This is a genomic window from Actinomadura fulvescens, assembly GCF_039533225.1.
GTDB classification, from domain to species: domain Bacteria; phylum Actinomycetota; class Actinomycetes; order Streptosporangiales; family Streptosporangiaceae; genus Spirillospora; species Spirillospora fulvescens.
In genome coordinates, this window is record NZ_BAAATD010000003.1 from 114,213 (window position 1) to 171,193 (window position 56,981).

Annotated in this window: 54 protein-coding genes (2 of these 54 cut by a window edge); 34 read left to right on the plus strand and 20 right to left on the minus strand. The window is 71.2% G+C overall.

From position 1 onward, the window contains the following. The 3 genes in view from ABD333_RS12475 to tkt are tightly spaced (at most 29 nt apart) and all read right to left on the minus strand, a layout consistent with a single transcriptional unit that may run on beyond the window. Positions 1-715, minus strand: the start of a protein-coding gene (locus ABD333_RS12475) for a glucose-6-phosphate isomerase (protein WP_344540629.1). Its footprint begins 953 nt before the window's first position; only the first 715 of its 1,668 coding nucleotides appear in the window; its start codon is at positions 713-715; the stop codon falls past the left edge of the window. Next, positions 712-1,827, minus strand: coding sequence for a transaldolase (tal, locus tag ABD333_RS12480; protein WP_344540631.1), 1,116 nt, complete (start codon positions 1,825-1,827; stop codon positions 712-714). Before tal ends, ABD333_RS12475 begins: the two co-directional genes overlap by 4 nt. Positions 1,828-1,856: 29 nt before the next feature. Then, a complete protein-coding gene (gene tkt, locus ABD333_RS12485; RefSeq protein WP_344540633.1) occupies positions 1,857-3,983 on the minus strand; it encodes a transketolase in 2,127 nt (708 codons plus the stop codon). A gap of 662 nt (positions 3,984-4,645) precedes the next feature. Between tkt and ABD333_RS12490 the strand changes: the two genes are divergently transcribed. From ABD333_RS12490 to ABD333_RS12500, 3 genes are all read left to right on the plus strand, one after another. Then, positions 4,646-5,581, plus strand: coding sequence for a heme o synthase (locus tag ABD333_RS12490; RefSeq protein ID WP_344541556.1), 936 nt, complete (start codon positions 4,646-4,648; stop codon positions 5,579-5,581). A 50-nt stretch (positions 5,582-5,631) separates the two neighbouring features. After that, positions 5,632-6,876, plus strand: coding sequence for a PrsW family intramembrane metalloprotease (locus ABD333_RS12495; protein WP_344540635.1), 1,245 nt, complete (start codon positions 5,632-5,634; stop codon positions 6,874-6,876). A 73-nt stretch (positions 6,877-6,949) separates the two neighbouring features. Then, a complete protein-coding gene (locus ABD333_RS12500) occupies positions 6,950-7,948 on the plus strand; it encodes a COX15/CtaA family protein (RefSeq protein ID WP_344540637.1) in 999 nt (332 codons plus the stop codon). A 15-nt stretch (positions 7,949-7,963) separates the two neighbouring features. Here ABD333_RS12500 and polX read toward each other — a convergent pair whose 3' ends face one another. From polX to ABD333_RS12525, 5 genes are read right to left on the minus strand one after another with little or no spacing between them, the layout of a single operon-like run. Then, positions 7,964-9,682 carry a DNA polymerase/3'-5' exonuclease PolX gene (gene polX / locus ABD333_RS12505; protein WP_344540638.1) on the minus strand — a complete coding sequence of 573 codons (1,719 nt, stop codon included), beginning with the start codon at positions 9,680-9,682 and terminating at the stop codon, positions 7,964-7,966. A gap of 37 nt (positions 9,683-9,719) precedes the next feature. Then, entirely contained in the window at positions 9,720-10,553 is an 834-nt protein-coding gene (gene prcB / locus ABD333_RS12510) for a proteasome subunit beta (protein WP_344540639.1), read from the minus strand. Positions 10,554-10,607: 54 nt separating this feature from the next. Continuing rightward, complete coding sequence (locus ABD333_RS12515; protein WP_344540641.1) at positions 10,608-11,543, minus strand: EamA family transporter; 936 nt, start codon at positions 11,541-11,543, stop codon at positions 10,608-10,610. Positions 11,544-11,546: 3 nt separating this feature from the next. Next, a complete protein-coding gene (locus tag ABD333_RS12520; RefSeq protein ID WP_410556165.1) occupies positions 11,547-12,332 on the minus strand; it encodes an ABC transporter permease in 786 nt (261 codons plus the stop codon). Continuing rightward, positions 12,329-13,255, minus strand: a complete 927-nt coding sequence (locus tag ABD333_RS12525) for an ABC transporter ATP-binding protein (protein WP_344540643.1) — start codon at positions 13,253-13,255, stop codon at positions 12,329-12,331. The genes ABD333_RS12520 and ABD333_RS12525 overlap by 4 nt, the downstream gene beginning before the upstream one ends. A gap of 176 nt (positions 13,256-13,431) precedes the next feature. On the opposite strand from ABD333_RS12525, the gene ABD333_RS12530 reads away from it, so the two are divergent. The 17 genes from ABD333_RS12530 (at position 13,432) to ABD333_RS12610 (ending at position 29,813) form a co-directional block, all read left to right on the plus strand. Then, the gene (locus ABD333_RS12530; RefSeq protein ID WP_344540645.1) at positions 13,432-13,707 is read left to right on the plus strand and encodes a DUF3040 domain-containing protein; all 276 of its coding nucleotides are present in this window, start codon (positions 13,432-13,434) and stop codon (positions 13,705-13,707) included. Positions 13,708-13,994: 287 nt separating this feature from the next. After that, on the plus strand, positions 13,995-15,332 hold the full coding sequence (locus tag ABD333_RS12535) for an amino acid permease (protein ID WP_344540647.1): 1,338 nt from the start codon (positions 13,995-13,997) through the stop codon (positions 15,330-15,332). Next, positions 15,329-16,570: an arginine deiminase gene (locus ABD333_RS12540; RefSeq protein WP_344540649.1), complete on the plus strand. Its 1,242-nt coding sequence runs from the start codon at positions 15,329-15,331 to the stop codon at positions 16,568-16,570. Before ABD333_RS12535 ends, ABD333_RS12540 begins: the two co-directional genes overlap by 4 nt. A gap of 52 nt (positions 16,571-16,622) precedes the next feature. Continuing rightward, entirely contained in the window at positions 16,623-17,624 is a 1,002-nt protein-coding gene (argF, locus tag ABD333_RS12545) for an ornithine carbamoyltransferase (RefSeq protein ID WP_344540651.1), read from the plus strand. Between the two features lie 12 nt (positions 17,625-17,636). Further along, positions 17,637-18,572: a carbamate kinase gene (arcC, locus tag ABD333_RS12550; RefSeq protein WP_344540653.1), complete on the plus strand. Its 936-nt coding sequence runs from the start codon at positions 17,637-17,639 to the stop codon at positions 18,570-18,572. Positions 18,573-18,637: 65 nt separating this feature from the next. Beyond that, on the plus strand, positions 18,638-20,116 hold the full coding sequence (locus ABD333_RS12555; RefSeq protein ID WP_344540654.1) for an amino acid permease: 1,479 nt from the start codon (positions 18,638-18,640) through the stop codon (positions 20,114-20,116). Further along, positions 20,113-21,012: a universal stress protein gene (locus ABD333_RS12560; protein WP_344540656.1), complete on the plus strand. Its 900-nt coding sequence runs from the start codon at positions 20,113-20,115 to the stop codon at positions 21,010-21,012. Before ABD333_RS12555 ends, ABD333_RS12560 begins: the two co-directional genes overlap by 4 nt. 268 nt (positions 21,013-21,280) lie before the next feature. After that, the gene (locus tag ABD333_RS12565; RefSeq protein ID WP_344541560.1) at positions 21,281-22,024 is read left to right on the plus strand and encodes a helix-turn-helix transcriptional regulator; all 744 of its coding nucleotides are present in this window, start codon (positions 21,281-21,283) and stop codon (positions 22,022-22,024) included. Further along, on the plus strand, positions 22,021-23,433 hold the full coding sequence (gene sufB, locus ABD333_RS12570) for a Fe-S cluster assembly protein SufB (protein ID WP_344540658.1): 1,413 nt from the start codon (positions 22,021-22,023) through the stop codon (positions 23,431-23,433). The genes ABD333_RS12565 and sufB overlap by 4 nt, the downstream gene beginning before the upstream one ends. Further along, positions 23,433-24,572: a Fe-S cluster assembly protein SufD gene (gene sufD / locus ABD333_RS12575; protein WP_344540659.1), complete on the plus strand. Its 1,140-nt coding sequence runs from the start codon at positions 23,433-23,435 to the stop codon at positions 24,570-24,572. Before sufB ends, sufD begins: the two co-directional genes overlap by 1 nt. Next, a complete protein-coding gene (locus ABD333_RS12580) occupies positions 24,569-24,886 on the plus strand; it encodes a non-heme iron oxygenase ferredoxin subunit (protein ID WP_344540661.1) in 318 nt (105 codons plus the stop codon). Before sufD ends, ABD333_RS12580 begins: the two co-directional genes overlap by 4 nt. 23 nt (positions 24,887-24,909) lie before the next feature. Then, complete coding sequence (gene sufC / locus ABD333_RS12585) at positions 24,910-25,677, plus strand: Fe-S cluster assembly ATPase SufC (RefSeq protein WP_344540663.1); 768 nt, start codon at positions 24,910-24,912, stop codon at positions 25,675-25,677. Next, entirely contained in the window at positions 25,674-26,936 is a 1,263-nt protein-coding gene (locus tag ABD333_RS12590; protein WP_344540665.1) for a cysteine desulfurase, read from the plus strand. The genes sufC and ABD333_RS12590 overlap by 4 nt, the downstream gene beginning before the upstream one ends. Positions 26,937-26,987: 51 nt before the next feature. Then, the gene (gene sufU / locus ABD333_RS12595; protein WP_344540667.1) at positions 26,988-27,443 is read left to right on the plus strand and encodes a Fe-S cluster assembly sulfur transfer protein SufU; all 456 of its coding nucleotides are present in this window, start codon (positions 26,988-26,990) and stop codon (positions 27,441-27,443) included. Then, positions 27,440-27,832 carry a metal-sulfur cluster assembly factor gene (locus ABD333_RS12600; protein WP_344540669.1) on the plus strand — a complete coding sequence of 131 codons (393 nt, stop codon included), beginning with the start codon at positions 27,440-27,442 and terminating at the stop codon, positions 27,830-27,832. Before sufU ends, ABD333_RS12600 begins: the two co-directional genes overlap by 4 nt. 143 nt (positions 27,833-27,975) lie before the next feature. Next, a complete protein-coding gene (locus ABD333_RS12605) occupies positions 27,976-29,136 on the plus strand; it encodes a sensor histidine kinase (protein ID WP_344540671.1) in 1,161 nt (386 codons plus the stop codon). Then, positions 29,133-29,813, plus strand: coding sequence for a response regulator (locus ABD333_RS12610; RefSeq protein WP_344540673.1), 681 nt, complete (start codon positions 29,133-29,135; stop codon positions 29,811-29,813). The genes ABD333_RS12605 and ABD333_RS12610 overlap by 4 nt, the downstream gene beginning before the upstream one ends. Before the next feature lie 44 nt (positions 29,814-29,857). Here ABD333_RS12610 and ABD333_RS12615 read toward each other — a convergent pair whose 3' ends face one another. Further along, positions 29,858-30,991, minus strand: a complete 1,134-nt coding sequence (locus ABD333_RS12615) for an EAL domain-containing protein (protein ID WP_344540675.1) — start codon at positions 30,989-30,991, stop codon at positions 29,858-29,860. 70 nt (positions 30,992-31,061) lie between these two features. After that, complete coding sequence (locus ABD333_RS12620; protein WP_344540677.1) at positions 31,062-31,457, minus strand: ABC transporter permease; 396 nt, start codon at positions 31,455-31,457, stop codon at positions 31,062-31,064. 70 nt (positions 31,458-31,527) lie between these two features. Here ABD333_RS12620 and ABD333_RS12625 point away from each other — a divergent pair, with 70 nt between their 5' ends. The 3 genes from ABD333_RS12625 to ABD333_RS12635 are packed head-to-tail and all read left to right on the plus strand — an operon-like array spanning position 31,528 to position 33,574. Then, complete coding sequence (locus ABD333_RS12625; protein WP_344540678.1) at positions 31,528-32,169, plus strand: AIM24 family protein; 642 nt, start codon at positions 31,528-31,530, stop codon at positions 32,167-32,169. Then, positions 32,169-32,819: an AIM24 family protein gene (locus ABD333_RS12630; protein ID WP_344540680.1), complete on the plus strand. Its 651-nt coding sequence runs from the start codon at positions 32,169-32,171 to the stop codon at positions 32,817-32,819. Before ABD333_RS12625 ends, ABD333_RS12630 begins: the two co-directional genes overlap by 1 nt. A gap of 2 nt (positions 32,820-32,821) precedes the next feature. Further along, the gene (locus ABD333_RS12635; RefSeq protein ID WP_344540682.1) at positions 32,822-33,574 is read left to right on the plus strand and encodes an AIM24 family protein; all 753 of its coding nucleotides are present in this window, start codon (positions 32,822-32,824) and stop codon (positions 33,572-33,574) included. Positions 33,575-33,634: 60 nt separating this feature from the next. Here ABD333_RS12635 and ABD333_RS12640 read toward each other — a convergent pair whose 3' ends face one another. Further along, a complete protein-coding gene (locus ABD333_RS12640; RefSeq protein ID WP_344540684.1) occupies positions 33,635-34,408 on the minus strand; it encodes a VOC family protein in 774 nt (257 codons plus the stop codon). Between the two features lie 319 nt (positions 34,409-34,727). Between ABD333_RS12640 and ABD333_RS12645 the strand changes: the two genes are divergently transcribed. The 3 genes from ABD333_RS12645 to ABD333_RS12655 all read left to right on the plus strand — a co-directional run bounded on the left by ABD333_RS12645 (position 34,728) and on the right by ABD333_RS12655 (position 37,680). Continuing rightward, complete coding sequence (locus ABD333_RS12645) at positions 34,728-36,326, plus strand: ABC-F family ATP-binding cassette domain-containing protein (RefSeq protein ID WP_344540685.1); 1,599 nt, start codon at positions 34,728-34,730, stop codon at positions 36,324-36,326. Positions 36,327-36,442: 116 nt separating this feature from the next. After that, positions 36,443-36,655, plus strand: coding sequence for a helix-turn-helix domain-containing protein (locus ABD333_RS12650; RefSeq protein WP_012852589.1), 213 nt, complete (start codon positions 36,443-36,445; stop codon positions 36,653-36,655). Between the two features lie 203 nt (positions 36,656-36,858). Then, positions 36,859-37,680 carry an enoyl-CoA hydratase/isomerase family protein gene (locus ABD333_RS12655; RefSeq protein WP_344540687.1) on the plus strand — a complete coding sequence of 274 codons (822 nt, stop codon included), beginning with the start codon at positions 36,859-36,861 and terminating at the stop codon, positions 37,678-37,680. A gap of 52 nt (positions 37,681-37,732) precedes the next feature. Here the strand turns inward: ABD333_RS12655 and ABD333_RS12660 are convergent, their stop codons facing one another. Next, positions 37,733-39,649 carry a Xaa-Pro dipeptidyl-peptidase gene (locus tag ABD333_RS12660; protein WP_344540689.1) on the minus strand — a complete coding sequence of 639 codons (1,917 nt, stop codon included), beginning with the start codon at positions 39,647-39,649 and terminating at the stop codon, positions 37,733-37,735. A 270-nt stretch (positions 39,650-39,919) separates the two neighbouring features. Between ABD333_RS12660 and ABD333_RS12665 the strand changes: the two genes are divergently transcribed. From ABD333_RS12665 to ABD333_RS12675, 3 genes are all read left to right on the plus strand, one after another. Continuing rightward, the gene (locus ABD333_RS12665) at positions 39,920-41,833 is read left to right on the plus strand and encodes an ABC transporter ATP-binding protein (protein ID WP_344541562.1); all 1,914 of its coding nucleotides are present in this window, start codon (positions 39,920-39,922) and stop codon (positions 41,831-41,833) included. A gap of 103 nt (positions 41,834-41,936) precedes the next feature. Beyond that, on the plus strand, positions 41,937-42,419 hold the full coding sequence (locus ABD333_RS12670; RefSeq protein WP_344540690.1) for a hypothetical protein: 483 nt from the start codon (positions 41,937-41,939) through the stop codon (positions 42,417-42,419). Between the two features lie 191 nt (positions 42,420-42,610). Next, on the plus strand, positions 42,611-42,778 hold the full coding sequence (locus tag ABD333_RS12675; RefSeq protein ID WP_344540691.1) for a hypothetical protein: 168 nt from the start codon (positions 42,611-42,613) through the stop codon (positions 42,776-42,778). On the opposite strand, the gene ABD333_RS12680 is transcribed toward ABD333_RS12675, so the two are convergent. Continuing rightward, positions 42,762-43,709: a sulfotransferase family protein gene (locus ABD333_RS12680; RefSeq protein WP_344540692.1), complete on the minus strand. Its 948-nt coding sequence runs from the start codon at positions 43,707-43,709 to the stop codon at positions 42,762-42,764. The two genes, ABD333_RS12675 and ABD333_RS12680, sit on opposite strands and share 17 nt — an antisense overlap. A gap of 157 nt (positions 43,710-43,866) precedes the next feature. On the opposite strand from ABD333_RS12680, the gene ABD333_RS12685 reads away from it, so the two are divergent. From ABD333_RS12685 to ABD333_RS12695, 3 genes are all read left to right on the plus strand, one after another. After that, the gene (locus tag ABD333_RS12685; protein ID WP_344540693.1) at positions 43,867-44,634 is read left to right on the plus strand and encodes an SIR2 family NAD-dependent protein deacylase; all 768 of its coding nucleotides are present in this window, start codon (positions 43,867-43,869) and stop codon (positions 44,632-44,634) included. Positions 44,635-44,784: 150 nt separating this feature from the next. After that, positions 44,785-45,768, plus strand: a complete 984-nt coding sequence (locus ABD333_RS12690; RefSeq protein WP_344540694.1) for a S66 peptidase family protein — start codon at positions 44,785-44,787, stop codon at positions 45,766-45,768. Next, positions 45,765-46,658, plus strand: a complete 894-nt coding sequence (locus tag ABD333_RS12695) for a hypothetical protein (protein WP_344540695.1) — start codon at positions 45,765-45,767, stop codon at positions 46,656-46,658. The genes ABD333_RS12690 and ABD333_RS12695 overlap by 4 nt, the downstream gene beginning before the upstream one ends. Before the next feature lie 37 nt (positions 46,659-46,695). On the opposite strand, the gene yczE is transcribed toward ABD333_RS12695, so the two are convergent. Beyond that, positions 46,696-47,382, minus strand: coding sequence for a membrane protein YczE (gene yczE, locus ABD333_RS12700; RefSeq protein ID WP_344540696.1), 687 nt, complete (start codon positions 47,380-47,382; stop codon positions 46,696-46,698). Between the two features lie 118 nt (positions 47,383-47,500). Between yczE and yczR the strand changes: the two genes are divergently transcribed. Next, positions 47,501-48,985, plus strand: coding sequence for a MocR-like transcription factor YczR (gene yczR / locus ABD333_RS12705; RefSeq protein WP_344540697.1), 1,485 nt, complete (start codon positions 47,501-47,503; stop codon positions 48,983-48,985). An 11-nt stretch (positions 48,986-48,996) separates the two neighbouring features. Here yczR and ABD333_RS12710 read toward each other — a convergent pair whose 3' ends face one another. Continuing rightward, positions 48,997-49,431, minus strand: coding sequence for a CBS domain-containing protein (locus ABD333_RS12710; RefSeq protein ID WP_344540699.1), 435 nt, complete (start codon positions 49,429-49,431; stop codon positions 48,997-48,999). 227 nt (positions 49,432-49,658) lie between these two features. Here ABD333_RS12710 and ABD333_RS12715 point away from each other — a divergent pair, with 227 nt between their 5' ends. Beyond that, entirely contained in the window at positions 49,659-51,437 is a 1,779-nt protein-coding gene (locus ABD333_RS12715; RefSeq protein WP_344540700.1) for a glycoside hydrolase family 15 protein, read from the plus strand. Between the two features lie 4 nt (positions 51,438-51,441). Here ABD333_RS12715 and ABD333_RS12720 read toward each other — a convergent pair whose 3' ends face one another. The 5 genes from ABD333_RS12720 to ABD333_RS12740 form a co-directional block, all read right to left on the minus strand. Continuing rightward, complete coding sequence (locus ABD333_RS12720; protein WP_344540702.1) at positions 51,442-53,202, minus strand: SDR family oxidoreductase; 1,761 nt, start codon at positions 53,200-53,202, stop codon at positions 51,442-51,444. Then, entirely contained in the window at positions 53,199-54,047 is an 849-nt protein-coding gene (locus ABD333_RS12725; RefSeq protein ID WP_344540704.1) for a M24 family metallopeptidase, read from the minus strand. The genes ABD333_RS12720 and ABD333_RS12725 overlap by 4 nt, the downstream gene beginning before the upstream one ends. 423 nt (positions 54,048-54,470) lie before the next feature. Then, entirely contained in the window at positions 54,471-55,403 is a 933-nt protein-coding gene (locus ABD333_RS12730) for a metal-dependent hydrolase (RefSeq protein ID WP_344540706.1), read from the minus strand. Between the two features lie 240 nt (positions 55,404-55,643). Next, positions 55,644-56,456 (minus strand): formate dehydrogenase accessory sulfurtransferase FdhD, encoded by an 813-nt coding sequence (gene fdhD, locus ABD333_RS12735; RefSeq protein WP_344540708.1) that lies wholly within the window; start codon positions 56,454-56,456, stop codon positions 55,644-55,646. Positions 56,457-56,504: 48 nt separating this feature from the next. Continuing rightward, on the minus strand, positions 56,505-56,981 hold the 3' portion of the coding sequence (locus ABD333_RS12740; protein WP_344540710.1) for a trimeric intracellular cation channel family protein. Its footprint extends 147 nt past the window's final position; the window shows 477 of its 624 coding nt (coding positions 148-624); its start codon lies beyond the right edge, outside the window; it ends in the stop codon at positions 56,505-56,507.

Sequence of the window (56,981 nt, forward strand, 5' to 3'; positions counted from 1 at the left end):
GCCGGAGGGCGGGAACCAGTGCCGCCGCCTCGTCCAGGAGCCGAGCCACGTCCACACCGGCCAGGGCACAGGGCACCAGGCCGGACGCGGACAGCGCGCCGTAGCGGCCGCCAACGTCGGGATCGGCGTGCACCAGCCGGTAACCGGCCGCCTCCGCGACGGCCTCCAGCGGCGAGCCGGGGTCGGTGACCACCACGAAGCGCCGCCGCAGCGCGGCACCGGTGATCCCGGCCTCGGCGAACGCGTGCTCGAAGACACGCCGGTGCGCGTCGGTCTCCACCGAGGCGCCGCTCTTGCTGGACACCACCAGCAGGGTCCGGTCGAGGCGGCCGGCGAGCACGTCGCCCACCTGGTGCGGGTCGGTGGTGTCGAGAACGGTCAGCTCCACGCCGCCGGCGCAGGCGATGACCTCGGCCGCGCGGGAGGCGCCGCCCATGCCCGCGAGCACGATGCGGTCGAGCCCCGCGCCGCGCGCCTCGCCGACGAGCTCGGCAAGGCGCCCGGGCAGCCGTCGCGAACGCTCCGGCAAGCCGAGCCAGCCCAGCCTCCGGGCGGCCGTGGGCGCCGCGTCCGGTCCCCAGAGCCCGGTGCCGCCGGACGTCAGGGAACCCGGGACGCCGTCGGAGACGAGCCGGTCCAGGACCGTCTCGGTCTCGTCCACGACGACGCCCCGGATGGTGACCGACACCCCGCCGGCGGTCACCACCGATGTCACGCGCCGGCCTCCTGCTTGCCGAGCTCTCCGGAGATGGTGCCGAGGAGCTCGTTCCAGGAGACCTCGAACTTGTCGACGCCCTCGTCCTCCAGGACCTTGACGACGTCGTCGTAGTCGACGCCCACCTTCTTCAGGGCCGCCATGTGGGCGCGGGCGTCGTCGTAGGCTCCCGTGACGGTGTCACCGGTGATGTTCGCGTGGTCGGCGGTGGCCTCCAGCGTGGCCTCCGGCATCGTGTTGACCGTGCCGGGCGCGACGAGCCGGTCGACGTAGAGCGTGTCGGGCAGGTCGGGGTCCTTCACGCCGGTCGACGCCCACAGCGGCCGCTGGGGCCGCGCCCCGGCGTCCTTGAGCGCCTTCCACCGGTCGGTGCCGAACTTCTCCTCGTACAGCGCGTAGGCCAGGCGGGCGTTGGCGACGCCGGCCTTGGACCGCAGCGCCTTGGCCTCGTCGCCGCCGATCTTGTCGAGCCGCTTGTCGATCTCGGTGTCGACCCGGCTGACGAAGAACGACGCGACCGACGCGATCCTGGTGAGGTCGTGGCCGTTCGCGCGGGCCTGCTCCAGCCCCTCGAAGAACGCGTCGATGACCTTGCCGTACCGCTCCAGCGAGAAGATCAGCGTCACGTTCACGCTGATGCCCTCGGCCAGCGCCGCGGTGATCGCCGGAAGGCCGGGCTCGGTCGCCGGGATCTTGATGAACAGGTTGGGCCGGTCCACCATCCACCACAGCGCCCGCGCCTCGGCGACCGTCTCGGCCGTCTTGCGGGCCAGCCGCGGGTCGACCTCGATCGAGACCCGGCCGTCCAGGCCCTCGGTGCGGTCGTAGACCGGCCGCAGCACGTCGCAGCCCCAGCGGATGTCGTACGTGGTGATCGCGCGGGAGGCCTCGTCCACGCTCACGCCGCGCCGGACGAGATCCCTCACCTGCTCGTCGTACGCCGAGCCCTTGCTCAGCGCCTTGGCGAAGATCGTGGGGTTGGACGTCACGCCCACGACGTGCTTCTCCTTGACCAGGTTCTCAAGGTCGCCCGTGCGCAGCCGCTCCCGGCTGATGTCGTCGAGCCAGATCGACACACCCTGGTCGGAGAGCTTCTTCAGGTTGTCACTCATCGCTTTCCTCCTGTTCGAGCCGTCGGCGGTCAGTTGCCGGTGGTGTGGCCGCGGCCCGCGTTGTCGGTGCCCGCCTTGATCAGGCTGGAGTGGGCGGCCGCCACGACGCGCTCGGCCGTGATGCCGAACTGCTCGTACAGCGTCTTGTAGTCGGCCGAGGCGCCGAAGTGCTCCAGGCTCACCGACTCCCCGGTGTCGCCGACGTAGCCGCGCCAGCCGAGGGCGATCCCGGCCTCGACCGACACGCGGGCCTTGACCGACGGCGGCAGGACCTGCTGCTTGTAGGCCTGGTCCTGCTCCTCGAACCATTCGACGCACGGCATCGAGACCACCCGGGTCGGGGTGCCCTCGGCCTCCAGCGTCTCGCGGGCCCGCACGGCGAGCTGCACCTCGCTGCCGGTCGCGATGATGATGACCTCGGGGGAGCCGTTGGAGGCGTCCACCAGGACGTAGCCGCCCTTGGCCACGCCGTCGGCGGGGGCGAAGCCGTTGCCGCGCTCGAAGGTCGGGATCTTCTGCCGGGTGAGCGCCAGGCCGGCCGGGCGGTCGGTGTGCTCCAGGATGGTGCGCCAGGCCACCGCGGTCTCGTTGGGGTCGCCGGGCCGGACCACGTCCAGCCCGGGGATGGCGCGCAGCGCCCACAGGTGCTCGATCGGCTGGTGGGTCGGGCCGTCCTCGCCCAGTCCGATGGAGTCGTGCGTCCACACGTAGGTCACGGGCAGCTTCATCAGCGCGGCGAGCCGTACCGCCGGGCGCATGTAGTCGCTGAAGACCAGGAACGTGCCGCCGTAGGGCCGGGTGCCGCCGTGCAGCGCGATGCCGTTGAGGATCGCGCCCATGGCGTGCTCGCGGATGCCGAAGTGCAGCGTGCGGCCGTACGGGCCGCCGGGGAAGTCCTTGGTCTGGAACTCCTCTGGGATGAAGGACGGCTCGCCCTTCATCGTGGTGTTGTTGCTCTCGGCGAGGTCGGCGGAGCCGCCCCACAGCTCGGGCAGCACCCCGGCCAGCGCGGTCAGCACCTCGCCGGAGGCGGCGCGGGTCGCCAGGTCCTTGCCGGGCTCGAACTCGGGCAGCTTGGCCGCCCAGCCCTCGGGCAGGCGGCGCGCCGCGATGCGGTCGTACTCGGCGGCGCGCTCGGCGTTGTTCTCGCGCCAGGCCGTGAACGACTTGTCCCACGCGGCGCGCAGCTCACGGCCGCGCTCGATGACGCGGTGGCTGTGCTCCAGCACCTCCTGGGGCACGTCGAAGGTCGCGGCCGGGTCGAGGCCCAGCACCTTCTTGGTCGCCGCGACCTCGTCGGCGCCGAGCGCCGAGCCGTGGATCTTGCCGGTGTTCTGCTTGTTGGGCGCGGGCCAGCCGATGATCGTGCGCAGCGCGATCAGCGACGGGCGCGAGGTCTCGGCCCGTGCGGCGGCGTAGGCCTTGGCCAGCTCCTGGACGTTCTCGGAGTACTCGTCGCCGGCCGTCCAGTCGACGGTCTGGACGTGCCACCCGTAGGCCTCGTAGCGGGCCCGCACGTCCTCCGAGAGCGCGATCTTGGTGTCGTCCTCGATGGAGATGTGGTTGTCGTCGTACAGCAGCACCAGGTTGCCCAGCCGCTGATGGGCGGCGAGCGCGCTGGCCTCGTGGCTGATGCCCTCCTCGATGTCACCGTCGGAGGCGAACGCCCAGATGGTGTGGTCGAACGGGGACTCGCCCTGACCGCTGTCGGGGTCGAACAGGCCGCGCTCGCGGCGCGCCGCCATCGCCATGCCGACCGCGTTGGCCAGACCCTGGCCCAGCGGGCCGGTCGTCGTCTCCACGCCCGCGGTGTGCCCGTGCTCGGGGTGGCCCGGCGTGAGGCTGTCCCACTTGCGCAGCGACTTGAGGTCGTTGAGGGTCAGCGGGTAACCCGACAGGTAGAGCTGGATGTAGAGGGTCAGGCTGGAGTGCCCGCAGGAGAGGACGAACCGGTCCCGGCCCGGCCAGGCGGGGTCGGTCGGGTCGTGTCTCAGGAACCGCTGAAAGAGCAGGTAGGCCGCCGGGGCCAGGCTCATCGCCGTGCCCGGGTGCCCGGAGCCCGCCTCCTCCACCGCGTCCATGGCGAGGGCGCGGACCGTGTCCACCGCCCGTCGGTCCAGGTCGGACCATTCAAACGTGCTGCTGTCCCTGCTCACGGAACGCCAGGCTCCTCTCGAACCGCTGTGCCGGCTTCACACCACAGCTTCAACGTCACTGCTTCGGATCTCTATGCCGTACGGCTCAGGCCGTACGTCCTCAACACGGCGCGTCGTCCTCGCCGTCGCTCACCGAAACGTGGCCCGTCCCGCTTTCCCCGTTGGACCGCCTGGTGCGGTCGTCTCGACGATCTTGGAGAACGAGGCCGTCACGCCCCGTCCCGGCGAAGATCACGCCCTGCCCTCCGAGCCTATCGAACCGGCGGACCGTACCTCTTGACGTCGCGGTGAACGGCGGGGCACGGGCGGCCCGCGCCGCACAATCCGACCCTTGCCCGATGATCCCGCTGACTAACCCCCCATGGGAGTGAACTCACGGGGGAGCCGAAGCCCCCACGAACTGTGATCCAGCGAACTCCGCGGCCCGCCCTCCGGCGCGTTCGGTGCCCCGGTGCTCGACCCTGGGAGGGGGCGCACTACAGTGATTGCGCGGTTGACAACAGCGGCCGCGGCAGTTTCACCAAGCCGATTCATCAAGCCGTAGGTGCGGCCCATCACGGGGGGCACCGCCGAGGTCTTGACCGGCCTCTCATGCCTACATGGACGTGGACCCGATTGTGACGGTGCTCAGTAACAAGCTCGACATCGAGCTGACCGAGGAGATGCCGGCGGAGCTCCCGGCGCCGCCGGCGGCGCCGGTGGCGGGCCGCAGGCCGGTGGGCGCGCTGGTGCGCGCCTACGTCGCGCTGACCAAGCCGCGCGTCATCGAGCTGCTGTTGATCACGACGCTGCCGGTGATGTTCCTGGCGGCGCGGGGAGTGCCGCCGCTCGGCGCCGCGCTGGCGACGCTGGTGTTCGGCACGATGTCGGCCGGGGCGGCCAACGCCATCAACTGCTACATCGACCGCGACATCGACGCCAAGATGCGCAGGACGCGGCGCCGCCCGCTGGCCCGGGCGCAGGTCTCGCCGGCCGAGGCGCTGATCTTCGGTGTGGTCCTGGCCGTGGGTTCCACGGCCGGGTTCGCGCTGACGGTCAACGTCCTCGCCGCGGCCCTCTCGGTCTTCGCGATCCTGTTCTACGTCTTCGTCTACTCGCTGCTGCTCAAGCGCCGCACCTCCCAGAACGTCGTCTGGGGCGGCATCGCGGGCTGCATGCCGGTGCTCATCGGCTGGGCCGCGATCACCGAGAGCCTGAGCTGGACCCCGTTCGTGATGTTCGGCGTGGTCTTCCTGTGGACCCCGCCGCACACCTGGACGCTCGCGATGCGCTACCGCGAGGACTACAAGCTGGCCAACGTCCCGATGCTGCCCGTGGTCGCCACCGAGCGCCGCGTCGTCGTCGAGAGCCTGCTCTACACCTGGGCGACGGTGGCCTGCTCGCTGGCGCTGTGGCCGGTGGCCGGGATGGGCCCGGTGTACGGGGCGGTCGCGGTCGTGCTGGGCGCGGTGTTCCTGCTCGAAGGGCACCGGCTGCTGCGGGCCGTGCGGGCGGGCGTGACCGGCGTCCACCTGCGGCCGATGCGCTTCTTCCACCTCTCGAACGTCTATCTGGCGCTGCTGTTCACCGCCGTCGCGATCGATCCGATGTTCTTCTGAGCGAGCCGCCCGCCTTAACGCGGCGCTGACGGGACGGTTACGCTCGCGACATGGCGCGTGTGGATCCCAAGGCGGTGCTCGAAGGGCGTGTTCCGGGACGGCCCTCGGTCGGCCTGATCATCGGCCTGGTCGTGTCCTCGTTGTGCGCCGTGGTCGCCCTGGGCGTCGACGCGCTCTGGGGCGGCGCGGGCTTCTGGGTCGGCGTGTTCCTCGCGATCCTGCCGATCCCGCTGCTCATCGCGCTGGCCCTGACGCTGGACCGGCTGGAGCCGGAGCCGCCGCGCGCCCTGGCGTTCGCGTTCATGTGGGGCGCCGGGGTGGCGGTGCTCGGCGCGCTCATCCTCAACACGCTCGGCCTGCTGTACGTGACCGTGCCGATCTTCGGTGAGACCGAGGGGCACTTCGTCAGCGCGACCTTCGGCGCACCGCTGGTCGAGGAGACACTGAAGGGCGCGGTGCTCTTCGTCCTGCTGTGGATACGCCGCAACGAGATCGACGGCTTCGCCGACGGCATCATCTACGCGACGATGGTGGGCCTCGGGTTCGCCATGATGGAGAACATCACCTACTACATGCGGGCGTACGAGGAGGGCGGCACACAGCAGCTGCAGGCCGTGTTCATCCTGCGCGGCCTCGTGGCCCCGCTGAGCCACCCGATCTTCACCTCGATGACCGGCCTCGGCGTCGCCTACGCCGCCACCCACCGCGGCAAGCAGGCCCTGGCACCGCTACTCGGACTGTTCGGCGCGATGGTCCTGCACGGCCTGTGGAACGGCGCCACCGCGTTCGGGCTGGGCGGCCTGGGCATCGTCTACCTGCTGGACTTCTGCGTCCTGATCATCCTGGTGGTCATCGTCGTGGTCGAGCGCCGCCACATCGTCCGCCGGATCGAGGCCTACCTGCCCACGTACGAGGGCACCGGCCTGGTCACCCCGCAGGACGTCCGGATGTTGCGCACGATCCCGTCGCGCCGTGCCGCCCGCCGCTGGGCCCGTTCGGTGGGCGGCCCGCCCGCCGGGCGCGCCATGCTCGACTACCAGCTGGCCGCGACGGAGCTGACCCTGCTCCACAAGCGGGCCGAGCGCGGCGTCGCCGAGCCCCTCTGGTTCGCCACCCGCCGCGACGCGTTGCTGGGCCTGATGGCGGCCGCCCGGCAGACCTTCCTCCGGACTCCGCCGCGGATGGCGGCACCCGCCGCACCACCGTGGGCTCCGCAGGGGCCGTCCGGCTTCATGCCGCCCCAGCCTCCGCCCGGGCCTCCGCCTGGGCCGCCTGGGCGCGGGCCTTATGGCTGACCCGGCGACCTTGGCCGGCATCTGACCCGGGGTCGGGTCAAGGTCGCCGGAGGGCGGCCATACGATGAATGCCGTGGCTGAGCGATCCGATGTCGTCCCCTCCCGCAATCCGCTGACCCGGGCGTGGTCCGCCGTGTGGCACCCCACCCCGGCGTCGCTGCGCCTGCTGGCGTTGCTCGGCGTGATCGGCAACGCGGGCATCATCGCGACCGGCGGCGCGGTCCGGGTCACCGAGTCGGGTCTCGGCTGCCCCGACTGGCCCAAGTGCACCGGCGACAGCCTCGTGCCGACCGCGCATCCCGAGCACGCCACCGTCAACATGGCGATCGAGTTCGGCAACCGGATGCTGACGTTCCTGGTGCTGGCGATCGGCGTGGCCGTCTTCGTCGCCGCGCTGCGGCTGCGCCCCCGCCGCCGGGACCTGCTGCTCCTGGCCGCCGCGCAGCCGGCGAGCGTGTTCGCCCAGGCCATCGTCGGCGGCATCGTGGTGCTCACCGAGCTCCACCCGGCCTCGGTGGGGCTGCACTTCCTGATCTCGCCGGCACTCCTGATCTTCTGCGTGGCCCTCTGGGTGCGGGCGGGCGAGGGTGACGCGGCGCCCCGCCCGCTGGCCGGACGGGCCGTCCGGCGGCTCATCCTGTCGGTCGTCGGCGTCACGGCCGTGCTCATGGTGGCCGGGACCGTCGTCACCGGCACCGGCCCGCACGCGGGCGATGCCGAGTCGCGCCGCTGGGGCTTCAACATCGAGGACGTCGCCCGCATCCACAGCGCCTTCGCCTGGCTCACGGTGGCCCTCACGGTCGTCCTGCTCGCGGTCCTGTGGCGGACCGGCGCGCCCGCGCCGCTGCGGCGCCGTGCCGTCGAGCTCTTCGTCATCGAGCTGGCCCAGGGCGCGATCGGCTACGTCCAGTACTTCACCGGGGTGCCCGCCGTGCTCGTCGTCCTGCACATGCTCGGCTCGGCGATCATGTGGATCGCGGCGCTGCGCGTGGTCTTCGCCGCCCGCGACCGCGGCCCCCTCGCCGCGCCCGCGGCCGTCACCGAGGAGCGCAGGACCCCGCAGCCCGCCTGACCGCCGTCACCCGGGTCAGGACTTGGCCAGGAAGGCGCGGAGGCGGTCCAGCGGCCAGGCGTTGATGACGTCGTCCGGGGTGAGCCAGCCGCGCTGGGCGGTGCCGACGCCGAAGCGGATGTTGCGATGGTGGCCGAGGGCGTGGGCGTCGGTGTCGATCGAGAACTTGACGCCGAGGCGCAGCGCGCGGCGGATCAGGTCGGCGGGCAGGTCCAGGCGGTCGGGGAACGAGTCGATCTCCAGGGCCGTGCCGGTGCGGGCGGCGGCGCGGAAGACCTCGTCCCAGTCGGCGTCCACGGGCGGGCGCTTGCCGATGAGCCGGGCGGTGGGGTGGCCGATGACGTGGACGTGGGGGTTTTCGCAGGCGCGGACGAGGCGGCGCGTCATGTCGGCCTTGTCCTGGGTGAACGCCGAGTGCACCGAGGCGACGCAGACGTCGAACCCGGCGAGGAATCCGGCGTCCCAGTCGACCCCGCCGTCGGGGTCGATGTTGAGCTCGGTGCCGTGCAGGAGCGTGAGGCCGGGGTACTTCGCCTGGAGCTCGCGGACCCGCTCGCGCTGGGCGAGCATCTTCTCGTCGGTCATGCGCTGCATGAACAGGTCGGGCGCGTGGTCGGTGATCGCGTAGTACTCCAGACCGCGGGCCGCGGCGGCCTCGACCATCTCCTCCAGGGTGGCCAGGCCGTCGGTGAGGTCGGTGTGGCTGTGCAGGTCACCCTTGAGATCCTCGACGGTGACGAGGCGGGGCAGCTCGCCCCTGAGGGCCGCCTCGATCTCGCCGCCGTCCTCGCGGAGGGCCGGGGGGATCCAGGGCAGGCCGAGCCGCTCGTAGACCTCCTCCTCCGTCTCGGAGACGATCAGCTCGCCGGAGCCGGCGTCGAAGAGGCCGTACTCGGAGAGCTTGAGGCCCGCGCGGACGGCGATCTCACGGGTGCGGATGTTGTGCGCCTGCGAGCCGGTGAAGTACTGCAGGGCGGCGCCCCAGGACTCCGGCGGGACGACCCGGAGATCGACCTGGAGGCCCCTGGTCGTGCGGACCGAGGTCTTCTTGTCGCCGCTCGCGATCACTTCGGTCACGTAGGGGAGGGCGGTGAACGCCTCCATGATCGGGTGGGGGTCGGTGGAGCCCGCGAGGATGTCGATGTCGCCGATGGTCTCGCGCATGCGGCGGAGGGATCCGGCGTAGGCGCAGCGCAGCACGGCGGGATGGGCGGCCAGCGCGGCCACGATCTCGTCGGCGAGGCCGGCGGCGACGTCGATCAGCACGCGTTCCCCGGACTGCCGCATGAGCTCGATGCCGCGCCGGATGTTGTCCTCGGTCTTGGTGCCGAACCCCTTGAGATCGCGCAGGCGGCCCTCCTCGATGGCCCGCGCCAGCTCGGGCACCGAGGAGATGCCGAGCTCCTCGTAGACGGCGAGCGCCTTCTCGGGGCCGAGCGTCGGGATCGTGGTCAGCGCGCGGACGCCCGCGGGGATCTGGACGCGCAGCTCCTCCACCTGGCGGATCGTGCCGGTGGTGAGGTAGTCGAGCACCTTCTTGGCGATCGCCTCGCCGACGGTCGGGATCTTCTTGAGCCCGGCCAGATCGAGCCCGGAGATGTCGTCGGGATGGCCCGCGATCGCCCGGGCGGCCTTCTCGTACGCCCGGATCTTGAAGGCGTCGCCGCCGGTGATGGAGAGGAGGTCGGCCAGCTCCTGGATGAGCTCGGCGGCCTCGTCGTTCGCGCGTGCCATGGACCCATCCTAGGGAGCGGGTCCGACAGCCCGGAGGTCAGCGCAGCGGCGCCGCCGGCCCGTCCGGCCGGTCGTGGCGGGCCTGGACGACCTCGTTCACGATGGCGGCCACGCGGTCCTCGGGGAGGCGCCGGTAGCCGTCGGCGGTGACCGACGCGATCACGGGGTAGAGGCGCCGCGTCAGGTCGGGGCCTCCGGTGGCGGCGTCGTCATCGGCGGCGTCATAGAGCGCCTGCACGCAAACGGCGGCGGCGTCGTCCTCCGACAGGTCGCGGCGGTAGAGCTTCTTGAGCGCGCCGTGCGCGTAGGGGGAGCCCGAGCCCTCGGCGTGGAAGTCGCGGGCCTCCTGCGGCGAGCCGATGATGTCGTAGGTGAAGATCCGCCCGGTGTCGGACTCCAGGTCGTACCCCGCGAAGAGCGGGACCACGGCCAGCCCCTGCAGGGCCTGGGCCAGGTTGGCCTGGATGACGGTGCCGAGGCGGCGGGCCTGGCCCTGCAGCGACAGCGTCACCGTCTCCATCTTCTCGTAGTGCTCCAGCTCCACCTGGAACAGCCGGACCATGTCGAGCGCCAGCCCGACGGTGCCGGCGAACGCGACCACCGAGTGCTCACCGGCCTTCTGGACCTTGTCCAGCTCGCGGTAGGCGATCTCGTTGCCCCGGGTGGCGCGCCGGTCGCCGGCCATCATCACGCCGCCGGGGAACGTCAGCGCCAGGATCGTGGTGCCGTGCGGCAGGTCCGGGACGTCCTTGCGCTCGCGGTTGACGGGCAGCAGCTCGGGCGCGCGGGTGCGCAGGAAGTCGACGAACGACGGTGAGCCCGCCTCGAAGAACTCGGGCGGCAGCCCCTCTTCTTCTCGCCAGGCGGTCACGGCGGCCCCTTTCCGTCGGAGATGCGGTCGTGGCGTCCTCTTCGATGATCCTAGTCAGGCTTCGGGCGCCTCGGGCGGGTCCTTCTGGCCGCGGGTGGCGCCCACGCAGGCCACGACCACGCAGCCGATCGCCAGCCATTGGCGGCCGGACAGGATCTCGCCGAGCAGCAGCACGCCGATCAGGGCGGCGACGGCCGGTTCGAGGCTCATCAGGATGCCGAAGACGCGGGCGGGCATGCGCCGCAGGGCCTCCAGCTCCAGGGTGTAGGGGATGACCGACGAGAGCAGGCCCACCCCGAGCCCGATGAGCAGGAGCTCGGGGCTGAGCAGGGCGGAGCCGCCCGAGGCCACCCCGATGGGCGCCATGGCGAGCGTGCCGACGATGCTGGCCACCGCGAGCCCGGTGGAGCCCGAGAAGCGCTTGCCGGTCGCGACGCTGAGGAGGATGTAGCCGGCCCAGCAGGCACCCGCCAGCACCGCGAACCCGATGCCCACCAGATCCAGTTCGCCGCCGCGCGCGAGCATCACCACGCCGCCGAAGGCCAGCAGCGCCCACACCACGTCGCGCAGGCGCCGCGAGGCCACGATGGAGACCATGAGCGGGCCCAGGAACTCGATGGTCACCGCGACGCCGAGCGGAATGCGCGAGAACGACTGGTAGATCGAGTAGTTCATCAGGGCGAGCGTCAGCCCGAACCCGACGGCCACGGCGAGATCGCTCCTGCTGTGGTCGCGGAGCACGGTCCGCAGGGCCCTACGGCCGAGGAAGCCCAGCACGATCGCCGACGTGCCGAGCCGCATGAGCACGATGGCGTCCGGCGAGATCCGGTCGAACATGTGCTTGGCCAGCCCGGCGCCCAGCTGCACCGACAGGATGCCGAACAGGATCAGCGCGGGTGGCGGCACCGCCCCGAGCGGCGACAGCGTCCGCGCACGGAGCACGAACCCGCCGGTCCCGCCCTGCGAACCGGGGGCCTCAGCGAGCGCCACAGATCACTCCCATCTGAAGAACCGTGCGGCCAGCGCGAGGCCGGCGACGGCCCAGACCGCGAGAACGAGCAGCGGCTTGCCGGGCAGGGCGGCGCCGTGCTGCACCACCTGCCGCAGCCCGTCGGCCAGCGCCGAGATCGGCAGCAGCTCCAGGGCGGACCGCGCCCCGGCGGGGAACTTGTCGAGCGGGAAGACCACGCCGCCGACCGCCAGCAGCAGGATGTAGACCAGGTTGGCCGCGGCCAGCGTGGCCTCGGCGCGCAGCGTCCCGGCCATCAGCAGCCCGAAACCGCTGAACGCGGCCGTGCCGAGCAGGATCAGCGCCACCACGGCGAACGGGTTGCCGTGCGGCTGCCAGCCCAGCGCGAGCGCCACCGCGGAGATCACCACGGCCTGCAGCGCCTCCACGGCGAGGACGGTCAGCGTCTTGGCGGCGATGAGGCCGGTGCGGGGCAGCGGGGTGGCCCCCAGCCGCTTGAGCACGCCGTACCGCCGCTCGAAGCCGGTGCCGATCGCCTGCCCGGTGAACGCGGTGGACATGACCGCCAGCGCAAGGATGCCGGGCGCGAGGAAGTCGACCCGGCGGCCCGTCCCGAGGTCCAGCAGCGAGGTCGCGCTGAACAGCGTGAGCAGCACCACCGGAATGATCATCGTGAGCAGCAGCTGCTCGCCGTTGCGCAGCATGGTGCGCAGCTCGTAGCCGGTCTGTGCCAGGATCATCCGCGGCAGCGGCACCGCCCCGGGCGCGGGCGTGAGGTCGAGCCGGGCGGCGGCCCGATCGGTGGTCACGAGCGCAGCTCCCGTCCGGTCAGCTCCAGGAAGACGTCCTCCAGAGTGCGGCGCTCGATGCGCAGGTCTTCGGTGAGGACGCCGTGCGAGGCGCACCAGGCGGTCACCGTGGCCAGCAGCTCGGGGCGCACGTCCCCTTCGACCAGGTAGTGCCCGGCGGGCGATTCCTTGGCGGCGCTCCCGTCCGGCAGCGCCGCGAGCAGCTCGTCGAGCCCGAGGCCGGGCCGGGCGCGGAAGCGCAGCTGCCGCTCCGCGCCGGTGAGCTCGGCAGGTGTGCCCTGCGCCACGACCCGGCCGTGGTCGACGATGACGACCTGGTCGGTGAGGCGCTCGGCCTCCTCCATGTGATGCGTCGTGAGCACCACCGAGACCCCGGCGTCCCGCAGCTCGCCGATCAGGTCCCAGGTCGCGAGGCGGGCCTGGGGGTCGAGCCCGGTGGTCGGCTCGTCGAGGAAGACCAGCTCGGGCCGCCCGACGATCGCCACGGCCAGCGAGAGCCGCTGCTGCTGGCCGCCCGACAGCCGGCGGAACGGCGTGCGCGCGTGCTCGGTGAGGCCGAGGCGCTCCAGCAGCGCGGCGGGATCGAGCGGGCGGGCGTGGAACGCGGCGACCAGCCGCAGGAACTCGGCCGCCCGCGCCGTGCCGGGCACGCCGCCCGACTGCGGCATCACGCCGACCCGGGGTTTGAGCGCCCGCGCGTCGCGGTGCGGATCGAGCCCGAGGACCCGCGCGGTGCCCGCGTCCGCGCGGCGGAAGCCCTCGCAGATCTCGATCGTCGTGGTCTTGCCCGCGCCGTTGGGGCCGAGAAGGGCCGTCACGGCGCCGCGTCCGGCCCGGAACGAGAGCCCGTCGACGGCGGTGGCCGCGCCGTAGCGCTTGACCAAGCCGTCGAGCTCGACGGCGCTCTCTTCCGGGGGTGCCATGGAGACGATTTTAGGCAGGGCCTCCGACAGCTCCGCGCGCGGCATCCCCGGTAGCGGCGGGATTCGGGAGTGAGACGCGACACGGTCATGAGCCGGTCATCCGATTGGACAGAAAGCGTCAAACAACATAGAAACGGACGTTCATGGACATGTGACCGCGACAGGGTGGGGGCGGCATGACGTTGTCCGCGGCCGAGCGCCGGGTCCTGGACGAGATCGCCGAGGGAACGGCCGCCGAGGATCCGGAGTACAGCCGGCGACTGTCGGCCTTCGGCGGGTACGAGGGCAGCGCGCTCGGCCTGCCGTCGCGCTGGGCGCTGCTGCCGGTGCTGCTCGTGGGTCTGCTGATGCTGGTGCTCGTCTTCGCCGCGGCCGCCACCGGCGAGCATGCCGGGAACGCGCGCAATCCGGCCACCGGAAGCTCGCAGATCCAGCACGGCTCCATAAGATAAAACTCGCTCAAAGCCAAACTCTCCCGCGCGGAAAGAAGCGTTCCTCCCGCTCGGCCCCTCGTGGTGGCGCAGATCTGGTCCCAGAGACGGCCGAGTTTGCCTGACAGGCCCCCGGGTAATCCGAGAATGTCGCCAGTGCGATGGCGGTGACCTGGGCTTCTGCTTCTGTCGGGGGGACACGAATGGGAGAGCCTAAAGCAGGCTGGGAAGCCGCCGAACTGACGAAAGCAGGTGCACAGGAACCGGAAAGAGAAGCCGTCGAAGGCGTCGGCGGTCCCAAACTCGGCTTGCCCGCGGCCACCGCGCTGGTGGTCGGAAACATCGTCGGCACCGGCATTTTCCTGCTCCCCGCCTCGCTCGCGGGAATCGGCACCATCAGCATCCTGGTCTTCGGCCTGGTCACCATCGGAGCGCTCGCCCTCGCCATCGTCTTCGGCAAGCTCGGCGCCCGGATCCCGGCCAGCGGCGGACCCTACGCCTACGCCCGCGACGCCTTCGGCGAGTTCCTGGGGTTCTGGACCGCGTGGTCGTTCTGGCTCACCGCGTGGATCGGCAACGCCGCGATCTCCTTCGCCTGGGTCGGCTACGTCAACTACTTCCTGAAGTGGGACAGCACCGCCGGCAAGCTCCTGATCGGCCTGGTCGGCCTCTGGATCCCCGCGCTGATCAACCTGAGCGGCGTCAAGAACATCGGCGCGTTCCAGATGGTCACGACCGTGCTGAAGTTCGTACCGCTGATCTTCGTCGGCATCGTCGGGCTGTTCTTCATCTCGGCGGGCAACTTCCCCGCCTTCAACGCCGGCGGCGACTCGTTCCTGGGCGCGCTCTCGCTGGCGGCCGGGCTGATCCTGTTCGCCTACTCCGGCATGGAGAGCGTCACGATCGTCGCCGAACGCGTCAAGGACCCGGAGCGCAACATCGGCAAGGCCAGCGTCTTCGGCGTCCTCGCCTGCGCGGCGATGTACATGCTCGCGACCGTGGCCGTCTTCGGCACCGTTCCCGCCGACCGCCTCGCCTCGTCCACCGCGCCGTTCGCCGACGCCATCAACAACATGTTCGGCGGCAGCCTCGGCGGCGGGCTGATGGCCGCCTGCGCGGTCGTCTCCGGCATCGGCGCGCTGAACGGCTGGACCATGCTCGTGGCCGAGATGCCGATGGCGGCGGCGCGCGACGGCATGTTCCCCAGGGCCTTCGGCAGGCTCTCGCGCCGTGACGCGCCCATCGTCGGAATCATCGTCGGCACGATCCTCACCTCGCTCATGCTGGCGTACGCCTACCTCGGGTCGGAGAGCGGCTTCGACACGATCCTGCTGCTCGCCTCCTTCACCACCGCCATCCCGTACTTCTTCTCGGCGGGCGCGCAACTGTTCTGGCTGGTCACCGGGGGCCGCGAGGTCAACAAGGCGCGGATGGCCAGAGACCTGGCGCTCGCCACGCTGGCCCTGCTGTTCGGCGCCTGGATCGTGTACGGCTCGGGCGAGTCCGCCGTCATGCTCGGCGTCCTCATGATGCTCGTCGGCGTGCCGGTCTACATCTGGACCAAGGCCAGGCGCGGGGAGTACGGCCCGATGGAGAGGCGGGCCGCCGCCGCCCGGGCGACCCGATCACTAGGAGGAACGTCATGACCTTCCACGTCGACTCCGAGGTCGGCAAGCTGCACCAGGTGCTGCTCCACAAGCCGGAGCTGTCGCTGAAGCGGCTCACCCCGTCCAATGCCGCCGACCTGCTGTTCGACGACGTGCTGTGGGTCCAGCGCGCGGGGGAGGAGCACGAGGAGTTCCAGGAGGTGCTGCGCTCCCACGGCGTGACGGTGCACCTGCTGCTGGACCTGCTGCGCGAGACGGTCGAGATCCCCGAGGCCAGGAAGCACATCCTCGACTACGTGATCGACCCGCACTGGTTCGGCCCGGTGTCCACCGATCCGATACGCAACAGGTTCGACTCGATGGACCTCAAGGAGCTCGCGTCGTTCCTCATCGGCGGCATCACCAAGCGCGAGCTGCTGGAGCGGATGGAGGAGCCCAAGTCCATCGCGTTCCACTCGCTGGACATGGACGACTTCATCCTGCCGCCGCTGCCCAACCACCTGTTCACGCGCGACACCTCGTGCTGGATCTACAACGGGGTCTCGATCAACGCGATGCGCAAGAAGGCCCGGATGCGCGAGACCGTGAACATGGAGGCCATCTACCGGTGGCACCCGATGTTCGCCGAGGGCTACGGCAGTCCGGAGACGGGCGGCTTCAACGTGTGGAACGAGGGGCTCGCGATGGCCCCGGCCACGATCGAGGGCGGCGACGTCCTGGTCATCGGCAAGGGCTCGGTCCTCGTCGGCATGAGCGAGCGCACCCAGCCGCAGGCGGTGGAGATGCTCGCCCAGTCGCTGTTCGCCAGAACGGGCGCCAAGAAGATCGTCGCGCTGCAGATGCCGCAGAAACGGGCGTTCATGCACCTCGACACGGTGCTGACGATGGTCGACCACGGGGTCTTCACCAAGTACGCCGGCATGGGGATGCTGCCCTCGTACACCGTCGAGCCCGGTGACACCGAGAAGGAGCTCAAGATCACCGACCACCCGGCCGAGGACATGCACCGGGCCATCGCCGCGGCGCTCGACCTGGACGACATCACGGTGCTCACCGCGACCCAGGACGCCTTCGCCGCCGAGCGCGAGCAGTGGGACGACGGCTCCAACGCGCTCGCCATCGAACCGGGGGTCGTGATCGCCTACGAGCGCAACACCACCACCAACAACCACCTGCGCAACAACGGCGTCGAGGTGCTGACCATCCGCGGCAGCGAGCTCGGCCGCGGCCGCGGCGGGCCGCGCTGCATGAGCTGCCCGCTCGAACGCGGCGCCTGACCGCGCCGGCCACCCGAACTCCAGCCGAGCACGTACGGAGGACACGACGACCATGGCATTCAACCTGCGCGGGCGCAGCTTCCTCAAGGAGCTGGACTTCACGTCCAAGGAGTGGACGTTCCTCCTCGACCTGTCGGCCGACCTCAAGGCGGCCAAGTACGCCGGCACCGAGCGGCGGCACCTGGCCGGCAAGAACATCGCGCTGATCTTCGAGAAGACCTCGACCCGTACCCGGTGCGCCTTCGAGGTCGGCGCGCACGACCAGGGCGCCCAGGTCACGTACCTGGATCCGAGCGGCTCCCAGATGGGCCACAAGGAGTCGTTCAAGGACACCGCCCGCGTGCTGGGGCGGATGTTCGACGGCATCGAGTACCGCGGCAGGAGCCAGCGGGCCGTGGAGGAGCTCGCCCAGTACTCCGGCGTCCCCGTCTGGAACGGCCTGACCGACGAGTGGCATCCCACGCAGATGCTGGCCGACCAGCTCACGATGCGCGAGCACAGCGACAAGCCGCTCCGCCGGGTCACCTTCGCCTACCTCGGTGACGCCCGCAACAACATGGCCCACTCCTACATCGTGTCCGGTGCCCTGATGGGCATGGACGTGCGGATCGTGGCGCCCAAGACGCTCTGGCCCGACCAGGACATGGTGGTCAAGCCCGCCAGGGAGATGGCGGCCAGGACGGGCGCCGCCATCACGATCACCGAGAAGGTGAACGAGGGCGTCAAGGGGGCCGACTTCGTGCTGACCGACGTGTGGGTGTCGATGGGCGAGCCCGCCGAGGTCTGGAGCGAGCGGATCAGCCTGTTGCAGAAGTACCAGGTGAACGCCAAGGTGCTGAAGGCCACCGGCAACCCGGAAGTGAAGTTCATGCACTGCCTGCCCGCCTTCCACAACCGCGAGACCGCGATCGGCGAGCAGCTCTACGAGAAGACCGGCCTGGACGCACTGGAGGTGACCGAGGACGTCTTCGAGTCCGACGCCTCGATCGTCTTCGACGAGGCCGAGAACCGGCTGCACACCATCAAGGCGATCATGGTCGCCACGCTCGGCTGAAGGGGGAGGGGCATGCGCGTCGTCGTCGCGCTCGGGGGGAACGCGCTCATGCGGCGCGGGGACAAGCCCGACGCCGATACGCAGCGGGCCAACGTCCGGAACGCGATCAAGTGCCTGGCGCCGATGGCCGAACGGCACGAACTGGTCATCACGCACGGGAACGGGCCGCAGGTGGGGGTGCTCGCCCTGGAGAGCGTCAACGACGCCAACCTGTCGCGGCCGTATCCGCTCGACACGATCGGCGCCGAGACCCAGGGCATGATCGGCTACTGGATCCTCCAGGCGCTGCAGAACGCCCTGCCCGGCCGGCAGGTGCTGGCGCTGGTCACCCAGACGCTGGTCTCCGCGGTCGACCCGGCGTTCGGCGACCCGACCAAGTTCGTGGGGCAGGTCTACGGCGAGGACGAGGCCCGCAAGCTGGCCGGCGAGTACGGCTGGACCGTCAAGCAGGACGGGGAGTACTGGCGCCGTGTGGTGCCATCGCCCAAGCCGCAGCGCGTCATCGAGACCAGGCTCATCCGCCGGCAGGTCCGGACGGGCACGGTCGTGATCTGCGCGGGCGGCGGCGGCGTCCCGGTCGTCCGCAACGACGTCGGGCAGCTCGAAGGCGTCGAGGCGGTCATCGACAAGGACCTCACCGCGGCTCTGCTCGCCGAGACGCTGGAGGCGGACGCGTTCCTGATCCTCACCGACGTGCCCCGGGTCATGCGGAACTTCGGCACGCCCAGACAGGAGGAGATCACGCACACCACACCGCACGAGCTGCGTGCCGAGAACTTCCCGGCCGGTTCGATGGGACCCAAGGTGGACGCCGTGTGCGGGTTCGTGGAGAAGACCGGCGACATGGCCGCGATCGGGCGGCTCGACCAGTGCCTGCAGATCCTCGAAGGCGCCGCGGGCACGATCGTCACGCCCAACGCCATGTGGCCGCTGACCAGCACACTTTGACACCGGCCGGATGACATGGCGGCCCCCGCGCCATTCGACGCCGAGATGTGGGAACGGGGGGAAGCGTGGCCACGGAAAAGAGACCGGGCGCCCAGGCGGGCTCACCGCTGCGCAGCCTGTTCAGGACCAAGCCGGTAGACCAGATCCTCAGCGAGGGCGGGCACGGCCAGGGCGGCGAGCTCAAGCGCTCGATGAGCCTGCTGCAGCTGACGCTGTTCAGCGTGGGCGCCACGCTCGGCACCGGCATCTTCTTCGTGCTGGGGCAGGCGGTCCCGGTGGCGGGCCCGGCGGTGGTGCTGGGATTCGTGCTCGCCGCCGTCACCGCGCTGTTCTCGGCGCTGTCGTACGCGGAACTGGCGGGGACCATCCCGGTCTCCGGGTCGTCCTACTCCTATACCTACGCCACCATGGGCGAGCTCGTCGCGTGGGTGTGCGGCTGGTGCCTGCTGCTGGAGTACGCGGTGTCGGTCTCAGCGGTGGCGTCGAGCTGGGGCGGGTACCTGAACGAGTTCTTCCACTCGGCGTTCGGCTTCAGCATTCCGCCCGCGATCAGCCACTCGCCGGGGGACAGCGGCGGGATGGTCAACCTGCCCGCCGTGGTCATCGTCATGCTGGCCATGCTCCTGCTGCTGCGCGGCACCTCCGAGAGCGCCACCGCCAACACGATCATGGTGATGCTCAAGATCGCGGTGCTGGCGTTCTTCTGCTTCGTCGCCTTCACCGCCTTCCACACCGGCAACTTCTCCGACTTCGCCCCGATGGGCTGGGCGGGGATCAGCGCGGCGGGCTCGAAGGTCTTCTTCTCCTACATCGGCTTCGACGCCGCCTCGACCGCCGGCGAGGAGGCCAAGAACCCCAGGCGCGACCTCCCGCTCGCGATCCTGCTCTCGCTGGTGATCGTGACGGTGGTCTACGTGCTGGTCGGCATCGCCGCGGTGGGCGTCATGGCCTGGGGCGACTTCACGTCCACGACCTCGCTGGCGGACGTGCTGAACCTCGCCACCGGCGACAGCAGATGGGCCGCGCTCATCCTGTCGTTCGGCGTCGTCATCTCGATGGGCACGGTGGTGCTGACCGTGCTGTACGGCCAGACCCGCATCCTGTTCGCGATGTCGCGCGACGGGCTCATCCCCAAGATCTTCCAGCGGGTGAGCCGGACGCAGGTGCCGGTGGCCAACACGATCATGGTGTCGGCGTTCGTCGCGATCCTGGCGGCGGTGGTGCCGCTCGGCCAGCTGGCCGAGGCGACGAGCATCGGCACGCTCTTCGCGTTCGCCCTCGTGAACCTCGGCGTCATCGTGCTGCGGCGGACCCGGCCCGAGATGCCGCGCAGCTTCCGCACCCCGCTGTTCCCGGTCACGCCGCTGCTCGGCGTCGCCTTCTGCCTCTACCTCGTGTACGGCCTCGACACGATCACCTGGGTGGTCTTCCTGATCTGGACCGCGGCCGGGCTCGCCGCCTATTTCGCCTACGGCCGCCGTCACTCCAACCTGGCGCGGCGCACCGGGCCGCCGTCCGCCCCACCCGCTAAGGAGCTGGGATGACCGATCTGCGAGTGCTCGCCGGATACTCGCCCGACGACCGCGGGGACGACGCCCTGACGCTGGCGTCCCTGATCGTGCGGATCGCCGGGGCGCGGCTGACCGTGGCGAACGTCCATCCGCCCGCCTGGCCCGCCCGCGGTCCGGGCTCGGTGGACGCCGAATGGGTGGCCTACCTCAAGGAGCAGTCCGAGCTGGCGCTCGCCCAGGCCGCGGACCACCTCACCAAGGCCAAGGTGCCCAAGAAGGACCTGGACTTCGTCGTCCGGGCCAACCGGGGCAGCGGGCGGGGCCTGCTGGAGGTCGGCGGGGAGGCCGAGGCCGGGCTGATCGTCATCGGCTCCGCGCCCCGCGGGCGGCGCGGCCGCATCGCCATCGGCAGCACCGCGGACCAGCTGCTGCACGGTTCGCCGGTGCCGGTCATGCTGGCGCCGCGCGGCTACGCCGAGGACGCGCCGAAGAGGTTCGAGCGGCTCACGATCGCGTACTGGCGGCGTTCGGCGACCGAACCGGCGCTCGCCACGGCCGCCCGCCTGGCCAGGTCGCTCGAACTGCCCGTACGGCTGGTCACGCTGGTCCTGCGCCCGCCGGGCCTGGCGGCCAAGTTCCGGAACGCCGAGGAGGTCATGCGGCGGCAGCTCGCGCAGGCCGAGAAGGACCTGGCGCACGCCGCCGGGCTGGTCGGCGCCGACGCGGAGGTCACCACCGAGGCGATCATGGGAACCGGCGTCACCAAGACCCTCGGCTCGCTGGACGTGCTCCCCGGCGAGATCCTCGCCTGCATGTCCAGCCATGACGGACCGCTGCGCAAGGTGTTCCTCGGTGAGAGCTCCGGAAAGATCGTCCGTGCCGCCCCCTGCCCCGTCGTGGTGCTGCCGCGTGGCACGCCCGGCCGCTGACCGGCCGCTGACCGGGTTTAGCGGGGGCATCCCGGCCGGTCCGCCGAGGGGCATAGAGTGTGCCCGGCATGCCTGCCGGCGCGCGGCGAAGTGGTGGAGTACGACCCGGAAACGCCGCGAAAGCCCAGGTTAGGTAAGGCTAACCTGCGTGAGCTAAGACATCAGGATTCGTTTGTTCCTCGGGAAGGAATTACGGCACACTGATGTTGTGAAAAACGTGAGCGAGACGACGAGCGTCGCCAGGGCCGCCTCCGCGCGGCCTTCCGGCATGCCGTCGGGCGCCGGCCACGGCGAGCGTGACACGCGCGCGCGGGTGGCCCGGCTCATTCTCGAGCACGGTCCCATCACGGCCTCCGCGCTGGGGGAACGGATGGGGCTCACGCCCGCCGCCATCCGGCGCCATCTGGACGCCCTCCTGGGGGAGGGGATGGTCGAGGTCGAGACCCGGCGGTCCCGGTCGCAGGGGCAGCGCGGGCGGGGACGTCCGGCCAAGTGGTTCGTGATCACCGACGCCGGGCGCAACGCCTTCGTGCACGCCTACGACGACCTTGCGACCAGCGCGCTGCGGTTCCTCGCCGAGACGGCGGGGGCGCACGCGGTGGCCGAGTTCGCGCGGCGCCAGATCGCCGATCTGGAACGGCGCTACACCCCGGTCGTCCAGGAGGCACCGCCGCACCAGCGGGTACGCAAGCTGGCCGAGGCCCTGTCGGCCGACGGCTACGCCGCCGCGGCGGCCAAGGCCCCCCAGACCGTGTCCGGGGAGGCAGGCGGAGAGCAGCTCTGCCAGCACCACTGCCCGGTCGCGCACGTGGCCGCGGAGTTCCCGCAGCTGTGCGAGGCCGAGACGGAGGCCTTCAGCAGACTGCTGGGGACCCCGGTCCAGCGCCTGGCGACGATCGCCCACGGCGACGGGATCTGCACCACCCACGTCAGCCCCCGGTCCCTCTGCGGAGGGACGGATGCCGACGGCACCGACATGAAAAACGAGGAGTCCGGGAGGACGTCCCTATGACTACGGCAGCCCACCCCGAGCTGGAAGGGCTTGACAAGTACAAGTTCGGCTGGGCCGACTCGGATGTGGCCGGCGCCTCCGCGCGCCGCGGCCTCAACGAGGATGTCGCGCGCGACATCTCGGCCAAGAAGGGCGAGCCGGACTGGATGCTCGACCTGCGCCTCAAGGGGCTGCGGCTGTTCGACAAGAAGCCGATGCCCTCCTGGGGCTCGGACCTGTCGGCCATCGACTTCGACAACATCAAGTACTTCGTCCGCTCCACCGAGAAGCAGGCCACGTCCTGGGAGGAGCTCCCCGAGGACATCAAGAACACCTACGACAGGCTGGGCATCCCCGAGGCGGAGAAGCAGCGCCTCGTCGCGGGCGTCGCGGCGCAGTACGAGTCCGAGGTGGTCTACCACAAGATCCGTGAGGACCTCGAGGAGAAGGGCGTCATCTTCCTCGACACCGACACCGGCCTCAAGGAGCACCCGGAGATCTTCCAGGAGTACTTCGGCTCGGTGATCCCGGTCGGCGACAACAAGTTCGCCGCGCTCAACACGGCCGTGTGGTCGGGCGGGTCGTTCATCTACGTGCCGCCGGGCGTGCACGTCGAGATCCCGCTGCAGGCCTACTTCCGGATCAACACCGAGAACATGGGCCAGTTCGAGCGGACCCTGATCATCGCGGACGAGGGCTCGTACGTGCACTACGTCGAGGGCTGTACCGCGCCGATCTACAAGTCCGACTCGCTGCACTCCGCGGTCGTCGAGATCGTCGTGAAGAAGGACGCCCGCGTCCGCTACACGACCATCCAGAACTGGTCCAACAACGTCTACAACCTGGTGACCAAGCGCGCCGTCGCCTACGAGGGCGCCACCATGGAGTGGGTCGACGGCAACATCGGCTCCAAGGTCACCATGAAGTACCCGGCCGTCTACCTGCTGGGCGAGCACGCCAAGGGCGAGACGCTGTCGATCGCGTTCGCCGGCGAGGGCCAGCACCAGGACGCCGGGGCCAAGATGGTGCACGCGGCCCCGCACACCTCCAGCAGCGTCGTCTCCAAGTCGGTGGCGCGCGGCGGCGGGCGCACGTCCTACCGCGGCCTGGTCCAGATCCAGGAGGGCGCCGCGCACTCCAAGTCCACGGTCAAGTGCGACGCGCTCCTGGTCGACCAGATCAGCCGTTCCGACACCTACCCCTACGTCGACGTCCGCGAGGACGACGCGGAGATGGGCCACGAGGCCACGGTCTCCAAGGTGTCGGAGGACCAGCTGTTCTACCTCATGAGCCGCGGCATGACCGAGGACGAGGCGATGGCGATGATCGTGCGCGGCTTCGTCGAGCCGATCGCGCGCGAGCTGCCCATGGAATACGCCCTTGAGCTCAACCGGCTCATCGAGCTGCAGATGGAAGGAGCCGTCGGCTGATGGGGCTGGACAGTCGGCCTCTCTCGACCTTGCACGAGAAGGCCTCCTACGACGTCGCCGACTTCGAGGTGCCGTCGGGCCGCGAGGAGGAGTGGCGGTTCACCCCGCTGCGCCGCCTGCGCGGCCTGCACAACGGCACCGCGGAGCCGACCGGCAAGGTGATCGTCGAGGTCCAGGCGGCACCTGAGGTCACCGTCGAGACAGTCGGCCGTGACGACGAGCGGCTCGGCGGCGCCTACGTGCCCGCCGACCGGGTGAGCGCGCAGGCGTACGCCTCGTTCACCCAGGCCACCGTCGTCACCGTGCCCAAGGAGGCGGTCGCCTCCGCGCCGACGGTGATCCGCACCCGCGGGGAGCACGGCGAAGGCGCCGCCTACGGCCACACCACGGTCATCCTGGAGCCGTTCGCCGAGGCCACGGTCGTGCTCAGCCACCGCGGCAGCGCCACCTACGCCGACAACGTCGAGTTCGTCGTCGGCGACGGCGCGCGGCTCTCGGTGATCAGCGTGCAGGACTGGGCCGACGACGCCGTGCACGTCTCGCACCAGCACGCCAAGCTGGCCCGCGACGCGCGGTTCGTCAGCCACAACATCAGCCTCGGCGGCGACGTCGTGCGGATCTCGCCGTCGGTCGTCTACGACGCGCCCGGCGGCGACGCCGAGCTCTACGGCGTCTACTTCGCCGACGGCGGCCAGCACCTGGAGCACCGCCTCCTGGTCGACCACGTCGTCCCGCACTGCCGCAGCCGGGTCGACTACCGCGGCGCGCTGCAGGACCAGGACGCGCACGCCGTCTGGATCGGCGACGTGATCATCCGCGCCGAGGCCGAGGGCACCGACACCTACGAGCTCAACCGCAACCTGGTGCTCACCGACGGCACCCGGGTCGACTCCGTGCCCAACCTGGAGATCCTCACCGGTGAGGTCGCGGGCGCCGGCCACGCCTCGGCGTCGGGGCGGCTGGACGACGAGCACCTGTTCTACCTGCAGGCTCGCGGCATCCCGTTCGACGAGGCCCGCCGCATGGTCGTGCGCGGCTTCCTCGGCCAGCTCATCGAGCGCATCGAGGTCGCCGAGGTCCGCGAGAAGGTGCGGGAGGCGATCGAGGCCGAGCTCGACCAGGGAGCGGCCGGCCGATGAGCTTCGTCAAGGTGTGCCCGCTGGCCGAGATCCCCGCCGACGGCGCGCTGGCCGTCGAGATCGACGACACGCCGGTCGCGCTGGTGCGCAGCGGCGAGGGCGTGTACGCGCTCAACGACATCTGCTCGCACGCCGAGGTCTCCCTCTCCGAGGGGGAGGTCTACGACGGCACGATCGAGTGCTGGCTGCACGGATCGTGCTTCGACCTGCGCTCGGGCAAGCCCACCAACCCGCCGGCCACGCAGCCGGTCGCCACCTACAAGGTCAAGGTCGAGGACGGCGACGTCTACGTCTCGCTCGGCTCCGACGACTGAACAACGAGAGAGCTCAGATAGATATGGCCACGCTAGAGATTCGCGACCTCCACGTCTCCGTCGCCGACGGCGCCGACGGGACCAAGGAGATCCTGCGCGGGGTCGACCTGACCGTGAAGGCCGGCGAGACCCACGCGATCATGGGGCCGAACGGCTCCGGCAAGTCCACCCTCGCCTACGCCATCGCCGGCCACCCCAAGTACGACATCACCTCCGGCGCCGTGACGCTGGACGGCGAGGACGTGCTGGAGATGAGCGTCGACGAGCGCGCCCGCGCCGGGCTGTTCCTCGCGATGCAGTACCCGGTCGAGGTGCCCGGGGTCTCGGTCTCCAACTTCCTGCGCTCCGCCGTCACCGCCGTGCGCGGTGAGGCGCCCAAGCTGCGCGAGTTCTCCAAGGAGCTGAAGCAGTCCCTCGAGAACCTCGCCATCGACCCGGCGTTCGCCCAGCGCAGCCTCAACGAGGGCTTCTCCGGCGGTGAGAAGAAGCGGCACGAGATCCTCCAGCTGGAGATGCTCAAGCCGAAGATCGCGGTGCTGGACGAGACCGACTCCGGCCTCGACGTCGACGCGCTCAAGGTCGTCTCCGAGGGCGTCAACCGCTTCTCGGGGAGCGGCGACACCGGCGTGCTGCTCATCACCCACTACACGCGCATCCTGCGCTACGTGAAGCCCGACTTCGTGCACGTCTTCGCGGGCGGCCGGATCGTCGCGGAGGGCGGCCCGGAGCTGGCCAACGTGCTGGAGAACGAGGGCTACGAGAAGTACGCGAAGGCGGGCGCGTCGTCATGACCCTGCTTCCGGAGGAGCTGAAGAAGGACTTCCCTCTTCTGTCCCGTACCGTCCGGGGCGGCCGTGAGCTGGTCTACCTCGACTCGGGCGCGACCTCCCAGAAGCCGGTCCAGGTGCTCGACGCGGAGCGCGCGTTCTACGAGCGCCACAACGCCGCCCCGCACCGCGGCGCGCACCTGCTCGCCGAGGAGGCCACCGAGGCCTACGAGAGCGCGCGCACCCGGATCGCCACGTTCGTCGGCGCGGTGCCCGGCGAGATCGTGTTCACCAAGAACGCGACCGAGGGCATCAACCTGGTGGCCTACTCGCTGAGCAACGCCGCCACGTCCGGCCCCGAGGCCGAACGGTTCAAGGTCGGGCCCGGCGACGAGATCGTCGTGACCGAGATGGAGCACCACGCCAACCTGGTGCCCTGGCAGCAGCTGTGCCGGCGGACCGGCGCCACCCTGCGGTGGTTCGGCATCACCGACGAGGGCCGCCTCGACCTCGACGAGCTCGACACGATCGTCAACGAGCGCACCAAGCTGGTCGCGCTGACGCACCAGTCCAACGTGCTCGGCACGGTGCCGCCCGTCCGGCGGATCGCCGAGCGCGCCCACCAGGTTGGCGCGCTGGTGCTGCTGGACGCCGCACAGTCGGTGCCCCACCAGCCGGTCGACGTGCGCGAGCTCGGCGCCGACTTCCTCGTCTTCTCCGGCCACAAGATGCTCGGCCCGACCGGCATCGGCGTGCTCTGGGGCCGCCGCGAGCTGCTGGAGGCCATGCCGCCGTTCATCACCGGCGGCTCGATGATCGAGGTCGTGCGCATGGAAGGTTCCACCTTCATGCCGCCGCCGCAGCGGTTCGAGGCCGGCGTGCCGATGACCGCGCAGGCGGTCGGCCTCGGCGCGGCCTGCGACTACCTGACCGAGATCGGGATGGACCGGGTCGCCGCCCACGAGGAGACGCTCACCGCGTACTCGCTGGAGAGGCTCGGCGAGATCCCCGGGGTGCGGATCATCGGCCCGCGCAGCACCGAGGCGCGCGGCGGGGCCGTGTCGTTCGCCGTGGACGACATCCACCCGCACGACGTGGGCCAGGTGCTCGACGAGTTCGGCATCGCCATCCGCGTGGGGCACCACTGCGCCTGGCCGATCTGCCGCCGGTTCGGCATCCCGGCCACCACCCGGGCGACGCTTTACATCTACAACAACCTCGCGGACGTGGACGCGCTCGCCGAAGGGGTACGCAAGGCCCAGAAGTTCTTCGGAACAGCCTGAGTCCAGCACCTGTTGTAGGGAAAGAAGCCCCCCGACGAGGAAAAGGAAGACATGCAGCTCGAGGCGATGTACCAGGAGGTCATCCTGGATCATTACCGCAACCCCCACAACAAGGGGCTGCGGGAGCCGTACGAGGGCGAGGCCCACCACGTCAACCCGACCTGTGGTGACGAGGTGACGCTCCGGGTGCACCTCGACGGCGCGGGCCAGGACGCCACCGTCGCGGACGTCTCGTACGACGCCATGGGCTGCTCGATCAGCCAGGCCAGCGCGTCGGTGATGAGCGAGCTCATCATCGGCAAAGCGGTCAAGGAGGCGATGGCGATCGGCGACGAGTTCCTCGCGCTCATGCAGTCGCGCGGCCAGGCCGAGCCCAACGAGGACGTCCTGGAGGACGCCGTCGCCTTCACCGGGGTCTCCAAGTACCCCGCCCGGATCAAGTGCGCCCTGCTCGCCTGGATGGCGTGGAAGGACGCGACCGCCCGTGCTCTCGGAGAGGCATCATGACTGACACGCCCGCCGCCGCGGACACCGCGACGCCGGAGAACCCGACGCCCGAGACCGCAGCCGAGGGCGGCGCGGTCGCGACCACCGCCGCCGAGGAGGAGGTCCTGGAGGCGCTCAAGGACGTGGTCGACCCCGAGCTCGGCATCAACGTCGTCGACCTCGGCCTGATCTACGGCATCAACCTCGCCGACGAGATCGCCACCATTGACATGACGCTGACCAGCGCGGCCTGCCCGCTCACCGACGTGATCGAGGACCAGGCGCACAGCGCGCTGGACGGCCTCGTCAAGGACGTCAAGATCAACTGGGTCTGGCTGCCGCCGTGGGGTCCCGACAAGATCACCGACGAGGGCCGCGACCAGCTCCGCGCCCTCGGCTTCAACGTCTGACGCAGGACAACACCGTGAGGCAGGCCTCCCGACGGGCCTGCCTCACGTGTATCTCAGGCAACTCGGTCGTCCTCCGAACGATGTACGCGTGGCCCTCAGTCAGGTGGAGCGGAAGACCGCCTCGGGGATGCTGAGATAGGGGCATGCGATTCACCACGCGCCAGGACGCGCTGCTCGCCGTCGCCGCTTTCGCGGCGGGCGTGGTGCTGCTCCTGGCGGGTGGCTACGGCACCTGGGACGGGCCGAACGTCACGCCGTGGTGGCGGCTGCTGCCGCTGGCCGGGCTGTGCTTCGCGATGCTGTTCCGGCGCACGCGCCCGATCCTCGGCCTGCTGATCTCCACCCCGTTCAACTTCGCCGACGTGGTCATCGGACCCGGCATCGCCACCCTGATGATCTACAGTGACGCGCTGTACGCGGCGGGCCTGTACGGCCCGAAGCGCACGGCCGAACGGCTGCTCGGCATCACGACGGCGGCCACGCTGGCCGTGGCGGTGGGGGCCGGGATCGCCCTCTCCAGTGCCAGCGCCGGGGTACTGCTGGGCTCGCTGGCCGGCATGGCCTGGGTCGGGCCGGTGCTGACGGCGATGGTCGTCCGGGAGCATCGCGACCGGGCCGACATCGAACGCCAGCGGTCGGAGCAGATGGCCCGCCTCGCCGAGATGGACCGCTGGGCGGCCGTGAACGCCGAACGGGCGCGGATGGCGCGTGAGCTGCACGACGTCATCGCCAACCACCTCAGTGCCGTGGCCCTGCACTCCTCGGCCGTCCTCAGGGTGCCGGACCTGGATCGTGCGGGCATCAACCGGTCCATGGAGGTGATCCGGGAGAACAGCGTCCAGGGCCTCGCCGAGATGCGGCGGATGATCGGGCTGCTGCGGGAGAGCGACGGCGTGGCCGATCCTCCGGCGGCGCCGCGGCTGGACGGTCTCGAACGGCTGGTGGCGCACACGGCGCGCAGCGACCTGTCGACGGGCCTGAAGGTGGCCGGGGAGCGGCCCGGGCTGCCCGCGCCGGTGGAACACGCGGCCTACCGGATCGTGCAGGAATCGTTGACCAACGCGCTCAAGCACGCCGCGGCGGGCCGGGTCGAGGTGCTCCTGGAATACCGTCCGGGCCGCGTCGCCGTCACCGTCGACAGCCCGCTCGGCGACGAGCGGTCGCGGCTGCCCGGGTCCGGCAGCGGGCTGATCGGGATGCGGGAGCGCGCGACCATGCTGGACGGCACGTTCGAGGCCGGGCCCGAGGACGGGCGCTGGCGGGTGCGCGCGGAGCTTCCGCTCACCGACAGGGAGAAATCTTGATCAAGGTGCTGGTGGCAGACGACCAGGCGGCGGTCCGCGCCGGCCTCGTGCTGATCCTGGGCGCCGCGGCCGACATCGTCGTGGCGGGCGAGGCGGCCGACGGCGAGGAGGCGGTGGCGCTGGCCCGGCACCTGCGGCCCGACGTGGTCCTGATGGACATCCGGATGCCGAAACTGGACGGCATCTCCGCCACCCGGGAGCTCGCCGGCGTCGCCGACGTCCTGGTGCTGACGACGTTCGACATGGACGAGTACGTGTTCGGCGCGATGCGGGCCGGGGCGGCCGGGTTCCTGCTCAAGGACGTGGACGCCGACCGTCTGGTGGAGGCGGTGCGCACGGTCGCGGCGGGGGAGGGCATCCTGGCGCCGCAGGTGACCCGGCGCCTGATCAGCGCGTTCGCGAGCCGTCCGGAGACGGTCCGCGGCGAGCCGGCCGGCCTGTCGGAGCTGACGCCGCGCGAGCGCGAGGTCTTCGCCTGCCTCGGCGAGGGGCTGTCGAACGGGGAGATCGCGGCGCGCCTGGACATGGCCGAGACCACGACCAAGACCCACGTCAGCAGGATCCTGTCCAAGCTGAACCTGCGCAGCCGGGTCCAGGCGGCCATCCTCGCCCAGGAGACGGCCCCTGGCGGATTTTCCGGGTCGATCAGTGACACGGGGTCACCGGCGGGGTCCTGACGCCGCAGAGACGATCTCAGCGCGTCCCCTCAGGCCGGCTCGGATCAGCCCGACAGGCTGCGGATGAGGTCGCCCACGCGGACGATGCCCAGGCACCGGCCCACCTCGTCGGTGACGACGAGATCGTCGTAGACCCGTTCGTCCTCCCGGCCCGCCGCGCGCAGCGCCGCGATCGCCGGGACGGTGCGGGGCACGAGGCGCGGCCCGTCGGCCAGGCGGGTGGCGGGCTTGTGCGCGTGGAGGGCGTGGCCGTAGGCACCCGACAGCTTCAGCAGGAACCGCGTCCGGTGCACGGTGGCCCTGGGACGTTGCTGCTCGTCCACCAGGACGATGCTGGTGGTGCCGGCCTCCGCGTTGAGCGCTCCGAGCACGTCGTCCGCCGTCGCCGTGTGCGGCATGGTGACCGCCGGCAGCGTGAACTCCGAGACACGCGGTCCCAGATCGATGTTCCGCGGAGTCCGCTCGCGGTCCTCCCTGGCGATCACCGGCACCGTGACCCGCATGCCGGGCCGCCATTCCGGCGGCGCGAGCGCCGAACCCTGGACGAGCCGTACGCCGAGCTCGCGCGTGTGCAGCACGTGGGCCTCGGTCTCCAGCCCGGGGGCCAGCACGTGGGTGCCGATGCGGTGCGCCAGGTCGACCAGCGCCGTCACCAGCGCGGAGCGGCGCGGATCGGAGGAGGTCCGCCGCGACAGGTCCGGATCGAGCCGGATGAGGTAGGGGGCGATGTCGAGCAGGAGGTCCAGCGGGGCGTGGGCGACGCCGAGCCCGCCGAGGCCGACCGGATATCCCGCGCGCCGGAGTTTGTGCAGGGCGGCCGTCACCGCCTGGCGCTGGGCCGGGGGGAAGCCCCCGGTGACGCAGATGATCACCTCGCTCGGGCGGCGGCCCGCGTCGGCGAGGCCTTGGTGCAGCTCGCCCAGGACCGTCTCGCCGTAGGCGAGGGTCTCCGCGCGCAGCCCGATGGTCAGGGGCAGGTGGGTGCCCAGGTCGGCGGCGGCCCGGGCGGCGCCGACGGCCCGCCTCAGGTCGTCGGCCGCGGGGTCCGGCCGGACCGGAGCGTGCGGCTCCGGCGGCGGACCTGTGTGCGGTTCGACGGCGATCACGCTGCCGGTGTCGAGGTCGACCACCGGATGGAACACCGCGCGCGCCGGAACGAGCAGTTCAAGGGCTGACACAACCGCATCATGCCGGTGTGATCATGACAAAACGGATGTTGTTAGCGAAAGTTAACGCAGTATTCGCTGATCAGAGCGTGCGCCCGCCGAAGATCGCCGAGAGTGTGTACACGACTCCGGCGAGCGCGGCCAGCCAGGCGTACGGCGTGATGTCGGCGCCGCGCAGCCCCTGCACCACGACGGCGGCGACGATGGCCGCGGTGAGCACGTCACCGGTCATGGCGGCCGACCTGAGGTGGGCGCGGGCGCGGTGCCCGCTGCCGAATCCCTCGCTGATGGGCAGCGCCGGCTCGTTGCGGCGGTAGCCCAGATGGACGGCGTAGCCGGCCAGCACGCCCAGCGCGACCAGCCCCGTCTCGCCGCGCCCGTCGGCGGCGAGCACGGCGGCGACCACCGCGCCGGCGGCGAGGGCGAGACCGGGTGCGATCCAGCGGCCGAGGCCGCGGCGTTCGGGAGCGATCCACATGCCCGACATCCTTCCCGATCGGGCGGCACGGCGCCCGCTGGACGGGCCGTGACCGGTATGTTGTGGCCTCGTGGCGCAATTCAGACTGAACGGCTCGAGGATGCTGGCCGTCGATCTGGCCGGTGAGACCATCAGGGCCTTGAACGGGTCGATGGTCGCCTACGACGGGCAGATGACGTTCAAGCGGCAGGGGATGACCGGCGGCGAGGGGCTGCGCGGCGCGCTGAAGCGCCGGATCGCCGGTGAGGGCATGACGCTCATGGAGATCACCGGCCAGGGCACGGTGTTCCTGGCGAGCGAGGCGACCGAGGTGACGCTCGTACCGTTGAACGGCGAGACGCTGTTCGTGGAGTCGGAGAGCCTGCTGGCGCTCGACGGGCGGCTCCAGACGGGCGTCCAGTTCACGGGGCTGCGCGGGATGGGCACCGGCCAGGGCCTGGCGACCACCAAGGTCGAGGGCCAGGGCATGGTCGCCATCCTCTCCGACGGTCCGGCGATCGCCCTCGAAGTGACCCCCGGGACGCCGCTGTGCGTCGACCCGCACGCCTACGTGGGCCACCGCGGCCAGCTCCAGCAGGACGTCGTCACCGACGTCAACTGGCGCACCGTGCTCGGACAGGGCTCGGGGGAGAGCGTGCAGTTCCGCTACCAGGGGCAGGGCCTCGTCTACGTCCAGCCCGCCGAGCGCGGCGGCGGAATTCTGGAGATCTGATGCCGGGATACACCTCGATCAACCCCAAGATGCTCCAGGTGCCGGTGGGCCCGGGGCAGGAGATCTACAGCAAGCGCGGCGCCATGCTCGCCTACACGGGCCGAGTGAACTTCGCGCCGACCGCCACGGCCGGGCAGGGCCTCGGGCAGACCCTCGGCCGCGCGATGGCCGGCGAACGCACCGTGATGATGCACGTCACCGGGCACGGCAGCGCGATGTTCGGGCACGGCGGCCTGCACGTCCAGGTCATCGACCTGGCGGGCGACACCCTCTACGTGGAGGCCGACCGGCTGCTGGTGTACGACGCGAGCCTGCAGGCGGGGACGATGTTCATGGGCGAGCAGGGCGGCGTCGGCGGCGTGATCCGCGGCGCGGTCAGCGGGCAGGGCCTGTTCACGACCACGCTCACCGGGCACGGCGCGTGCGCGGTGCTGTCGCACGGCGGCGTGATGGAGCTGCCGATCACCCCGCAGCGGCCGGTGCACGTCGACCCGCAGGCGTACGTCGCGCACCGCGGCCAGGTGCAGAACAAGCTCACCACGGCGATGGGGCTGCGCGACCTGGTCGGCCGCGGCTCGGGCGAGGGTTTCCAGCTGCAGCTGAGCGGCCAGGGCGTCGTCTACGTGCAGGCCAGCGAGAGGAAGATCTGAGCGTGTCGATCCCTGCGTTCAACCCGATGACGCTGCCGTCGAACGACAACGTCAACCCCTACGCCTTCAGCGTGGACCTCAACGGCCAGTGGTTCACCCAGAAGGGCAAGATGATCGCCTACTACGGGCAGATCAAGTTCGAGGCGCTCTCGGCGGGGCCGCTGGACGCGCTCGTCGCCGCGCACTTCCACTCGCCGCTGTACGCCCAGGACTGGGTCATCGCCCAGGGCCAGGGCAAGCTGCTGCTGGCCGACCGCGGCTTCGACGTGAACTCGTTCGACCTCGACGACGGCAACCTGACCGTCCGCGCCGGCAACCTGCTGGCGTTCGAGCCGGGGCTGGACCTCAAGCAGTCGATCATCCCGGGGTTCCTGACCCTGATCGGCACCGGCCGCTTCGTGGCCGCCTCCAACGGCCCGGTGCACTTCGTGGAGCCGCCCATCCGGATCGACCCGCAGGCGCTGCTCGGCTGGGCCGACTGCCCGTCGCCCTGCCACCACTACGACCACTCCTACATGCGCGGCGTGATGGGGATGGCCCGGCAGATGTTCGGCGTCGGCGGCACCTCGGGCGAGGAGCACCAGTTCGACTTCACCGGCCAGGGCACGGTGCTCATGCAGTCGTCAGAGGTCGTGGCGAACGAGGACACGCTGCTCCGCGACCTGGAGGGCCAGGTCGGCATGCTCGGGGCGGGCGGCCTGCAGCGGCTGCACCAGACCATCGGCCAGCGCCTGGCCGCCGAACGCGAACGGTAGGCCGCCCGCGGCCGGGAACGCCGACGGCACGGCGTTCCCGGCGGGGCGTTCAACGGCGGATCAGGTCCCTTCCGGCGGCGCCGAGCGCATCACGTTGAACTCGGCGCCGAACGGGTCCTTGACGGCCGCGATGCGGCCGTACGGGGAGTCCTCCGGCTCCGCGACGACCGTGCCGCCGGTGTCGCGGGCCCGCCGGACGGCCTCATCGGGGTCGGCGACCTCGAAGTAGACCGTCCAGGCGGGACGCGCCGTGTCCGGCCGGCCCAACATGCCGCCGATGGCCCGGCCGTCCGGCCTGTTGAAGACCGTGTAGTCGAAGCCGCCCGGCATGTCTTCGAGCGTGTACTCGAAGACCGCGCGGTAGAAGTCGCCCGCGGCGCCGGGATCGGCGGTGACCAGCTCGCTCCACACCAGCGAGCCGGGCTCGTTGACGATCTGCGAGCCGACGTGGGCACGGCCCTGCCAGAGGCCGAACTGGGCCCCGGTCGGGTCGCTCAGAACCGCCATGCGGCCCTGGTCCATGATGTCGTCCGGCGCCATCAGGACGGTGGCACCGGCGTCGGAGGCCCGTTTGACGGTGCCGTCACAGTCCTCGGTGGCGAAGTACGTCTGCCACCAGTACTCCGACGGGGCGTCGTCGGGGTTCTTCATCATCCCGGCGACCGGCTTTCCCTGGAGCATGACGGCGTGGTAGTGACCCGCCTCCGGGCCGTAGTCCTGGAATTCCCAGCCGAAGACGGTCCCGTAGAACTCCTTGGCCCGGGCCATGTCAGGGATGCCGAGATCCAGCCAGTTCGGTGTACCGGTGGGTGCGTTGCTCGTTACGTGGACCATCGGACTCACACTTCCCCTCGTGCCGGGCCGGGGCGCCCGGCGTCGTCACTTCACGCCGCTACTGCGCATCCTGGACCGCCCCCGGGCGTCCCGCCCCGGTTCCCCCAGATCGGTATGGCCGGGAACGGCCCTTTCTTAACGTGTGGGGAACGCCCTCCCGCGTCACGTACACTGATCAGATGGTTTCGCTCCTGAGCTGACAGGCCCCCAGCGCGCGCGTCGCGGTCGATCGGACCGCCGGCGCGCGTTTGTGCGTCCGCCTGTTCTCCGTTGAGCCGTCCCGCCGCCCGAACCGTTTCCGTCAGGGAGCCCTGTCACAGTGATCATTGCGAACGACATCGAGCTGCGTGCCGGGTCCCGGCTGCTCATCGAAGGCGCCAGCTTCCGCGTCAACCCTGGCGACCGGGTCGGCTTCGTGGGCCGTAACGGCGCGGGCAAGACCACCCTCACCAAGGTCCTGGCCGGGGAGGCCCAGCCCGCCCAGGGCACCGTCACCCGGTCGGGGACGCTCGGCTACCTCCCCCAGGACCCGCGCGGCGTGGATCTGGACGAGCTCGCGCGCGACCGCATCCTGTCCGCCCGCGGGCTGGACGAGGTCATCCGCAAGCTGCGGCTCGCCGAAGACCAGATGGCGACCACCACCGGCGACGAGCGCGACAAGGCCGTCCGCCGGTACGGGCGCCTGGAGGAGCGGCTGCACGTCCTCGGCGGCTACTCGGCGGAGGCCGAGGCCGCCTCGATCGCCTCCAGCCTCGGCCTGCCCGACCGCGTGATGACCCAGCCCCTGGGCACGCTGTCCGGCGGTCAGCGCCGCCGGGTGGAGCTGGCGCGCATCCTGTTCTCGAACGCCGACTCGCTGCTGCTGGACGAGCCCACCAACCACCTGGACGCCGACTCGATCGTCTGGCTGCGCGACTTCCTGAAGTCCCACCAGGGCGGGCTCGTGGTCATCAGCCACGACGTGGAGCTGCTCGACACCGTCGTCAACCGGGTCTTCCACCTGGACGCCAACCGCAGCGTCATCGACATCTACAACGTCGGCTGGAAGAAGTACCTCGACCAGCGCGAGACCGACGAGCGGCGCCGCAAGAGGGAGACGGCCAACGCCCAGCGCCAGGCGGCCACGCTGCTCGCCCAGGCCGACAAGATGCGGGCCAAGGCCACCAAGGCCAAGGCGGCCCAGCAGATGGACCGCCGCGCCAGGCAGCTGCTGGCCGGGGCCGAGGGGGAGCGGCAGGCGGACAAGGTCGCCAAGATCCGCTTCCCGGACCCGGCACCGTGCGGCAAGACCCCCCTGACCGCCGAGGGTTTGTCGAAATCGTACGGATCTTTGGAGATTTTCACCGACGTGGACCTCGCGGTCGACCGGGGCAGCCGGGTCGTCATCCTCGGCCTGAACGGCGCCGGCAAGACGACCCTGCTGCGCCTGATGGCGGGGGTGGACAAGCCCGACACCGGCAAGGTCATCCCCGGGCACGGGCTGCGGATCGGCTACTACGCCCAGGAACACGAGACGCTGGACGTCGACCGTTCGGTCCTGGAGAACATGCAGTCGTCGGCGCCCGGGATGGCCCCGGTCGAGGTGCGCAAGATCCTCGGCTCGTTCCTGTTCTCCGGCGACGACGTCGACAAGCCCGCCGGCGTTCTGTCCGGCGGGGAGAAGACCCGGCTGGCGCTGGCCATGCTCGTGGTGTCGAGCGCGAACGTCCTGCTGCTGGACGAGCCCACCAACAACCTCGACCCGGCGAGCCGGGAGGAGATCCTCGGCGCGCTGCGCACCTTCGCCGGCGCAATCGTGATGGTGACCCACGACGAGGGCGCCGTGGAGGCGCTCCGGCCGGAAAGAGTGATTTTGCTGCCGGATGGTGTCGAAGACATCTGGAGTGACGAGTTTGCCGATCTGGTGGCACTTGCGTGACCTGGGCGGCAGCTATCGCAGATCTTTTCTGGCGGAGTGGGTAGCCGAACTCGCGGGAATGACTGATCATGGCGGGGGATAACGCAGCGGTCACCACATCACTACGGGAGGTACTCGTGGCCGAGACCCTTAAGAAGGGCACCCGCGTGACCGGTGCCGAGCGCGACAAGCTGGCGGCGGAGCTCAAGAAGAGGTACGACTCCGGCGAGAGCATCCGCGCCCTGGCAGCCGCCACCGGCCGCTCGTACGGGTTCATCCACCGGATTCTGACCGAATCCGGCGTCAACCTGCGGGGACGCGGTGGCGCCACCCGTGGCAAGAAGTCCTGAACGGACGACGACCCCCGGATGAGCACACCGCCTGACCTGCCGCCGCGGCCGACCGAGTAGGGTTCGGTCGCGGCGGCGGGATCGGGTGGTCGCCGGCATGGCGCCGGTGACGCCGGTTCCGCGTGACGCCGCCCGGACATGAGTCGAACGACTTACGTCCTGGTCTGAGTCTTCTGACCTACGTCACTGCGGAGGGGAGCGTCATGACGGACGCGAGGGTCGAGGAGCCGAGGCCGGATCCGGCCACGGGCCCGGGCGAGGCCGAGCTGGCCGAGGCGGGGCTGCGGCTCGACGTGGACGGCGCGATCGCGACGGTCACGCTCAACCGGCCCGAGCGCCGCAACGCCATGACGTTCGCCACCTGGCGGGGACTGGCCCGGATCGGCGAGTCCCTGCCGGAGGGCGTGCGCGTGGTCGTGGTGCGCGGCGAGGGCCCGTCCTTCTCGGCCGGCATCGACCTGGGCATGTTCTCGGGCGGCGCCGGGAGCGCGTTCCCCGACGGCAGCGACGCGGCCGCGTCGGACCGGTTCATCGCCGAGCTGCAGGCGGGCTACACGTGGCTGCGGCGGCCCGAGATCGTCTCCATCGCGGCCGTGCACGGGCACGCCATCGGCGGCGGATTCCAGCTCGCGCTGGCCTGCGACATCCGCGTGATCGCCGACGACACCCGGTTCTGCATGAAGGAGCCCGCCCTCGGGCTGGTGCCCGACCTCACCGGCACCAAGCCGCTGGTGGAGATCGTCGGCGTCAACCGGGCGCTGGAGCTGTGCCTCACCGCCCGGACCGTCCTCGCCGACGAGGCGGCGCGGCTGGGCCTGGCCGAGCACGTCGTGCCCCGGGAGACCCTCGACACGACCGTCGCCGAGATCGCCGCGGCGGTTCTCGCGGTCAACCCGGGCGCGGCGGCGGCCACCAAGCGGCTGCTGCTGGCGGCCCCCGGCAACACCCTTGACGAGCAGTGCGCCGCCGAGCGCCATGAGCAGATCGGCCGCCTACGCGAGTTCTTCGGCGCCGCGAAAGCCTGACCCAGCCGGACGAGGCCCGCATCCGCCTGGCGCGGATGCGGGCCTCTTCTCACTACCGCAGGACTTCACGGCCTCCTCGGGTCAGCGGGAGGAACACCTTGCTGGTGCCCGGCTGGAGGGTCAGCTTGGTGCCCGCCGGGTAGCGCAGCGTGTAGTCGTAGTCGGTGGACAGGACGATCACGCCGAGCCGGTGGCCGGGCTTGAACACGTAGTCGGTCGGCTCGAAGTTCCAGCGGAAGTCGTACGCCTTGCCGGGCTTGATCGGCTCGGTGCGGCTCGGGCTGTGCCGGTTGCGCGCGTCCAGCCAGCCCCGGGTGACGATCTTGTACGGGGCGGTCTCGACGCGGTGCGCCTGCCGGGTGGTGCAGCCGTCGTCGTTCGGCACGCCCTGGCCGAAGCAGACCCGCTCGCCGGTGTCGACGCGGGCGCCGGTGGGCCGGGTGTCGGTGCCGTAGTCGACCAGCAGGGCCGTCAGGTACGGCGAGCGACCGTCGAGCGAGGCCCGGAAGGCGGCCTTGGGGATGCCGTTCAGGCGGACCGGCTTGGTCAGGGCGGGGGTGAGGAAGGCCAGCCGGTTGGGGTCGGCCTGGTTCTCGTTCACCAGGAGCTGCTCGGCGGTCCGGGTGCGGCCAGCATCGATCATCGACTGCGCCGGGCCGCGGCGCGGCCAGAGTGAGAGCGTGCCGGGCTGACCGGCACGGCCCGCGTTCAGGCTGAGCGGCACGGTGCGGGTACCGGGGACGGGCCAGTCGGAGGCGGTCTCCCACTGCCCGGGCGCCCGCTCGATGTCGACCCGCGGCTCCTTGGTGATGCCGTTGTCGATGTTGTAGAGGAACCGGTCGAACCAGGCGCCGGTCTGGCGCAGCCACTCTTCGAGCCGCCACCGGAACGGAGTGGCGTGGCTGGCCTGGTGCAGCCAGAGCTTGCGCGGCACCCCGCTCTGCTTGAGGGCGTTCCACCACTGGACGGAGTTCTTGACCTTCACGTTCCAGTCGTTCAGGCCGTGGACCACCATCACCGCGGCGCGCACCTTGCGGGCCTGGCCGACGTAGTCGCGGTCGGCCCAGACCTTGCTGTAGTCGCCGGTCTCGCGGTCCTGCGTCGCGGTGAGCTCGTCGATGACCTTCTTGCAGACCTCGGGGTTCGCGCGGGTCAGCACGACCTTGGCCAGGACGTCCAGGTCCTCGCCCTGGAAGCCGCCGGGCGCGAGGACGCCGCCGTTCGCGCGGTAGTAGTCGTACCAGCTGGAGATCGCCGCGACCGGCACGATGGCCTTCAGGCCGACCACGCCGCTGGCGGCGGCCATGTTGGGCAGCGTGCCGTTGTACGACTGGCCGATCATGCCGACGTTGCCGGTGGACCAGCCCGCCTTCACCTCGGTGCCGTCGGCCGCCCAGCCCTTGGCCCGGCCGTTCAGCCAGTCGACGGCGGCCTTGGCGCCGGCCGCCTCCTGGCGGTCGCCCGAGGTCGGGCAGCCGGTCGAGCCGCCGGTGCCGATGCTGTCGAGGTGCGCGACGGCGTAGCCGCGGGGGATGTAGTAGTTGTCGAGATAGCCGGGGAAGATCTCGGCGAGGTTGCGCGGCACGGCCTTCAGCGACTTGGCCTTCAGGCCGTCGATGTCGACCGGGTGCATGGGGACGTCGTCATGGGTCCCCGCCCAGTACGGGCTGGCCTCCACGATGGTCGGCACCTTGAGACCGGAGTCGGTCTCCTTGGGGCGCATGACGCGCATGCGCACGCGGTCGCGCACGCCGTCGCGGTCGCTGTCGACGGTGGTCTCGATGTTCACCGTCTGGGTGACCGCGTCGGCCCGGGAGAAGACCGGCCGGGTCGTGCCGTTCTCCACCTTGATCTGGGGACGGGCCGGCGCACCGGGCGCTGTGGCGCCGGCCGGCGGTGCGGTCGTGGCGAGGAGCGCGGCTGTGAGGGTGAGCACGCCTGCGCCGCCACGCGTCAGTCTTCGGGTCACGAGGACTCCTGAGGGGACGTGGAGTTAGGTGGCTCACATCTACTACCGGACCGCCCCAAAGTCCACAAGATCGCCCATAGCTGGCCAGGGTGGTCACGAGACGGTCCAGGTGAGCCGCGGGCGGGCGGCCGGTTTTCGCCATGAGCTGAGCCGGGAAGCCGCCCGGTAAGAGCTGTGTTGTGGTGAGCGCAGACTTGAGATGCTTACTTGATTACGTATGCGCACGGCGTACGCAGAGCTGCACGCGAGAGTTCGGAGGCCGCAGTGTCGATGCCGGGTATGCCGGGCAACGGCTGGCAGGTGATGGCGTCGTTCCGCCGGGACGGCTCGGTGACCCAGCAGAAGCTCAAGCCCGGGACCGTCAGGCGGATCGCGGGATACGCCCGCCCGTACGTCCGCGAGCTGGTGCTGTTCCTGCTGCTGAACTCGTTCGCCGCGGTGATCGTGGTCGCCAACCCGCTGCTGCTCAAGGCGATCATCGACCGGGGCATCGTGCCCGGCCGGCAGGACCTGGTGATCTGGCTCGCCGTGGCGGTGGCCGGGCTCGCGCTGGTCGAGGCGGTGCTCGGGCTGGCGCAGCGGTGGTACTCCGCGCGCATCGGCGAGGGCCTCATCTACGACCTGCGCACCCAGGTCTTCGGCCACGTGCAGCGCCAGCCGGTCGCCTTCTTCATGCGGGCCCAGACCGGCTCTCTGGTCAGCCGCCTCAACGGCGACGTCATCGGTGCGCAGCGCGCCCTCACCACCACCCTGTCCTCGGTCGTCTCCAACGTGATCAGCCTGGTGCTGGTGCTGATCACCATGATGATCCTGTCCTGGCAGGTCACGCTGATCGCGCTGCTGCTGTTGCCGATCTTCATCTTCCCCGCCAAGTGGGTGGGCAAGCGGCTGTCGAGCATCAGCCGCGAGCAGATGCAGCTGGACGCCGAGATGAGCTCGCTGATGACCGAGCGGTTCAACGTGGCGGGCGCCATGCTGGCCAAGCTGTACGGGCGGCCCTCCGAAGAGGAGGAGAACTTCTCCGCCCGCGCGGCCCGGGTCCGTGACATCGGCGTGGTGGCCGCTATGTACGGGCGGGTGTTCTTCACCGCGCTGACGCTCGTCGCCGCGCTCGCCACGGCCATGGTCTACGGCGTCGGCGGCGTCCTGGTCGCCGACGGCGGCTTCCAGCTGGGCACGCTGGTCGCGCTCGCCACCCTGCTGACCCGGATGTACGGGCCGCTGACCGCGCTGTCGAACGTGCACGTGGACGTGATGACGGCCCTGGTGAGCTTCGACCGCGTCTTCGAGGTGCTCGACCTCAAGCCCCTGATCCGCGACCGCAAGGGAGCCGGGCCGCTGCGACAGGAGGCGGCGCCCGCGGTCGAGTTCGACGGGGTGCACTTCGCTTATCCCGCCGCCGAGGAGATCTCCCTCGCCTCGCTGGAGTCCATCGCGCGCAACGACACCGCCCCCGGCCGGCCCGTTCTGCACGGCGTCACGTTCACGGCCGAACCGGGCGAGCTGGTCGCCCTCGTGGGGCCGTCCGGCGCGGGCAAGTCGACGATCACGCACCTGGTGTCCCGGCTGTACGACGCGGACGAGGGGGCCGTGCGCATCGGCGGCCAGGACGTCCGGGAGGTGACCCTGGAGTCGCTGCGGGCGCGGATCGGCGTCGTCAGCCAGGACGCCCACCTCTTCCATGACTCGATCCGCGAGAACCTGCGCTACGCCCGGCCCGGCGCCGCCGACGAGGAGATCTTCGCGGCGCTGGAGGCGGCCCAGATCGGCGATCTGGTCGCGGACATGCCCGAGGGGCTCGACACGGTCGTCGGCGACCGGGGTTACCGGCTGTCCGGCGGTGAGAAGCAGCGCCTGGCGATCGCGCGGCTGCTGCTGAAGGCCCCGTCGGTGGTCGTCCTGGACGAGGCCACCGCGCATCTGGACTCCGAGTCCGAGGCCGCCGTCCAGCGCGCGCTCAAGACGGCGCTGGCGGGCCGCACGTCGCTGGTGATCGCGCACCGGCTCTCCACCGTCCGCGAGGCCGACCAGATCCTCGTGATCGACGGCGGCCGGATCGTGGAGCGCGGCCGGCACGAGGAACTGCTGCTCGCGGGCGGGCTCTACGCCGAGCTCTACCGCACCCAGTTCGCCCCTCAGAACGAACGTAAGGGGCGTACCGCCGAGCGGCTCGGCGCGGAGTGACTCTACCTGCGGCAGCAATGCGGAGAGTGACCATACCGAGACCCAGCGAGAGGATGGTGTCTCGGCCCCGCTGGGTAGGTACGCCGCGACGGGGGTGACGCGCATGCGGAGGGCGATCGGGCTTTTGCTCACACTGGCCGCGGTTCCGGTACTTGTGACCGGCTGCGGCGAGCGACGCGCGACCATGGCGGCCCGCGACACGGCGGCCGCGACGCCGCCCCGGCCGGCCGCAGAGGCCAGGGTGTTCGCGGTGATACGCCACGGTGCCCGGCCGGGCGAGGTCCTGCTCGCACGGGCGACGCGACGGCAGCCGGGCGGACCGGAGACGGTCGTTCCGGCGAACGTGCGGCCCGCGCGGGCGACCCCTTTCGCGCCCGGAGCCCGGATCCGCGTCACGGCGCCCCTGTACGAGGGCGACCTCAAGGACTGGCTGAAGGGCGTCCGGGTGACGCCCGAGCAGTTCGCCGCCATGTCCAGGACGGCCGAGCGGCGCTACGGGCCGCTTCCGGACCGGGCGCGGATGTTCGACGTACGGCTGGACGAGCGGGGCCGGATCGTCGGGATGCGGCAGGTCTTCAGCCCGTGACCTGGAGATCACCCGCCGTTTCGCCACGCCCGCGCCAGGAAACCCGCGTGAACTCCTGTCACAGACAGCCGAATGCGGTTTCCTGGACTTTCTTTGATCGCGCCGGGACGGCAACCCGACGGCCATCTGACGTCGTCACAGTGACTGGAGGCGAGTGACACGGCACGAGCGTCCACGGAGAGGAGACCAGGGTGCGACTGACGATCAACACCGCGACGATCAATCCCGTGCGGGTCGTGAAGAGCGGTCCGGGCCGCTACACCGTCCTGCTCGTCGGCCTCGGCGCCGCGGGCGTCGCGCTCGGCTGGCGCGGCCCCGACGTGGCGGCGTCCGCCACGGCGCTCATGAGACGCCGCTGAGCTCGTAGCCCAGCCTGCGCAGCTCCGGCCCGGCGACCTTCTCGACCTGGACCAGCTGGCGGGTGGTCAGCCGGTCGCGCCACGTGCCCGGCTGCCGTTCCCCGGCCTCCCGGTCGCCGCGCCGCACCAGCCCGTGCAGGGCGGCCTTGGAGACCGGCGTCCCCAGATAGTGCGAGACCGCGTCGGCGACCCGTCCCGGCCGGGCCACCAGTTCCTCGTACCGCACCGTCATCAGCTGCTCGTCGGGCGTCTGCGCCCGCAGCCGGGCGCTGAGCCGCACCGAGCCGCGCCATCGCAGCGCGCACCGCACCGCCATCGCCGCCCGGGGCCAGCGATCGCGTTCCAGCACGTCCTCCACGCCGAAGAACGGGTTGGGGAAGACCTCGTCGAGGTTGGCCAGCCCGGGACGGAACCAGGCCATGCAGCGTTCGTCGTCGAGCATGTCGGCCACCACGTCCCGGCCGTCCCTGATCACCTGGAGCAGCTGGGCGTCGGGAAACGCGTCCAGCAGGACGTCGGCGCTGTAGAGCAGATCGGGGGAGGCGTCGGCGAAGCGGGAGATCCCGCGCGGCTCGGTGCACGGCGGGGGGAGGTCATCGCCACCCGGACCGGCCGGGCCCAGCCCGGACAGCTCCCGGCACTCGGCCGGGCACTCCGCGCAGCCGCGCGCCGAGACCTGCCACGCCTCGGCGAACGCGTCCCGCAGCACGCGGGCGGCGCCGCGGCCGCGCTCGGAGGCGATCGACGGGCGGCGGGCGAAGGCGTAGGTGACGCGGAGCACACCCGGGCGCCCGACGGTCAGATGGAAGCCGGTGGAACGTTTCACCGCACGCGCGACAAGGTCCGCACCGGAGTGGGGAGCGCCCAGAACGAAGACGGGGCGGCGGACCTTGGTGCCGTTGATCACCAGAATGTGCGGCGTCGACCTCATACGAAAGACCAGTTTCTCACCTCGCGGGGCATGACGCCGACCACGACGCACCACGTTCGCCCGTCCGGCGGTCCGGTCCTGCCCACCACGGGAAGATTTCCCGTCGGTGTCCGGATATTCGGAACAGAACGGGGCGTTCCGGCCCTAGCCTGGGAACATGGACGCCCCTGCGACGCTCGCGGACTGGCTGCCCACGGCCCAGTCGATCACGGTGCTGTCCGGCGCCGGAATCAGCACCGACAGCGGGATCCCCGACTTCCGGGGCCCGCAGGGGGTCTGGACCAGGGACCCGGCGGCCGCGGCCATGTCCACGATCGGCAGCTACCTCGCCGATCCCCAGGTGCGCCGCCGTGCCTGGCGGTCACGGCGCGACCATCCCGCCTGGACCGCCGAGCCCAACGCCGGCCACGCCGCCCTGGTGGCCCTGGAACGGGCGGGCCGGCTGCGGGCCATCGTCACCCAGAACATCGACGGCCTGCACCAGCGCGCCGGATCGAGCGCCGAGCTGGTGATCGAGATCCACGGCACGATGCGGGAGGCCGAGTGCCTGTCCTGCGGGCTGCGCACCCCGATGCCCGAGGTCCTGGCCCGGGTGGACGCGGGCGAGGAGGATCCGCCGTGCCCCGCCTGCGGCGGGATCCAGAAGTCGGCGACGATCTCCTTCGGCCAGGCGCTCAAGCAGGAGGTGCTGGAGGCCGCGATCGCCGCGGCCCGGTCCTGCGACCTCTTCGTGGCCGTCGGGACCTCGCTGACCGTGCAGCCCGCCGCCGGGCTGTGCCTGGAGGCGGTCGAGCACGGCGCCCGGCTCGTGATCATCAACGCGCAGCCCACGCCCTACGACGGGCTGGCCGACGCCGTCCTGCGCGAGCCGATCGGCGAGACGCTCCCGCGCCTGGTGGACCTGGCCCGAGGCGCCGGCAGATGAGTCGGTCCGCACGAGAGCCAGTGGCTGATGGTTGTGGATGAGGGGGTGGGGGACGGTGCGCATCTGTTGGCGGGTCGTGACCGGGCGCCCCTTCCGCTGGCGTGCTTCTCCTGACAAGCTCTATCCGTTGCGGTGCGAGGAGGGATCGGCTTGATAAGCGGGGGCGCCCGGGGGTTCGCCAGGCTGCGGCCCGGTGACCGGGTGGCCGTGATCGCGCCCAGCGGCCCGGTGGACCCGGGCCGGCTGGAGTCCGGCTGCGGGGTGCTGCGTGATCTCGGCTTGGACGTCGTCGTGGCCAAGCACGCTCTCGACCGGGTCAATCTCGGTGAGGTGGGAACGGTCCGGGACGACTGGCAGCGGCTGGCCGGGACGGACGCCGACCGGGCGGCCGACCTGCAGGCCGCGTGGTGTGATCCGGACGTGCGGGCGGTGGTGTGCGCCCGCGGCGGCTACGGGGCCACCCGGATTCTCGATCATCTCGACTGGGCGGCGATGGCCGGGGCGGCGGTCACCGACCGCGGTCCCAAGATCCTGCACGGCTCCAGCGACATCACCGCGCTCCACACGGCCTTCGGTGCGCGTTTCGGCGTCACCACCGCGTTCGGCCCCATGCCCGCGGGCGTCCTCGCCGACGGCGCGGGTGACGACCACGAGGCGTCCCTGGCGAGCCTGCGTACGGCGTGGTTCGGCGGCGCGCCCGAGCCCGTCGTCGGCACCCACGCGCTCAGTCCAGGCCGGGCCGAGGGCCCGCTTACCGGGGGCACTCTCGCGCTTCTCACGGCGACCCTCGGCACACCGTGGGCACCGGCGCCGGCCGCCGGGCACATCGTGTTCCTCGAAGACGTGACCGAGGCGCCCTACCGCATCGACCGCATGCTCACGCAGCTGCTCCAGGCGGGCTGGTTCGACGGCGCCACCGGCGTCGTCCTCGGCCCCTGGACCGGCTGCGGCGATCCCGCCGAGGCCGACGCCGTGGTGGCGGGCCGGCTCGGCCCGCTCGGCGTGCCGATCCTGGCGGGCATCCCCGCCGGGCACGGGACGCGCCAGCTCACCCTCGAACTCGGCGCCCCGGCCCTGCTGGACGCCGACGCCGGGACCCTGACCCTGCACGTTCCCGCAGGAGGTGTCCGATGAGCGGCGGCCGGCACGCGCGTCCCGGCGACTGGGACGACGGCGCACTCGACTCCCTGCTGGTGCTGGTCGCGGAGAGCCTCGGCTACTCCTGCCGCCGGGTGCCCGGTGACGTCATGCTGCTGGAGGGCGCCAACCGCCTCCATGTCAGCCTGCGCAACCTGCGGCAGCTGGCGCGGCTCGTGCCCCGCAACGACTGGCCCGCGCTGGTGTCCGACCACGTCACCACGATCGTCACCGCGATCGAGGAGCCGCTCGACCTCAGCGACTTCGAGCTCGCCCAGAACCTCCTGCGCACCCGCATCTACCCGGCCGAGGCCGACAACGGCGTGCTCGCCGCCCGCCCGTTCGCCCCCGGGCTCATCGAGGCCGTGGTGGTCGACACCCCCACCACCGTCCGCACGGTGACCACCGAGGAGATGAACGGCTGGCCGGTCTCCGGCGACGCGCTGTTCATGCTGGGCCGCGCCAACGTGCGCGCCGACGGGCCGTTGCAGCTCGACGAGCAGGAGCTCGGCGGGGTGCGCGTGTCGGTGCTGCACGGCTGGACGTTCTACGCCGTCACCCACCTGGCCTGGCTGGAGGAGTACCTGCCGATCGGCCCGTACGGCGCGCTGGTGGTGGCGCCCAACCGGAGCCTGATCATCGCGCACCCGATCCAGCCTCCGGTGGGCGGCATCCGCGCCGGTTACCGGGCGGCGGTGGCGGCGGCCCGCGAGCTCCAGGCGCAGGCCCACCAGGCGTACGAGGACGGCCCGGGTTCGCTGAGCCCGCATCTCTACTGGTGGCGTACCGGCGAGCTGTCGCTGCTGGAGACGCGCTACGACGGCGACACGCTGGTGCTGCCCGAGGACTTCCGCTCGGTGCTGACCACGCTGGCCGCCGAGCCGTAGATCGGCGGCCAGAACGGGTCGGCGTCGGCGTGCGGTCCTACGCGCGTCCTGCGGGCGCTCCGGCTGCCACCAGCGGGTCGCCGGACGGTTCCGGGGACGGCCGGGCGCCGGACGGCGTGCTGATCGTCGGCGCGCTGACGGGCGGCTTCGTGATCGCCAGCATCGGGATGAAGACGTGCGAGAGGGGCCCGATGGCGACGGCGTACAGCAGGGTGCCGATCCCGACGGTGCCGCCGAGCAGCCAGCCGGCCGCCAGCACGCCCAGCTCGATGCCGGTGCGCACGACCCGGATCGAACGGCCCCGCGCGGCCAGGCCGGTCGTCAGGCCGTCCCGGGGACCCGCCCCGAACCCGGCGCCGATGTAGAGGCCGGTGGCGAAACCGCCGACGACGATCGCCGCGACCAGGTAGGCCCAGCGCGCCGCGAGGGCGGACGGATCGGGCAGCAGGTAGAGGAACAGATCGGCGAAGACGCCCACCAGGACCACGTTGCTGATCGTGCCCAGGCCGGGCTTCTGCCGCAGCGGGATCCAGGCCAGCATGACCACCGCCCCGACGAGGATGATCCATACCCCGATCGACAACCCGAACCGCCGTGACAGGCCCTCGTGGAACACGTCCCATGGATCGTTCCCCAGGGCGGAGTCGACCTGCAGGGCGATGCCGAGGCCGTACAAGGCCAATCCCGCATACAGCTGAACCAGTCGACGCACCATCAAGGCCATTGCTCTGTCTCTCTTCTAGCGGTTCACCAGGGAAGGTGGCGGTCTCGGTGGACCGATATGGCTATTTTGGTGCTGAGTGGCCTGGTAACTAAAGGGCCAATGTGCGAAAGTGGTCTGCATGAGCACGCGGTACGTGAGCGGATCCCAGCTGGCCCGGCTGCTCGGCGAGGTGCCGCACGAGCGCCCCTTCTATGTCGCGCTCGCCCGCGCGGTGCGCGGGCTCGTCCTCGACGGGCGGCTGGCGCTGCGCACCCGCCTGCCCGCCGAACGGGACCTGGCGGCCGCCCTCGGCGTCAGCCGCACCACCGTGACGGCGGCCTACGACCGGCTGCGCGACGAGGGTTTCGTCGAGAGCAGGCAGGGCGCGGGCAGCTGGACGGCGCTGCCGCCGACCAACATGCCGGCCCCGTCGTCGGCGCGGAGCGTGCCGTCGGTGGCGGTGCCGTTCGGCGCCGGCAAGTTCGGCATGGCGCACGCGCCGGACGGGCCCGGCTTCATCGACCTCGGCTGTGCCACGCCGGGCGCACCGGAGATCTTCGACGCGGCCGTCGCCGCTGCGGTCGCCGAGCTGGGCCGCTACAGCGCCGGTCCGGGCTACGAGCCCGCCGGCCTGGTCGAGCTCCGCGAGGTGATCGCCGCGATGTACGCGGCGCGCGGCGTGCCGACCCGGCCCGACCAGATCGTCGTGACCACGGGCGCGCAGCACGCCTTCACCGTGCTGACCCAGGTCATGATCGACCCCGGCGACGCCGTGCTGGTCGAGCGGCCCACCTATCCGCACGCCCTCGGCGCGCTGCGGCGGCGCGGGGCCCGGCTGGTGCCGGTGGGCGTCAACGAGGGCTGGGACCTGGAGCTGATCGCCGGCAGCATGCGGCAGGCCGCGGTGCGGCTGGCCTACATGATCCCCGACTTCCAGAACCCCACCGGCCGCCTCATGGACGACGGCGACCGGGCCGAGCTGGTGGACGCCGCGCGGCGGGCGGACGCCTTCCTGGTCGCCGACGAGACGTTCGCCGAGCTGGGGCACGACCTGACCGCGCCCCGGATGGCGCCGCTGTGCTCCTACGACACCGGCGGGCGTGTCATCACGATCGGCTCCGCGTCCAAGCTGCTGTGGGGCGGGCTGCGCATCGGGTGGATCCGTACCACCGCGCCGCTGGCGCGGCGCCTGGTGCTGTCACGCGAGGCCATGGACATGGCGAGCCCGGTGCTCGACCAGCTCATCGTCCGGGAACTGCTGCTGCGGCTCGACGAGGTGCGTGCCGAGCGTGCCGCGACGCTGCTGCGCAACCGTGACGCGCTGGCCGCCGCCCTGCGCGAGCACCTGCCGGGCTGGGAGTTCCAGCTGCCCGAGGGCGGCATGTCGCTGTGGGCACGGCTCGGCGCCCCGGTGGCGACGCTGCTGGCCGAGGCCGCCGGACGCTACGGCGTACGGGTGGTGCCCGGCCCGGTCTTCGGCGTCGACGGTGTGCTCGAAGACTGCGTCCGGTTGCCGTACGTGCTGCCGCCGGAGATGTTGCACGCCGCCGTAGAACGTCTGGCCGCCGCCTACCGCGAGGTCGACGCCGCCCCCGTCACCCGCCCGCTGCCCGCCTACGTCTGACGGGCCGGCCGTCAGGGGGCGCGCTGGATGTAGTCGACGAGGTGCTCGCGTTCGCTCTCGAGCTCGCCGATCGCGCTCTTGACCACGTCCCCGATGCTGACCAGCCCGGCCAGCCGGCCGTCGACGACCACGGGGATGTGCCGGATCCGGTGCTCGGTCATGGTCATGCGGAGGTCGTGCACGTCGGCGCTCGGCTCGCAGGTGCGCACCTCGGCCGTCATGATGTCGGCCACGGGCCGGTCGAGCAGCCGGGCACCGTGCTCGTGCAGGTGCCGCACGACGTCACGTTCGGACGCGATGCCCGCGATCGTCGCACCGTCCGGCGAGACGACCGCCGCGCCGATATTGTGCTCGGCAAGGGTGGCCAGCAGCTCCCGGACGGTGGCGTCGGGTCGCACCGTGGCCACCGCGTTCCCTTTTCTCCGCAGGATGTCGCGAATGCGCATGATCAACACTCCGGCGTCGGTTCGGTCGGCTGTCGCGGGCCCCGCCGCGGTCCTTACCTGCCAAGGTCCCATGTTCCGCCGCCCGCCGGAACCCCCCGGCGGTAAACGCTTGGCTCCGGCGGCACGGGGCCGTCCCCGGGCCGGGCATGCGAAAGTCGATCACGGGTAGGGCCGACCTGCCGATCTCGCTGTGAAGCAGGTGGCTGTGCACTCAAAGAGGGGGCGACGTGCCGGGACGGATCGAGGACTACGCACTGATCGGCGACTGCCAGAGCGCCGCGCTGGTCTGCGCCGACGGGTCCATCGACTGGCTGTGCCTGCCGCGCTTCGACTCGGGGGCCTGTTTCGCCGCGCTGCTCGGGGACGAGGAGAACGGCCGCTGGCGGCTCGCGCCCGCCGGGGCCGGGCGGGCCACCCGCCGCCGCTACCGGGGCGACACGCTGATCCTGGAGACCGAGTGGGAGACCGCGGACGGCGCGGTCCGGATCACCGACTTCATGCCGCACCGCGGCGAGGCGCCCGACGTCGTGCGGATCGTGGAGGGGCTCGCCGGCGAGGTCGGCATGACGATGGACCTGCGGCTGCGGTTCGACTACGGCCACCGCGTGCCCTGGATGCACCGCTCCGACGGCCAGCTCGCCGGGATCGCCGGGCCGGACGCGATCTGGCTGCGGAGCCCGGTCAAGGTGACGGGCCACGACTTCACGCACACCGCGGAGTTCACGGTGCGCTCGGGCGAGCGGATCCCGTTCGTGCTCACCTGGCACCCGTCCCACCTTCCGGCGCCCCGGCCGGTCGATCCGCTGCGCGCGCTGGCCGAGACCGAGCAGGAGTGGAACCGGTGGGTGGAGAGGTTCACCTACCAGGGCGCCCACCGCGACGCCGTCGTCCGGTCCCTGATCACGCTGAAGGCGCTCACCTACGCGCCCACCGGCGGCATCGTCGCCGCGCCGACCACGTCGCTGCCGGAGACGATCGGCGGCATCCGCAACTGGGACTACCGCTTCTGCTGGCTGCGCGACGCGACCATGACGCTGGACGCCCTCCTGCGCACCGGCTGCACCGAGGAGGCCGACGCCTGGCGCCAGTGGCTGCTGCGGGCCGTCGCGGGCGCCCCCGAGGACGTGCAGATCATGTACGGGGTGGCGGGGGAGCGCAGGCTGCCGGAGTGGGAGGTCGGCTGGCTCGCCGGCTACGAGGGCTCGCGTCCCGTCCGCGTCGGCAACGCCGCCGCCGGGCAGCTCCAGATGGACGTTCCGGGCGAGGTGATCAGCACGCTGTACCTCGCGCGCAAGGCGGGCCTGCCGCCCGCGCCCGAGATCGCGGCGATGCAGGACTCGCTGCTCGCGTACGTGGAGCGGCGGTGGCAGGAGCCTGACGAGGGGCTCTGGGAGGTCCGCGGCGACCGGCGGCACTTCGTGCACTCCAAGATGATGTGCTGGGTGGCGTTCGACCGCGCCATCCGGCTCTCGGAGGAGTTCGGGCGGCCCGGGCCGGTCGAGCACTGGCGGCGGGTGCGCGACCGGATCCACAAGGACGTGTGCGACAAGGGCTTCGATCCCGTCCGAGGCACGTTCACCCAGTCGTACGGCTCCGAGGAGGTCGACGCGGCCCTGCTGCTGATGCCGCAGGTCGGCTTTCTCCCGGCGGACGATCCGCGCGTGGTCGGCACGATCGAGGCCGTCCAGCGCGAGCTGGCCGAGGACGGGTTCGTCCGGCGCTATCCGACCCGTGCGGGCGAGTCGTCCGACGGCCTGGAGGGCGAGGAGGGCGCGTTCCTGGCGTGCTCGTTCTGGCTCGCCGACGGGCTGCGGCTCATCGGCCGTGAGGACGAGGCGCACGCGCTCTTCGAGAGGCTGCTGTCGCTGCGCAACGACGTGGGCCTGCTGGCGGAGGAGTACGACCCCAGGACGGGACGCCTGGTGGGCAACTTCCCGCAGGCGTTCAGCCACGTGCCGCTGATCCACACCGCCTACGAGCTCGACGGCCACCGGGGCGCGTGGTGACGCCCTAGCCGACGTCGAACCGGGCCAGCACCCGCATCACCCGTGGCGAGACGCGCGACGTGAGATAGCTCAGCCGCGCCTCCGGGGTGACAGGGACGACGGCCCGGTTCTTCTGCACCGCCGCCACGATCTGCTTGGCGACGCCTTCGGGGCCGAAGTTGCGCAAGGCGTAGGCGCGTGCCGCACGTTCCCGGCTCTTGCCCTGGTCCTCGTCGGATTGGCCGACGAAGCGCGACGTACGAGTGATGTTGGTGTTGACGATGCCTGGGCAGATGGCACTGACCCCGATGCCCTTGCCCGCCAGTTCGGCGCGCAGGCACTCGGAGAGCATGAGCACAGCCGCCTTGCTGGTGGCGTACGCGGGGAGCGTGCGCGAGGGCGTGAACGCCGCCGCGGAGGCGGTGTTGACGATGTGCCCGCCCTGGCCCTGCGCCACCATCTGGGCGCCGAACAGCCGCGAGCCGTGGACGACGCCCCAGAGGTTGACGTCCAGCACCCGCTGCCAGTCGTCCACCGAGTGGTCGAGGAACCCGCCGGCCATGCCGATCCCCGCGTTGTTGACCACGACCTCGGGCACGCCGTGTTCGTGCAGCACCGACTTGGCGAAGTCCTCCATCGCGACCGGGTCCGAGACGTCGACCTGGAAGGCGTGCGCGTCCGGGCCGAGGAGCCCGGCCAGTTCGGCGGTGCGCTGCGCGGTGGCCAGGTCGACGTCGGCCGCCACCACCTCGGCGCCCTTCTCGGCGAACGCCAGCGCGGTCGCGCGGCCGATGCCGCTGCCCGCGCCGGTGACGACGACCAGCGAGCCGTCGAACGAGCGACGGTCGCGGCTCACCCGCGCCCGGCGCAGCGCCCGTGACTCGGCGGCGGTGAGGGGGCCGCCCGACACCGCGGTGACGTGCTCGGTGATCCACCGGGCGACGACCTCGGGGTGGCTGCGCGGCACCCAGTGCCCCGCCGCGATGGTGCGCAGCGCCAGGTTGGGCACGCTGTCCTGCAGGCCGCCGACCAGGTGCGGCGAGACGAACAGGTCCTTGGTCGGCACGATCACCTGCGTGGGGACGTCGGTCCGGCGGTCGCGCGGGTTGCGGAGCCGCCGCAGCATGTTGGCCCGGTAGAGGCCGACGCCCGCGGCACCGTCGCGGGCGAACGTGCGCGCCGGATGCCCCTCGCGCGGCTTGACGCCCTCGCCGAGCTCCAGGGCGCGGGTGAACGGCCGGGTCAGCCCGGCGCGCCACAGCACCTCGGGCAGGACCGGAGTCTGGAAGAAGTAGATGTACCAGGACCGCACGCCCTGTCCCGCCGCGAGCCGGAGGTTGCGCGGCGTGGGCCGGCTCAGCCTGCCGCGCGTCCACCGCGCCACGTGGTCGAGGCACGGCCCGGAGATCGAGGTGAACGAGGCGAACCGCTCGGGCATCGTGCAGACGGCCTCCCACGACTGGATGGAGCCCCAGTCGTGGCCGACGAGGTGCACGGGCCGGTCCGGGCTCGTGGCGTCCAGCACGGCGCGCAGGTCGGCCATCAGGTACTCGAACGTGTAGCGCTTGCGGCCGAACGGGCGCGAGGAGGCGCCCGCGCCGCGCACGTCGTAGCGGACCACGTGGAAGCGCGAGGCCAGCCGGTCGGCCACCTCGTCCCACACGGCGTGGGTGTCGGGGTAGCCGTGCATCAGCAGCACGGTCGGCCGGGAGCGGTCGCCCTGCTCGAAGACGGCCAGGTCGACGCCGTCGCCGCGGACGCGCCGCGTCGTGGGCGTGGTGCTCATGCGGATGCCTTCTTCCTCGCGGCCCAGCGGTGTACGTGCGGCAGATCGTCGTCCAGCCAGAACGCGTCGTCCTCGGTCACCACGAGGAGCTCCTCGAACTTCACGCCGACGTCGCGGAAGCCGATGTGCGGCTCGACGGCCCACAGCCCCGGCGTCGGCGGATGCTGGGACTGCTTGGCCCCGTTCCAGAGCGGCGACCTGCCCACCATCCGCTCCTTGACCAGCTCACGGCCGATCGTCTGCAGGAACCGCACGCCGAACGGGAAGCCGACCCCCTTGGGAAGCAGTCCGCCGATGATGCCGACCTGATGCCCGATGACCCGGCCTGGGTACTTGCGGTGCCGGTTGTCGTATCCCTGCCGTTCGATCAGCGCGTCGACCTCCGCGTAGATGTCGGCGAACGTCAGACGCCGCTTGACCAGCTCAAGGATCAGCGAACGGTAGGCGGCCAAATCAGAGTCCAGCTGATCCCACACGCGATTGTGGCCGAGCACGCCGCCGTAGCCGATGTCGGCGGAGTAGCCCTCCTTCACCGGCGCCATGTCGAGGATGTAGGGCATGCCCTCCTCCAGCCGCGTCTTGCTCGGCAGGAACTGCGTGGGCACCTTGAAGCCGCGGAAGGCCGTCCGGTCGCCGAACCAGGCGAACGGCGTGTGCAGCCAGTCGTCCACGCCGTGGTCGCGCAGCCAGCGCCGCATGCGCCTGCACGCCTCGCGCTCGGTCACGCCCGGTTCCAGGGTGGCGGCCACCTCGTCGGCGCACTCGTAGCACAGCCGCTGGACCGCACGGAATCGCTCAAGCTCCGCCGCGTTGCCGGTGCGGGCGAGCGCCACATTATTGGACACATCGTTAATTAACCGCTGATTTGAACCAAGGTCAAGCCACGCAGCTGTGGCGCGCGTCACGACGCGTTCCCCAGCAACTCAGGCACACGCGAGCACACGGCACTGAGCGGCAAGAAGCGGTGGAGGCGAAGCGTCTGGCTGCCGACCTTGTGGTGCACGCGAGCGCGCGGCGCTGAGCGGGAAGCGAGCCGGAGGCGAAGGTTCCCGCGAAGATCGCGAAGCGATGTCGCGCTCGCCGCTTTTGCGGTTCGGGTCCGAGCCGCCAGGCGAGGACCCGAGGCCGCGAAAGCAAAACTAGGCGCGCTGAGCGGGAAGCGAGCCGGAGGCGAGGCTTCCCGCGAAGATCGCGAAGCGATGTCGCGCTCGCTCCTTTTGTGGTTCGGGTCCGAGCCGCCAGGCGAGGGCCCGAGGCCACGAAAGCAATTAATAAGGATCGTAGCCCGCGGCTTGGGCGGCGGGGGACTTCATCAGGTATGCGAGCGCCTGGGGGGTGGAGCAGATCTGGGACGGGTGGTGCGAGGGCTTGAGGTAGATGGGGGCTTCGCCGAGCAGGAGCTTGAAGATGCCGGGGATGTGGCCCTTGCGCACCGACTTGCGGTAGGAGCGGTAGACGCGCGGGAGCGTCACCTTGCGCGTGATCGTGGGGTCCTGCTTCATCAGGTAGATCCCGCCGCCGATCACGGCCCAGCAGAGGAAGAACAGGGAGATCGCCCAGGCGGCCACGCGCATCGGGTACCTGCCGCCCATCTGCTGGTAGACGTCGAACACCACGGAACGGTGCTCGACCTCCTCGGCGCCGTGCCAGCGCAGCAGGTCCAGCATCGTCGGGTCCACGCCGGCCTCGTCCAGCCGGTCGTTGTCCATGATCCACTGGCCGAGGACGGCGGTGTAGTGCTCGATGGCGGCGACGGCCGCCAGCTCGAACCGCAGGCGCAGCCGCCACAGCCGCGGCGACCGCTCCTTGAGCGCCGCCATCTGGGCCGGACGGTCGGCGTTGCCCTGCGCCGCCGGTTCAGTGATCTTGGAAACGTCGATCCCGTTGACCTCCAGGAGCTGTGTCAGCACGCTCTGGTGGGATCGCGCGTGGACCATCTCCTGGCCGATGAAACCCTTGATCTCCGTCCGGAGTTTCGCGTCCTTGATATGCGGCAGCGCGTCCTTGACGCACTGGATGAACCATTTCTCGCCTTCGGGCAGGACGATGTGGAAGGAATTGATCATGTGGGTCGCGACCGGGTCGCCGGGAATCCAGTGCAGCGGCGTCTTCTCCCAGTCGAACGAGACGCGTCTGGGCTGGATGCGGGGGTGCCGTTCGTCGATCCCGACGTTCGCTGCCGCCTCGGAAAGCCCTGCCATTTCCGCTCCTCACACCGGCGCGCCTGGTCACTGGAGCAGCACAACAGCACCGATTCGACGCAATTCAAGATCGTCTTTCGGTGCGCGGCGATGAGATCGCCGTATGAACTGCTGGCACGCCAGTGAACTAGTGGGACCGGCGCGCTTTCTTGAGTTCCGGCCCACAAGTTACCGAGCGGTCTTCATCCCGGGATGACAAAACCACCATCTGCTGTCACGGTCGCCGGACGGCGGGGTGGGTCAGACGGCCACGCGCCGCTCGCCCGTGTAGACGTTCATGGTCTCGCCGCGCAGGAAGCCGATCAGGGTCATCCCGGCGTCCTCGGCCAGCTCGACCGCCAGTGAGGACGGCGCGGAGACGGCCGCCAGCACCGGGACGCCCGCCAGCATCGCCTTCTGGGTCAGCTCGAACGAGGCGCGGCCGCTCACCATGAGGATCCGGCCGCTCAGCGGGAGCAGTCCCTCCCGCAGCGCCCAGCCCACGACCTTGTCCACCGCGTTGTGCCGTCCGACGTCCTCGCGGACGGCCAGCAGCTCGCCCGCCGGGTCGAAGAGCCCGGCGGCGTGCAGGCCGCCGGTGCGGTCGAACACCCGCTGCACCTCGCGCAGGCGTTCCGGCATCCGCGCCAGGATCTTGGGCGTCAGCTTCACGTCATCGGCCGCGACGTCGTACGGGCGGTCCGCGCGCAGCGCCTCGATGCTGGCCTTGCCGCAGACGCCGCACGCGCTGGTGGTGGTGAAGGCACGTTCCAGCAGGGAGTCAGGCGGGGCGACACCGGGCGCGAGGACCACGTCGAGGGTGTTCTGCTCGTGGGTGTCGGCGCAGTAGCGCATGCCCGCGAGATCGGCCGCCCCGGCGATGACGCCCTCGGCCGCCAGGAAACCGGCCACCAGGTCGAAGTCGTCGCCGGGCGTCCGCATCGTGATGGTCAGCGGGCGCCCGCCGACCCGGATCTCCAGAGGCTCCTCCACCGCCAGCGTGTCGGGCCGCCGCCCGCGCACCCCGGCGGTGCTCAGCCGCAGTACCGGCTTGCGCACCGTGATCCGCCCCATAGCGCGACCGTACTCCCGATGTGCGCGCGGCGCGAAGGGCGGCGGGCGCTAGTCGGGCACCCCGCGCGGCCGGGGGGTACGCCAGCCGTGCCGCATCGCCAGTACCCGGATCGAGAAGGCCAGCACTGCCGCGCCCGCCGTGACGCCCGCGCCGTGCAGCTCCAGCGCGCGGGCGGCCGCGACGACGGACGCGCCCAGCAGCGCGGGAAGGGCGTAGAGCTGCCGGTCGTACAGCACCGTGGGGATCTGGCCGCTGAGCATGTCGCGCAGGATGCCGCCGCCCACGGCGGTGACCACGCCCAGCAGCACCGAGTGCAGCGGCGACAGGCCGTGGTCGAGCGCCTTGAGCGTCCCCGTCGCGCAGAAGAGCCCGAGCCCGGCCGCGTCGAACAGCTGGACCGCCGGCAGCACCCGGGTGACCTGGGGATGCCAGAAGAACACCAGGACCGCCGCGACCAGCGGCGCGAGGACATAGCCGAGACTGGTGAAGGCCGTCGGCGGCACGTCCCCGATGACCAGGTCGCG

Excerpts from the sequence above, each read along its gene's own strand:
- arcC (WP_344540653.1), top strand. The coding sequence starts at position 17,637 with ATGCGCGTCGTCGTCGCGCTCGGGGGGAACGCGCTCATGCGGCGCGGG.
- ABD333_RS12540 (WP_344540649.1), top strand. The coding sequence starts at position 15,329 with ATGACCTTCCACGTCGACTCCGAGGTCGGCAAGCTGCACCAGGTGCTG.
- ABD333_RS12680 (WP_344540692.1), bottom strand. The coding sequence starts at position 43,709 with ATGAGGTCGACGCCGCACATTCTGGTGATCAACGGCACCAAGGTCCGC.
- yczR (WP_344540697.1), top strand. The coding sequence starts at position 47,501 with ATGAGCACGCGGTACGTGAGCGGATCCCAGCTGGCCCGGCTGCTCGGC.
- tal (WP_344540631.1), bottom strand. The coding sequence starts at position 1,827 with ATGAGTGACAACCTGAAGAAGCTCTCCGACCAGGGTGTGTCGATCTGG.
- ABD333_RS12685 (WP_344540693.1), top strand. The coding sequence starts at position 43,867 with ATGGACGCCCCTGCGACGCTCGCGGACTGGCTGCCCACGGCCCAGTCG.
- sufU (WP_344540667.1), top strand. The coding sequence starts at position 26,988 with ATGCAGCTCGAGGCGATGTACCAGGAGGTCATCCTGGATCATTACCGC.
- fdhD (WP_344540708.1), bottom strand. The coding sequence starts at position 56,456 with ATGGGGCGGATCACGGTGCGCAAGCCGGTACTGCGGCTGAGCACCGCC.
- yczE (WP_344540696.1), bottom strand. The coding sequence starts at position 47,382 with ATGGCCTTGATGGTGCGTCGACTGGTTCAGCTGTATGCGGGATTGGCC.
- ABD333_RS12495 (WP_344540635.1), top strand. The coding sequence starts at position 5,632 with ATGGCGCGTGTGGATCCCAAGGCGGTGCTCGAAGGGCGTGTTCCGGGA.
- ABD333_RS12490 (WP_344541556.1), top strand. The coding sequence starts at position 4,646 with ATGCCGGCGGAGCTCCCGGCGCCGCCGGCGGCGCCGGTGGCGGGCCGC.
- ABD333_RS12665 (WP_344541562.1), top strand. The coding sequence starts at position 39,920 with ATGCCGGGTATGCCGGGCAACGGCTGGCAGGTGATGGCGTCGTTCCGC.
- ABD333_RS12640 (WP_344540684.1), bottom strand. The coding sequence starts at position 34,408 with ATGGTCCACGTAACGAGCAACGCACCCACCGGTACACCGAACTGGCTG.
- sufC (WP_344540663.1), top strand. The coding sequence starts at position 24,910 with ATGGCCACGCTAGAGATTCGCGACCTCCACGTCTCCGTCGCCGACGGC.
- ABD333_RS12630 (WP_344540680.1), top strand. The coding sequence starts at position 32,169 with ATGCCGGGATACACCTCGATCAACCCCAAGATGCTCCAGGTGCCGGTG.
- ABD333_RS12605 (WP_344540671.1), top strand. The coding sequence starts at position 27,976 with ATGCGATTCACCACGCGCCAGGACGCGCTGCTCGCCGTCGCCGCTTTC.
- sufB (WP_344540658.1), top strand. The coding sequence starts at position 22,021 with ATGACTACGGCAGCCCACCCCGAGCTGGAAGGGCTTGACAAGTACAAG.
- ABD333_RS12580 (WP_344540661.1), top strand. The coding sequence starts at position 24,569 with ATGAGCTTCGTCAAGGTGTGCCCGCTGGCCGAGATCCCCGCCGACGGC.
- ABD333_RS12565 (WP_344541560.1), top strand. The coding sequence starts at position 21,281 with ATGCCGTCGGGCGCCGGCCACGGCGAGCGTGACACGCGCGCGCGGGTG.
- sufD (WP_344540659.1), top strand. The coding sequence starts at position 23,433 with ATGGGGCTGGACAGTCGGCCTCTCTCGACCTTGCACGAGAAGGCCTCC.
- ABD333_RS12670 (WP_344540690.1), top strand. The coding sequence starts at position 41,937 with ATGCGGAGGGCGATCGGGCTTTTGCTCACACTGGCCGCGGTTCCGGTA.
- ABD333_RS12620 (WP_344540677.1), bottom strand. The coding sequence starts at position 31,457 with ATGTGGATCGCTCCCGAACGCCGCGGCCTCGGCCGCTGGATCGCACCC.
- ABD333_RS12560 (WP_344540656.1), top strand. The coding sequence starts at position 20,113 with ATGACCGATCTGCGAGTGCTCGCCGGATACTCGCCCGACGACCGCGGG.
- ABD333_RS12590 (WP_344540665.1), top strand. The coding sequence starts at position 25,674 with ATGACCCTGCTTCCGGAGGAGCTGAAGAAGGACTTCCCTCTTCTGTCC.
- polX (WP_344540638.1), bottom strand. The coding sequence starts at position 9,682 with ATGGCACGCGCGAACGACGAGGCCGCCGAGCTCATCCAGGAGCTGGCC.
- ABD333_RS12655 (WP_344540687.1), top strand. The coding sequence starts at position 36,859 with ATGACGGACGCGAGGGTCGAGGAGCCGAGGCCGGATCCGGCCACGGGC.
- ABD333_RS12695 (WP_344540695.1), top strand. The coding sequence starts at position 45,765 with ATGAGCGGCGGCCGGCACGCGCGTCCCGGCGACTGGGACGACGGCGCA.
- ABD333_RS12530 (WP_344540645.1), top strand. The coding sequence starts at position 13,432 with ATGACGTTGTCCGCGGCCGAGCGCCGGGTCCTGGACGAGATCGCCGAG.
- ABD333_RS12525 (WP_344540643.1), bottom strand. The coding sequence starts at position 13,255 with ATGGCACCCCCGGAAGAGAGCGCCGTCGAGCTCGACGGCTTGGTCAAG.
- ABD333_RS12600 (WP_344540669.1), top strand. The coding sequence starts at position 27,440 with ATGACTGACACGCCCGCCGCCGCGGACACCGCGACGCCGGAGAACCCG.
- ABD333_RS12730 (WP_344540706.1), bottom strand. The coding sequence starts at position 55,403 with ATGGCAGGGCTTTCCGAGGCGGCAGCGAACGTCGGGATCGACGAACGG.
- argF (WP_344540651.1), top strand. The coding sequence starts at position 16,623 with ATGGCATTCAACCTGCGCGGGCGCAGCTTCCTCAAGGAGCTGGACTTC.
- ABD333_RS12710 (WP_344540699.1), bottom strand. The coding sequence starts at position 49,431 with ATGCGCATTCGCGACATCCTGCGGAGAAAAGGGAACGCGGTGGCCACG.
- ABD333_RS12720 (WP_344540702.1), bottom strand. The coding sequence starts at position 53,202 with ATGAGCACCACGCCCACGACGCGGCGCGTCCGCGGCGACGGCGTCGAC.